Genomic DNA, 55902 nt, shown 5'->3' on the forward strand with positions numbered 1-55902 from the left:
TCCCCTTCAATCACGTCGCTCCCCTTGGAACTGGTGACGGTGACGGTATAGCTCAGCCGGTAGGTGCCGCCGGTCACTTCGGAGCTCGTATAGGTCTCCTCAAAATAGAGTTTCCCAGTGGCCTCTTCTCCGGTCCAGTAGTCCAGTACCTCCCAGCCGCCGTTAGCACGCTGCTTCGCCAAAGAGATGTTGGCGGAAATTTTATCCGATGGACTCATTGCAACGACATGGAGCTCACAGGTCAGTGTACTTCCGCTGCGTGTCAGGGAAGGAGATACCTCTGCCCGGCTGTCCCATCGTTCTTCCGCCGCCAGCGCCCCCGCTGAACACAACATCATCAGCGCCAGGGCCAGAGCGCACACGCGTTTTATTATCTTCATTGGAATCGCCTCTTTCTTGAAAATTTAGGATATTCTCCCTATTGCTCATTATAATCTTCTTTTTCTATTTGTCAACTTTTTATTGAATTTTATTTAAAATTTTATATATTTATCAAAAAAATGCGCACTTTTATAGAGGTATCCAGCTTTTCAGGATACCAACTTTTGATCTGACCACCAGCCCCCTGTATACTTCTCTGCCCTATTAACGTACCAGCCCCATGATTTGAGACACCCTTTTTTCGTTTTTACAAAAAATTTTTAAAAAAGGTTCCGGCCCCCGTATCGGGAGACCGGAACAAAGCTCAGGACGTAGGCGCAATGCTCTCCGCCATATAGAGCAGCTCCTCTTCACTTAAAACCCCTCTGAGGGAAAAAACCATCCCCGCCTCCTCATCGGCCCAAATAACTGTGCTTGGGTCATCTTCTTCAATTCCTGTATATAGATCGGCGGGCAATCCATGAATGGTAACTCGATGGAATACATTGTGTTCATTATCCAACAGGATATTTCCTTCATTAGATAACGGCATATAGGTTAAAGAGAGAAAATAGTCTTTATCATTAACATAATCAATAGAACGCAGAGAACCTGTTTCATCTTTCCCCCATTCCACATACCCCTCCGGCACATAGGTGGGCCGCCAGACGCCCAGCGGGGCAGGTTCTGTTCCGTCTCCCTGAAAATGATACTCCGTATATTCCGGGTGCCAGGTGTTCCACATCCGCACCACCCAGGCCCGGGCCGCCGGATTCGCGGCCAGGACCAGCGCGGCAGACAGACACAGGGTCACCAGCGCGCAGGCCGCATACCACAGAACGGCCTTATACCCAAACCTGGAGCGCCGCCTGGCATAGCGGAACGGGTTATGCAGGAGGCGTTTGCGCGCCCGCAGATACTCCCGGGAAAAGTCCGGTTCCCCCGGCAGGGCGGCAAGGGCCGCCTCCCCGTCCAGCCGGGCCGCCTCCAGAAGGGCAACCCGCAGCCGCTCATCCCACTCACTTCCCATGCTCATATCCCTCCCTCCGCAGTACCGCCACCAACCGGGCGCGGGCCCGGTCCACCCGCTTGCGGGCGGTGGTCTCGCTGATGGACAGGCGGCGGGCAATGTCACGGATCTCCCACTCCCGCACGAAGCGCAGCTCCAGCACCTCTCGGTCCCGCTCCGGCATGGAACGGATCAGCTCCACCAGGCGGCGGTAGCCGTCGGCGCTCTCGGCGGTCTCGGCGTCCGGGACCTCCCAGTGCTCCGGCAGGGCGGTGAGCCGGTCCTCCTGCCGCAGCAGGTCCAGCGCGGCGTGTTTCACGATAATAACGGCCCAGGGGCCGATTTTGAGACAGTCTTCTGCAAAAATTTTTTTGAACTGCTCGAAGTGCCCGGCGATGTGGACCATGGCCTCCTGCACGGCCTCCTCCGCCCGCCGCGGGTCCCGCAGCAGACCCAGGGCCACGGCGTAGAGTTTGTGCTCATACCGGCGGTGGAACTCCAGAAAGAGCGCCCGGTCCCCGTCGCTCTCCAGCAGCGACAGGCAAAGGGACAGCATATTATCCTCTCCTCGCCGCATTACTGACCTGCGCAGTGCAGAACGCGGATATTCTCCCCAGTATTATAACGGACGAGCCGGCCGTTTTGAGACACTTTTTTTGTATTTTTCTTCATTTTCTTCTCCGGCGCCCCGCTTTGCACCGGGCGGAAACTGTGCTAGAATAGATAAAACGCTTTTATTTCAACGATTCAGACGAGGAAACACCATGGAACTGGCTAAGGTAGAACCCATCCGGCTCCCGGCGGGCCGCCGGGTGCTGGTCATCAGCGACATACACGGCAACCTCACCTTTTTCAAGGCCCTGCTCCGGCAGGTGGGCTTCTGTGCGGACGACATCCTCATCCTCCTGGGGGACGTGCTGGAGAAGGGCGTGGACAGTCTGGCCACTCTGCGCTATGTCATGTCCCTGCGCGAGCGCTATGAGGTCCATATGCTCTGCGGCAACTGCGACAATCTGACCTTCCACTTTGTGGACCAGACCCCCGACATCCCGCCGGAGTTTTACAACAGCTATGTCTTTGGCTGGGGAGAGAAGTGTGTCCTCACCCAGATGGCCCGGGAGGTAGGGGTGCCGCTGGAGAGCCCGGCGGACTTTCCCCGCCTGCGCGCTGTCATCCAGGAGCGCTTTGCCCCGGAACTGGCCTTTCTTCGCTCCCTGCCCACCATCCTGCTGAGTGACCGTTTCCTCTTTGTCCACGGCGGGGTGTACCGGGAGGACCGGCTGGAACAGCTTACCGCCTGGCGGTGTATGAAAAATGACAATTTCCTGGGCCTGGGCCTGTCCTTCCACCGCTGGGTGGTGGTGGGACACTGGCCGGTCACTCTCTATGACCCCAGTATCCCCTCGGCGGCCCCCATCATCCTGCCGGAGCGGCACATCATCAGCATCGACGGCGGCTGTCAGCTCAAATGGGACGGACAGCTCAACGCCCTCATCATCCCGGATGGGGAGTCGGAGGACTTCTCCTGGCAGAGCTATGACGGTTTTCCCACCGCCGTGGCTCTGGACCGTCAGGAGGCCTCCACCGGCTCCATCAACATCCGCTGGCACGAAAACCCGGTGGAGGTGCTGGAGTGGGGGGAGGAGTTCTCCCGCTGCCGCCACCTGGCCAGCGGCCGAGTGCTGGACATCCTCACCGAGTATCTCTATGAAAAGGGGGGCGTGACCCGGTGTGAGGATTCCACCGACTACCGCCTCCCGGTGGAGCCGGGGGATGTACTCTCCATCGTGCGCACCACCTCCCGGGGCTATCTGGCCAAGAAAGACGGCGTCACCGGCTGGTATGCCGGCCGCATCCAGTCCTGACACAAAAGACCGTACGGAGCAGCATCTCCGTACGGTCTTTTTTTGTTCAGGCCCGCTCCAGCAGTTCCGCGGCGATGGCGTCCGCCTGGGCGTGGACCCGGTCAAAGTCCACATGGGGGTTATAGAGGGCCTCCAGCGCGTCGTGCATGGCTTTGGCCTGGGCCATGGCCTCCACCGCCTCGTCCACCAGGGCAGCCGACATCTTGCGGGAGAAGCGCAGCCGTCCCTTGTTCCGCCGCAGCTGCTCCTGGTCGGCCATGGCGTCGATGCGCAGGCGGCGGTAGGGCCGCTTGCCTGGATAGGGCAGGGTGGGGGTGCTGGACACAAACCCCAGCGACAACGCGGGGATGAGCACATGGCGCAGCCGCTCCGGATCCATGGGGTCAGGGCAGAGGATCACGTCGTACCCTGCCGCCCGGGCTCCCGCCGCCAGGTAGGCCAGAAGAGGATGGGCAAGCCCCCAGCTGTCGCACAGCTCATAGATTCGGCGGCACAGCCCCTCGGCTGTTTCAAAGTTGCACTGCACGCCCTTGCAAGAGATGGCGTCCAGGAAGCGGTATTTGGCTTGGCCGGGCTCCTTGCCGGTCCGCTTGCACTCCCGGGAGAGGATGCCCCTGGCCCGCTTGACCATCCGGGCCTCCACCTCCGAAGTGAGGAGCAGGGCGCGGCGGTCGGCCTCGATCTGGGCCGCGGCGGCCAGACAGCGGTAGGCCCGGCGGTAGCACTCCGGATAGCCCTCCATGCACCCGGTCAGCTCCTCCCGGATGGCTTTGAGGGCGGGAGTATCATAGCACTCACCCAAGTTCACGTACCGCTCCACCGCGCCGGGACAGGTGGGCTCGATGACATGGGGCGCGGTGGCGTCCACCACCGCGGCGTGGAGTGCCGGGATATGTACGGCGTCCAGAGAATCGGGATCGCCGGAGCACTGGATATACTCCACGCCCAGGCCGTGCTCCTCCATGGCCTTTCCCACCCGCCGCATCAGGGTGGATTTTCCACAGCCCGGCCCACCCTTGAGGAGAAAATAGTCCTCCACTGGCCCGGGGGCGAGCAGCTGCTCATAGATGGAATAAAACCCCTGTGGGGAATTGGCTCCCAGATAGAATTGAATCCGTGGCGTTGCACCCATAGAAAAGACCCTCCGTTTCGGTAAATTCATTCCAACTCACCATATGCCGGGAGGGAGAGGGCGGTGCGTGAAAAACGCCCGGCCGCCGGGGATTCCGGCGGCCGGGCGCAAGGATTCGGTCAGGGGGCAGGGGACTCGGCGGGGAGAGAGATCTCAGGCATCAGCTCGGAGGAGATAATGCGGAGCATTTCCTCCAGCCGCTTGGCATCCTCGGCGGGGAAGCGGTGCTTGATGCGCTCCATCACCGTGGTCAGATAGCCATAGCTGATGTTGTAGTAGTCGATGTACTTCTGGGTCACGGTGAGGTGATACTCCCGCTTGTCCTCCGGCGACTGCTCCTTGCGGACATACCCCTTCTGAATCAGGCTGTTGACCTTATAGGCCGCATTGGGCGGCGAGATGTTGACAAACCGGGCAAACTCATTGATGGTCGGTCGGCCCAGCGCCATGATGATCTCCATGCAGAAGGTCTCCACTGTGGTGAGACTGGCCTCCCGGTCCTGAAAACGGGAAAACACCGCCTTATAAAAATGGAGCTTGAATTTGGTATACACGCTGTTGAATGTCTGATCCAGCATAAACCCTTCCTCCGCACTCGTTCCCATAATTGTCTCTATTCTACCAAACTTCCGCCGCGGAGGCAACCGGATGTCACTGGATCACAAAGGTCAGCTCAGCCTGGGCGGCGATCTTTCCGCCCACCCGGGCCACGGCCTTTCCGTAGCCGATGGGGCCCCGCTGCTCCACCAGCTCACAGGAGAGCTCCAGCACATCTCCAGGCGTGACCGGCTTTTTAAAGCGGCAGTTCTTGACCCCGCCGAACACGGCCAGCTTGCCCCGGTTCTCGGGTAGGCTCAGCGCGGCCACCGCGCCGGTCTGGGCCAGGGCCTCCAGGATGAGCACCCCGGGCATGATGGGCTGACCGGGGAAGTGGCCGGGGAAGAAGGGCTCGTTCATGCTCACGCACTTGATGCCCTTGGCCGACTTGCCGGGCTCGCACTCCACGATCCGGTCCACCAGCAGGAAGGGGGGACGGTGGGGCAGAATCTCCATGATCTCCTTGATGTCCAGTTCCATGTCTTACTCCTCCAGACGCTTGAAGATGAGGCTGGCGTTGTGTCCGCCGAAGCCAAAGGCGTTGACCATGGCGTGCCGGATGGTGGCGCTGCGGCCCTCATTGGGCACGATGTCCAGATCACAGGCGGGATCGGGGACCTGATAGTGGATGGTGGGGGGCGCAAACTGATCCCGCAGGGCCAGCACCGAGAAGATGGCGGCCACCGCGCCACTGGCGCCCAGCAAATGGCCGGTCATAGACTTGGTGGAGCTCATCATCAGCTGGTAGGCGTGCTCCCCGAAGGCGGACTTGACGGCCTGGGTCTCGCCGGAGTCGTTGAGGGGGGTGGAGGTGCCGTGGGCGTTGATGTAGTCCACTTCCTCCGGGGCGATGCCCGCGTCCTGAAGGGCCAGCTTCATGCAGGCGGCCGCACCCGCGCCGTCGGGGCAGGGAGCGGTGATGTGGTGGGCGTCACAGTTGACGCCGTAGCCCACGATCTCGCCCAGGATCTTGGCGCCGCGGGCCTTGGCATGCTCGTACTCCTCCAGCACCAGGATGCCGGCGCCCTCGCCCATGACGAAGCCGGAGCGCTCGGCGTCAAAGGGGATGGAGGCACGGGCCGGATCGGATACGGTGGTGACGGCGTGGAGGCTGGTGAAGCCGCCCATGCCGATTTCCGCGATGGTGGACTCGGCGCCGCCGCAGACCATGACCTCGGCATAGCCGTCCCGAATGTGGCGGAAGGCGTCGCCCACCGCGTTGCTGCCGCCGGCGCAGGCGGCCACAGGGCAGGTGCACATGCCCTGAAGGCCGTACTTGATGGCGATCTGTCCCGCGGCGATGTTGGGGATGATCATGGGGATAAAGAAGGGGGAGACCCGGTCAAAGCCCTTCTCCGCCCCCTTGAGGCACTCGTTCTGGATGGTGGTCATGCCGCCGATACCGCTGGAGACTGCCACGCCGCAGCGGGCGGCGTCCTCCTGCTCCAGGTCAAGGCCGCTCTGTTCCATCGCCTGGGCGGCGGCCACCATGGCAAACTGGGTGAACCGGTCCATACGCCGGGCCTCCCGGCGCTCCAGATAGTCCTCCGCCTGAAAATCCTTGACCTCTCCGGCCACCTTGACCTTCATCTTGGAGGTGTCGTACTGCTGGATGGTATCGATTCCGCACACACCGGCCTTGGCCGCGACCCAGGACTCCTCGGCTGTCTTGCCGATGGGTGTGATGGCGCCCATGCCGGTGATGACAACGCGTCGTTTTTCCATACTGTTCCTTCCTTTCGGAGAGCTTATACCGCCATGCCGCCGTCTACACAGAGGACCTGGCCGGTGATATATCCCGCCTCCTCGGCGGCAAAGAAAGCCACGGCCCGGGCCACGTCCTCGCTCTGTCCCAAGCGGCCCATGGGGATGGATTTCAGGAGAGCCTCCCGCGCGGCCTCGGGCAGCACGGCAGTCATATCGGTGTCGATAAAGCCGGGAGCCACCAGATTTACGGTGACGTTGCGGCTGGCCAGCTCCTTGGCGATGGACTTGCTCATGCCGATGAGTCCGGCCTTGCTGGCGGCATAGTTGGCCTGGCCGGCATTGCCCCGCAGGCCCACCACGCTGGAGAGGTTGATGATGCGCCCGTAGCGTTGCTTCATCATGGGCCGGTAGGCCGCCTTCATGCAGAGGAAGGCACCCTTCAGGTTGGTGTCTACCACGGCGTCAAACTCCTCCTCCTTCATCTGGAGGGCCAGCTTGTCTTTCGTGATGCCCGCGTTGTTGACCAGGATGTGGAGGGAACCGAAGGTCTCGATGACCTGCTTCACCATGGCGTCCACTGCCGCGGCATCGGCCACGTCGGCCTGGACAGCAAAGGACTCCACCCCCAGCGCGCGGCAGGCGGCGGCCACTTCCTCGGCGGCCCGGGCGTTTCCGGCATAGTTGACTGCCACATTGGCCCCCTGACGGGCCAGCTCCAGGCACACGGCCCGGCCGATGCCACGGCTGCCGCCGGTGACCAGGGCGTTCTTTCCGGTGAGATTCATCGTTATGCTCCTTTCAGCGCAGCAAGGACCCCGTTCAGATCCTCCACGGTGTCAATGGAATAGGTGGTCACATCCTTGACCGTCTTGCGGACAAAGCCCGAGAGAGTCTTGCCCGGACCGATCTCCACGAAGGTGTCCACCCCGTGCTCGGCCATGCGGCGGATGGTGTCCTCCAGGTAAACGCTGCTCTGGACCTGGCGCTCCAGCAGACCCGGGATGGTGTCCCCCTCGCCCAGCACATCTCCCTTGCAGTTGAAGAGAACGGGGAAGGACATGGCGTGGAAGGATACGGTCTGGAATTTCTCCCGCAGGGCATCCCCGGCGGGGGCCATGAGGGAGGTATGGAAGGGACCGCTCACCTTCAGGGGGACCACCCGGCGGGCGCCCGCCTCCTTGGCCAGCTCCCCGGCTTTCTCCACTGCCGCGGCGTCCCCGGCGATGACCAGCTGCCCGGGGCAGTTGTAGTTGGCGATCTCGGCCACCCCCAGCGCGGAGGCGGCGTCACAGGCGGCCTGGAGCTTTTCCCGCTCCAGATGAAGCACCGCGGCCATGCCGCAGGGACGGCCGGTGACAGCCTCGGCCATGGCCTTGCCCCGGAAGGCCACCAGCTCAATGGCGGTCTTGGGGTCGAACACGCCGGCGGCAGTGAGGGCAGAGTACTCCCCCAGGCTCAGCCCGGCGGCCATGGCGGGGTGGATGCCCGCCTGGTAGAGCAGCCCCGTCACGCCGGCGGCAAAGGCCACCATGCAGGGCTGGGTGTATCGGGTATCGGAGAGCTGCTCCTCCGGGCCCTCAAAGCAGAGCTTTTTCAGGTCAAAGTCCACGGGTGCGGCGTCAAACACGTCCCGGAACAGGGGGAACTGCTCGTAGAAATCCCGGCCCATGCCCACATGCTGGGCGCCCTGGCCGGCGTATAAAAAGGCGAGTTTCATAGTGCGCTCCTCGTTCATTGATCTGGGACGGGTGCCGTCCCGGTTATCTGGACTGGTTCAGCGCCCACAGGCAGGCCTCAGACTGGGCCTGGAGCTCCTCAAAGATGGCGCGCAGGGGACGGATGCTGTGGACCATACCGGCCACCTGTCCGGCCATGAGGCTGCCGGTGCGGGTGTCGCCGTCAAAGACGGCCCGGCGCAGGCTTCCCAGGGTAAAGTGCTCCAGCTCCATCTTGTCGGCGCCGGCCTTCTCCCGGGCCAGGTAGTCCTTGGTCATCTGGTTCTTGATGACCCGGACCGGGGCGCCCACCGAGCGGCCGGTGACCACGGTGGAGCGGTCCTTGGCGGCAATGACCGCCTGCTTGTAGTTCTCGTGGATGGGGCACTCCTCGCTCACCAGCAGACAGGTGCCCAGCTGTGCGCCGCAGGCGCCCAGGGCATAGGCGGCCAGCAGCTGGCGGCCGTCGGCAATGCCGCCGGCGGCGATCACGGGGATGTCCACCGCGTCACACACCTGGGGGACCAGGGCCATGGTGGTGGTCTCACCCACATGGCCGCCGCTCTCGGTGCCCTCGGCAATGACGCCGTCCACCCCAGCCTTGGCCATCATCTTGGCCAGAGAGACCGCGGAGACCACGGGGAAGACCTTGGCCCCCGACTCCTTCCACATGGAGACATAGGGGCCGGGGCTGCCCGCGCCGGTGGTGATGACCGCCACCTTCTCCTCGGCGGCGATCCGGGCCAGTTCGTCGGCCTGGGGATGCATGAGCATGATGTTCACGCCGAAGGGCTTATCGGTCAGGGTGCGGCACAGATGGATGTTCTCCCGGAAGGACTCCGGGCTCATGCCGCCCGCGCCGATGAGGCCCAGGGCGCCCGCGTTGGAAACGGCAGCGGCAAATCCGCCGGTGGCGATGTTGGCCATGCCGCCCTGGATAAAGGGGAACTCGGTCCCCAGGATCTCGTTGAGTTTCATGTAAACCTTCCTTTCGGAGTGGAGGAGACAGCCCTTACCACTCGAACAGGGCGCCGCCCCAGGTGAGGCCAGCGCCAAAGGCCACGGCCAGCACCTTCTGTCCCCGCTTGAGCAGTCCCTGTTCCACCATCTCGTCCAGCGCGATGGGAACGGAGGCGGCGGAGGTATTGCCGTAGCGCTCCATATTCTGATAAAACTTCTCCAGCGGGGCGTGGAGACGCTTGGCTGCCGTCTCAATGATGCGGCGGTTGGCCTGGTGGGGCACGATCCAGTCAATGTCGTCCAGGGTCAGACCGCTTTTGTCCAGCAGTGTACGGGCACAGGAGGGCAGGGCATCCACCGCGAAGCGGTAGACGCCGGGGCCGTCCATGTGGATATAGGTGGTCTCCGGGCCGGGACCGTTGAGCCAGAGCACCTCGGCGTTGCCCCGGCTGCCCAGGTCGGCGTGCCAAAGCCGGTCCTCCAGCGTCAGCACCGCCGCGCCCGCACCGTCTCCGAAGAGGACGCAGGTGCTCCGGTCGGTCATGTCGATGACCCGGCTGAGCTGGTCACAGCCAATGAGAAGGGCGTACTTTTTCTTCTCCTCCAGGGCCAGCATGCCCCGGACGGTCTCCAGACCGTAGAGGAAGCCGGTACACCCGGCGCTGATGTCATAACAGGGGATGTTCTCGGGCAGTCCCAGCGCGGCCTGCACCAGGCAGGCGTTGGAGGGAGAGGCGTGGTCGGGGGTGCAGGTGGCCACGATGCATCCGGCCAGCTCCTCCGGCGCAATGCCGGCGCGCTCCAGGGCCAGACGGGCCGCTCCGACGCAGAGGTCTACCGCGGTCTCCCCCTCGGAAAAATGCCGCTCGCCGATGCCGGTGCGGGTGCGGATCCACTCGTCGTTGGTATCCACGATGCGGCTGAGATCGTCGTTGGTCACGACCTTCTCCGGTACATACCGGGCGATGGATACAAAACGCAGTCCTCTCATAGGGCCTCCTTTCGGGCGTTGAGGCCCATTTCACGGAATTTCTGATAGCGGTGGGCAGCAGGAGAGCGCAGCTTGAGCAGCTGGGCCAGATGGGTGTGGATGGCCCGGTCCACCGCGCGGTAGACGCTCTCCGGCTCCAGATGAGCGCCGCCCAGAGGCTCGGGGATGACCTCGTCGGCCACGCCCAGCCCATGGAGGTCGGCGGCGGTGAGCTTCATGATCCCGGCGGCCTCGCCCGCACGGCTGGAGTCCTTCCAGAGGATGGAGGCAAAGCCCTCGGGGGAGAGCACGGAGTAGACCGCGTTCTCCAGCATGAGCACCCGGTTGGCCACGGCCAGCGCCAGGGCGCCGCCGCTCCCGCCCTCGCCGATGACCACAGTGATCACCGGCACCTCCAGGGCGGACATCAGGGCCAGGCTGGAGGCGATGGCCTCTCCCTGGCCGTGGGCCTCGGCTTCCAGGCCGGGGTAGGCGCCGGGGGTGTCCACAAAGGTGATGATGGGACGGCCGAACTTTTCCGCCTGCTTCATGAGCCGCTGGGCCTTGCGGTAGCCCTCCGGGGAGGGCATGCCGAAGTTGCAGGCCATGTTTTCCTCCAGATTTTTTCCCTTCCGGTGGCCCAGAACGGTGACCGGAAGGCCGTGGTAGAGGGCCACGCCGCCCAGAATGCTGGGGTCCTCCCGGCACAGCCGGTCCCCCTTGCACTCAAAAAAGTCGGTAAAGAGGGCCTGGATGAAATCCGCGGTCCCCGGACGGCCGGTGTGGCGGGCCAGGTAGACCCGGTCTTCAGGGGTACAGTCCCGGCAGGCCTGGAGAAGCTCCTCCTTGTCCCGGAGAAGCTGGGAACGGCGGATCTGGGAGGCGGCGTCCGCCGCATCTCCCAGGGCGGCGAGCTCCTGGTCCATGACCGCCATCTTGGCTTCCACTTCTTTAATCACGGAGCTTGCCTCCCTTCTCGTGGAGTGTGAGGAGGAGGGAGATGGTCTCCCGCATCTGGGCCCGGGGGACGATCTGGTCCACAAAGCCGTGCTCCTCCAGATATTCGGCCCGCTGGAAGCCCTCGGGGAGCTTCTGGCCGATGGTCTGCTCAATGACCCGGGGCCCGGCAAAGCCGATGAGGGCCCCCGGCTCGGCCAGGGTATAGTCTCCCAGCGAGGCAAAGGAGGCTGTCACCCCGCCGGTGGTGGGGTGGGTAAAGACCGAGATGTAGAGTCCGCCGGACTGGGAGAACTTCTCCAGCGCAGCGCTGGTCTTGGCCATCTGCATGAGGGAGAGGATCCCCTCCTGCATCCGGGCGCCGCCGCTGGCCGAGAAGATGACCAGCGGAAGGCGCTGCTTCCGGGCCAGTTCCACTGCCCGGGTGATCTTCTCGCCCACGGCCACCCCCATGCTTCCCATGAGGAACTGGCTATCCAGTACGGCGGCGATGATGGGGCGGCCGTTGACCTTGCCCTTGGCCGTGACCACTCCCTCCGTGAGGCCGGTGGTACGCCGGAGCTGGGCCAGCTTCTCATCATAGCCGGGGAAGTTCAGCACATTGGGCATGGAAAAGCGCTCGTCCAGCTCCTGGAAGGTGTGGGGGTCCAGGAGCATGGACAGGCGCAGATAGGCACCGATTTTGTGGTGATGGCCGCACTGGGGGCACACATACAGGGCCCGGACCAGGTCCCGCTTGGAGATGGCCGCCCCGCAGGCGGGACATTTCTCAAAGACCGCGGCCTCCGGGCGCTTGACTGCGGCCTTTTCCCGCAGTCCCCGCTGCTGCTGGAGCTGCATGAGCCGCTCCCGGCGGGCACGAAAGAGGTGATTCAAGGCTTGCTCGCCTCCTTATACCTTAGTTGGATGCCCCGCCGCAGTCCCACGAGAGGATCTCGTCCATGTGTCCGGCCAGAAATCCCGTGTCGTACTGGCCCCGGACAAAATCGGGGTGGTGGAGCAGCAGGTGGGCAAAGTCGGCGGTGGTGGGATAGCCCTCGATGACCAGCTCGGCCAGCGCCCGGCGCATCCGGCGGATGGCCTCCAGCCGGGTGGGGGCGTGGACAATGAGCTTGGCCACCAGGGAGTCATAGAAGGGACTGACCTCATAGCCGTTATAGAGCAGGGTATCCACCCGCACGCCGGGGCCTCCGGGCAGATGGAGGAAGCCGGTCCGGCCCGGACAGGGGCGGAAGCCGTGGCGGAAATCCTCGGCGTTGATGCGGCACTCGATGGCGTGGCCCCGGAGGACCACCTGGTCCTGCTCCACCGAGAGGGAGAGCCCCGCTGCGATGCGCAGCTGCTCCTTCACCAGATCCAGGCCGGAGACCAGCTCAGTGACCGGATGCTCCACTTGGATGCGGGTATTCATCTCGATGAAATAGAAGTGTCCCTCCTGATCCAGCACGAACTCGATGGTGCCGGCATTCACATAGCCGGCGGCTTTGGCCGCGGCCACGGCAGCCGCGCCCATGGCCTCCCGGAGCTCCGGGGTCAGGGCCTTGGAGGGAGATTCCTCCACCAGCTTCTGGTTCTTGCGCTGGATGGAGCAGTCCCGCTCCCCTAGGTGGATGACATGCCCCTGGGTATCAGCCAGAATCTGAAATTCAATGTGGCGGGGGTTGAGAATGAGCTTTTCCAGATAGAGCTCTCCGTTGCCAAAGCAGGCCTCGGCCTCACTTTTGGCCTCGTGGAAGAGCCGCTCCAGGTCCTCCGGAGCGTCCACCCGGCGCATTCCCCGGCCGCCGCCGCCGGCGCTGGCCTTGAGGAGGACCGGATAGCCGATGGTCCCGGCCAGGTCCAGGGCAGTCTGGGCATCGGGCACGGGACCGTCCGAGCCGGGCACCACAGGGACCTGGTGGGCCTGCATAAGGGCCCGTGCCGCCGACTTGTTGCCCATCTGCCGGATGATGTCGCCGCTGGGCCCGATGAAGGTCAGGCCGCACTTGGCGCACAGGTCGGCAAACTCGGCGTTCTCCGACAGAAAGCCGTATCCGGGATGCACGGCGTCGCAGCCGCTCTCGGTGGCGGCGGTGAGAAGGGCGGGGAGGTTGAGATAGCTCTCCGCCGCCCGGGCCGGTCCCACGCAGACCGCGCGGGTGGCCAGCTGGACGTGGAGGGAATCGGCGTCGGCGGTGGAGTACACCGCCACGGTCTCCACGCCCAGCTCCTGACAGGCGCGGATGACCCGCACCGCAATCTCGCCACGGTTGGCGATCAAAACGCGCTTGAACATGGTTCTCTCCTTACTTGAGGCGGAAGAGGGGCTGGTCAAAGCCCACCAGCTCTCCGTCCGACACCAGCACCTCGGCGATGATGCCGTCGGCGGGGGCGGGGACCTCGCTCATCATCTTCATGGCCTCCAGGATGCACACGGTCTGCCCCTTCTTGACCGCCGTGCCCACAGGGGCAAAGGGAGCGGCGTCGGGGGAGGAGGCGGCGTAGAAGGTACCCACCAGAGGAGCCTTGATAAAGCTCCCCTCGGCTTCCGGGGCCGGAGCCGGGGCGGCCGGGGCAGGAGCAGCGGGGGCCGGAGCGGCCGGAATCACCGCACCCGGCACAGGGGCGGGAATGACCGCGGGTACCGCAGGCAGGGCTTTATCCAGCGCCAGGCGGAAATCCTTCTGCTCCAGCTCGAAATGCTGAATGGAGCTGGCCTCAAAACGCTCCATCAGCGCGCAAATCTCTTTGAAATCCATGGCTTAGGCGTGCTCTTCCAGGTAGCGGACAATGTCGCCCACGGTCTGCACGTCCTTGAGGACCTCGTCAGGCATGGCCACGCCCAGCTCCTCCTCCAGAGCGGCGTTCAGATCCACCGCGTCCAGGGAATCCAGCTCCAGGTCCTCGGTCAGGCTGGCCTCCATGGTCACGCTCTCGGGATCACAGCTCAGGTTGGCAACGATGATATCACGCACTTTTTCAAACATAAAGAAACTCCTTCTGCGACAAGGTCGCCTGTTGTCGTTTTTTGCATTTTAGTTAAAAAAATTTAATTAAAATGATTTAAGCGTATTTTAGACAGTGGACGGCCAAATGTCAAGGGAAATTTTTCACTAGAATCCAGGGTATAAAAAATGGAGCGTCCGGGATGGACGCTCCATTTTCGTACTCTCCGAGCCGGTTCAGGCCAGGATACACTCCATATCATACCATACGGAGCCGCCGTGGACCGACTGGGACACACCGCAGTTGGAAAAGCCGAATCGCTCATAGTAGTGGATCAATTTTTCCTTGCAGGTGAGCACCACACGGCGCTTTCCGGCCTGCCGGGCTTTGGCGAGATAGGCTTTCATCAGTTGGGCGGCCACCCCGTTCCGGCGGTACTCCGGCAGGACGGCCAGGCCCAGAATAGCCAAGCTCTCCCCCTCGCCGTCCGCTCCGCCCGGCTCGTAGATGGCATCGCAGATAAAGCGTTCCCGGGTAGCCGGACCATTGAGCAGTCCCACCACGCGTCCCTGTTCCTCGGCCACCAAAAACCACTCCGGGAAGGCGGCGATCCGGTACTGGAAGGCCGCGCGGGTGGCCGCCTCTGCCGGCGGGAAGCCGGCGTTTTCCACCTGACAGACCGCATCCAGGTCGGTACTTTTCACGGTACGGATGACAATTTCCATATAAAATACAACCTTTCTGATCAGACTAAGGGATCAGCGCTTATTTCCGCTGTTGATAGAGAAAAGCTCCATCCGGAGGACGGATGGAGCTTTCAGAGTCTTACTTATTTCCCTTCAGGGCCTTCATACGGTCGGCGTGGCTGAGGATGCGCTTGCGCAGGCGCAGGTTCTCAGGCGTAACCTCCAACAGCTCGTCGTCGCTGAGGAACTCCAGGCACTGCTCCAGAGACATCTGGCGGGGCGTGGTCAGACGCAGGGCCTCATCCGAGCCGGAGGCGCGCATGTTGGTCAGCTGCTTCTTCTTGCAGATGTTGACCGAGATGTCCTCCTGCTTGGGCGTCTCGCCCACCACCATGCCGGCGTAGACCGGGGTGCCGGGCCCGATGAAGAGGGAGCCGCGCTCCTGGGCATTGAAGAGGCCGTAGGTCACCGCCTCGCCGGTCTCGAAGGCCACCAGGGAGCCAGTGGCACGGCGGGCGATGTCGCCCTTGTAGGGGGCGTAGCACTCAAAGACCGAGGCCATGATGCCCTCGCCCTTGGTGTCGGTCAGGAACTCGTTGCGGTAGCCAAACAGGCCACGGGCGGGAACCAGGAACTCCAGCTTCATCCGCTCGCCCACCGGGTTCATCTCCAGGATCTCACCCTTACGGGAGCCGATCTTCTCCATAACGGCGCCCACGGAGTCCGCGGGCACGTCCACCACCAGGCGCTCAATGGGCTCGCACTTCTTGCCGTCGATCTCCTGGTAGAGCACGCGGGGGGGAGAGACCTGGAACTCATAGCCCTCACGGCGCATGGTCTCGATCAGGATGGACAGAGACATCTCGCCGCGGCCGGCCACGTTGAAGGAGTCGGTGTTCTCGGTCTCGGTGACCCGGAGGGAGACGTCCTTCAGAGTCTCCCGGAAGAGGCGCTCCCGCAGCTGGCGGGAGGTGACGAACTTGCCCTCACGGCCGGCGAAGGGGGAGTCGTTGACCGAGAAGGTCATCTCGATGGTGGGGGCGGAGATCTGCACGAACTCCATGGGCTCCACCGCGTCGGGGGCACAGATGGTGTCGCCGATGGTGATGTCGCCGATGCCGCTCATGGCAATGATGTTGCCGGCGGAGGACTCAGTCACCGGCACCTTGCCCAAACCGTCAAACTCGTAGAGGGAGACCGCCTTGGCCTTCTTGGCGGGCTCGTCGGGGGTGTGGAAGTTGCACACCGCGATCTCCTGGTTCTGCTTGATGGTGCCCCGCTCGATACGGCCGATGGCGATGCGGCCCACGAACTCGTTGTAGTCGATGGAGGAGACCAGCATCTGGAAGGGAGCATCCACATCGGCCTGGGGCGCGGGGATATAGTCCACGATGGTCTCAAAGAGGGGAGTGAGGTCGGTGCCGGGCACATCGGGGGAGTAGGAGGCGGTGCCCTGACGGCCGGAGCAGAACAGGGTGGGGGACTCGAACTGCTCGTCGGTGGCGTTCAGGTCCAGCAGCAGCTCCAGCACCTCGTCCATGACCTCATGGATGCGCTGGTCGGGGCGGTCGATCTTGTTGACCACCACGATGACCTTGTGACCCAGCTCCAGGGCCTTGGAGAGCACGAAGCGGGTCTGGGGCATGGGGCCCTCGGCGGCGTCCACCAGCAGGATGACGCCGTTGACCATCTTCAGGATACGCTCCACCTCGCCGCCGAAGTCGGCATGGCCCGGGGTATCCACGATGTTGATCTTGACATCTTTATAGTGCACGGCGGTGTTCTTGGCCAGGATGGTAATGCCGCGCTCGCGCTCCAGGTCGCCGGAGTCCATGACACGGTCCACCGTGGCCTGGTTTTCACGGTAAATGCCGCCCTGCTTGAGCATCTCGTCCACCAGGGTGGTCTTGCCATGGTCGACGTGCGCGATAATGGCTACGTTTCTCAGTTTGGTATTCTGCACGGTAAGCACCTCTTAAAACAAGTTGGTTTATGACCTCTCCCTCGAAAAACTATCGCCGCCCGGTCCGGATCGCCCGCTCCGGCACATGGTCCGGCGTCCCGCAGGGAGGGAGCTCCTGCGGCCGTGCTATGTTCGGCGGCTGCGGCAGCACCGGATCAACCGCTCACATTCCGGTCTCCTCTGCACTGCCGCCCAATCAGCAGAGAATATTATAGGCTATGCCCGGTGGAAAAGCAACTTTTTTTACGTTTAGAGCCCTCTTTCAGCTATTTTCCCAATGCGTGTGTCAAAACCTGGGGTTCATACGTGCGCTTTTTGTCCTGGAGCAGGATTCCCTCTCAAATCGGCGGGGCGCTTCGCCGTTGACAGGCCCCTACGTTTCGGTTAAAATACAAATCGTGATCGGTAGATCCCGATCGATTCGCCCCTGTACCTCACCAGGATAGAGGGTCCGCCTCCTAAGCGGAATGTAGTGCGTTCGAGTCGCGCCAGGGGTGCCACGTCGGAGCAAGCTTTGTATCGCTTGCTCCGGCTTTTTTATTCTCTTACAGAAAGGATGGGGTTCCCGCCATGCACGATCAGAACATCTATGATAATGAGGTCTTTTTTGAGGGTTACCGGAAGCTGCGGGAGCAGCCATCCGCTGCCAATCACCTTGTGGAAAAACCGGCGCTCTTTTCCCTCTGCCCAAACCTGTCCGGCAAGCGGGTCCTGGATCTGGGCTGCGGTTACGGGGAGAATTGCAGGGAATTTCTGCACCTGGGCGCGTCTCATGTGACGGGTCTGGACCTCTCCGAAAAAATGCTCCAGATCGCAAAGGCGGAAAATGACGCTGAACGCATCTCCTTTGTCCGCATGAGTATGAGCGACCTCTCCGCTCTGGACGGCACGTTTGACGTGGTGTTCAGCTCCCTCGCTGTACATTATGTGGAGGATTTTGACCAGCTGCTCGCTCAGATCCACCGGCTGTTGGCCGACGGTGGAATCTTTCTCTTCTCCCAGGAGCATCCCTTTACGACGGCCCTGCGGAAGGGTCCGCGCTGGTCCCAGAATGAGGACGGAACCATCAACCACTATAATTTGAGCGATTACGGCATTCCCGGTATTCGGACCACCACCTGGATCGTGGACGGTGTCATCAAATACCACCGCACCTTTTCCGACATCGTCAACGCCCTTTCGACCGCCGGTTTTCAGCTGGAGCAAATGCTGGAGCCGCTGCCCGGGGCAGATATTCTGGCACAATATCCCGTCTATCAAAAGTGTTATCATAAGCCGGACTTTTTATTGGTCCGTGCGAAAAAGTGTTGCGTATGATTGCAGTATAGCCGGACAGATTCTCGTTCCGCTCCCCGGCTTCTACTTGCACAATCCCGCAGCCTTGCCTATAATGAGTCTGACCCCATGGAAACAATACTACCATCATCATGGACGAATGGAGGCAGTACGATGTATCAAATCTCTAATTTTTTGGATAACGACGACGTTGCCGTCCTCTCGGCACTGGGCCCCTTCCAGGTCATCGAGTATCAGCGGGACCTGAGCGTAACCCCCAATTCCGCCATGCAGGCCTATTACTGCGCCCAGATGAATGTGAAAAAACGCCAGCTGGTATGTGATCTGAGCAAGGCTAATGTCACCATCCAGGCTGGCGCCATGCAGTGGATGCTGGGCAATGTGAATGCCACCACCGGCATCAAAGGCGTGACCGATCTGCTGGGAAAGGCCATGCGCGGCAAGGCCAGCGGCGAATCCACTATCAAACCTGAATATACCGGCGATGGCCTTTTGGTCCTGGAGCCCACCTATAAATATCTTATTCTGCTGGACTGCGCCGACTGGGGCGGCAGCGTGGTGCTGGACGACGGTCTCTTCCTGGCCTGTGACAGCAACCTCAAGCACAAGGCTGTCATGCGCTCCAACTTCTCCTCGGCGGTGGCCGGCGGGGAAGGTCTCTTTAACCTGAGCCTCAATGGAAGCGGCACCTTCTGTATCGAGTCTGATTGCCCCCGGGAGGAGCTGGTTGAGATCACCCTCCAGAACGACGTTCTCAAGATCGACGGCAACTATGCCATTGCCTGGAGCGGCAGCCTCGACTTTACGGTGGAGCGCTCCGGAAAGAGCCTGATCGGTTCGGCTGCCTCCGGGGAAGGTCTGGTCAACGTCTACCGCGGCACCGGCAAAGTCCTTATGATGCCCACCGCAAAAATGCCCAATATCTGATCGCTTCACCGCCCCGGGCGGCTGAGCGGGGAAGGAGAACCCCTATGTCCCATATTATCGAGATAACCGATCTCAGTGCACCGGAACTGGCGGTCTTTGCCCACCTCACCGAGGCCCAGCTGCGCAACCGGTTGGAGCCGGAGCAGGGCGTCTTCATTGCGGAGAGCCCCAAGGTCATCCGGCGGGCCCTGGACGGCGGGTGTGAGCCCCTCGCCCTCCTTATGGAGCGGCGCCATCTCACCGGACAGGGGCAGGAACTTCTGGAGCGCTGTCCCCAGATCCCGGTGTATACCGCCGACCGGGAGGTGCTGGCCCAGCTGACCGGCTACACCCTCACGCGGGGAATCCTGTGCGCCATGCGCCGTCCCCGGCAGGCAGAGGTGGAAACCCTGTGCGCCGACGCCCGCCGGATCGCCGTGCTGGAGGGGATCGTGGACAGCACCAACATCGGCGCCATTTTCCGCTCGGCCGCCGCGCTCCACATGGACGCGGTGCTGCTCACCCCCACCTGCTGCGACCCCCTCTGCCGCCGGGCCGCCCGGGTGAGCATGGGCACGGTCTTTCAGGTCCCCTGGACGTACATCGGCAGCGACCACACCCACTGGCCCCACCCCGGTTTGGAGCGTCTGAAGGCGCTTGGCTTCCGCACCGCCGCCATGGCCCTGAGTGACCGGTCCGTGAGCATTGAGGACCCCGCGCTCATGGCGGAGGAACGTCTGGCCATCATTCTGGGTACCGAGGGGGACGGCCTGGCCGCCGAGACCATTGCCCACTGTGACTACACCGTCCGTATTCCCATGGCTCACGGGGTGGACTCCCTGAATGTGGCGGCCGCCAGCGCGGTGGCCTTCTGGCAGCTGCGCGCCCGCTGACCGGCGGTCCCGCTTTTCAACCATCCCATCGTACAAAAAAGGTCTCTGCACAGAACGCAAGTGCAGAGACCTTTTTTCTTATTCCCGCTTTCTGGCCGCCTGTTCTACTCCGGCCAGCTGCCGGGAGAGGCCGTGGGCACTGGCAAGATAGCGGCCCAGTACATAGCCCAGGTCGCCCTCCTCCATTCCCGCCTCCAGCGAGATGGCGTCCAGCGGCGGCCCCGGCCGGTCCATTTCCACACAGAGGGTACGGGCCAGCCGGCTCAGCCCCGACCCCTGCTCCCGCGGGATGGCGCCCGCCTGGAGGAGATAGTGTACCTGCTCCAGCTCTGAGAACATATTCCACAGCGTGAGCAGAAGCGTACTGGCCTCTGTCCGCTCCTCCCCCTGGGGCAGCGTGAGAACATAGCCCATGGCCGCATCGTAGACCAGGTGGAACTCGGTCAGAATCTCACTGGAGAAGGCCGGGTCTACCCGCCCGCCCAGTCCCTGCGAGACCATATCCCAGTAGGTGGCGTGGAGATGCGTCAGTGTGTGGAGATTGCTGTGGAACTGCTTCTCCCGCCGGGTGGGGACAAAGAAACGGTTGATCACCAGCACCAGCAGCACCGCCAGCAGCAGATAGAAGATCCGCAGACCAATGGCCACGGTGTCCTCCATGGTCAGGGAGGCCATGGTCACCGCAAAGGCCGTGGAGAAGATGGGGTGGACCCAGGTCCCGGGGGTGCAGCAGTACATAAGGGAGATCATCACAAAGGAAAAGACAAAGACGCCGGGCACACCGGGCAGAAGGGGATAGACCACAAAGACCAGCAGACAGCCCAGGGCCGTGCCGATGGGCCGGGTGACCATCCGGTGGGCGCTCTCCTCATAGCTGGGCTGAATCAGAAGAAACGCGTGGAGGGGGAACCAGTAGGTGTGTTCAAAGTCCCACAGGAGGCTGATGGTACAGCTCACCGTCAGCACCACCGAAAGCCGCAGGGCAAAGCGCATCTCAAACCGCTCCAGGGAAAACCGCTCCCGCAGGCGCCGCCACAGCTCTCTTCCTCCGCCTCCCCGCCAGAGCGGGTGCCGGACCGGTCGGACCTCCCGCCAGTGCCGGAGCAGGAGGAGCATGCGGTGGAGAAAGCTCCGGTAAAAAATGCGCAGGCGCCCCTCGGGCAGAGGGGTATCGGCCAGCATGGCCTGGATCTGTTCCGCCACCGCGGCACGCTCCTCCGCGGTCTGGGCCGCACGCACGGCCCGGACCAGTCCGGCCAAGCCCTCCAGCGCCTCCCGCCGCTCCGGGGGAAGGACCTCCTCCTGCCAGGCCGCGTCGGACACCAGATAGACTGCCCGCTGGAATAAGATCGCAAACATATTGTAAAAGAGTTTTTGGGGATCAGAGGATCCCGGGAGGCGGTGGTTGCGGTATCCCATGCGGTGGAAGCTCTGTTCCAGCCCATACAGCTCCTTGCGCACCTCGTCGCTCCCGCCTTCCTCCGCCATGCGCTTGAGCAGAGCGGCCAGACGGTCCAAACTCTCTCCCACACTGTCCCGCTTTTTTTCCGTCCGGCCCCGCCACCATCCATAGCCCGCCAGGGCCAGAATGAGGGCCGCCGTACAGGCCGCCACCGCCAGAAGCTGCGTCCCCATCTCCTCCGGCGCAGGCGGCCGGAGCTCCAGAAACACAAAGGTCATGGCATAGCCGATATATCCCTTGGGGGCAAACTGGCTGCTCTGAAAAAAGACCAGCAGAAAGGGCACACTGAGATTCAGCAGTACACACAGCCATCCGCTCCTGGTGGCCACCATGGCCAATACGCACAGCAGCATGCACATGAAAAACAGGCGGACATAGTCGCCCAGTGTATGTTCCCGGTTGCGGCGCACCTGAAACAGGGTGGTCGTTCCAGACACTGCCATGGCATAGGCGCTGCCAAAGCAGACCGTGATCATCAAAAACAGCGCGATAAAAAAGAATACAGTGGGTCTGGCGCCCTTCCAGCGGCTCCGAAAGAGCTTGACCCCCTCACTCCATCGCAATCGCACCGGTAAATTTCCGTCCTTCATGCTTTCTCTCCTCTCCCGGCACGCGATCCTTTCGATATTATCATACCACGCCGCTTTCCAGAGGAAAAGAGCGGGGTTTTGGGGGGCGGCGGGCATGGAGGCGGCTCTTTTCGGGGATGATAGCAAGAGAACCACCGCTTTGCACAAAAATAGCCTCTGATTTTTGGCGCCTTGACTGACTGAAAATGATTGTTTAAGATTGAAATTGATTGTAATTGTGCTATAATAGCATCAAGCAATAAAAACAAATCATTTCAGATCAAAAAGGAGGGTCTGCTATGTTGGCGGAAGAGCGGTTGGCCGCCATTGTCGCCGCAGTGGAGCAGCGGGGCGCCGCTACGGTGGCCCAGCTCTGTGAGGCCACCGGGGCCTCTGAGGCCACGATCCGGCGGGATCTGAACCTGCTGGACCGGCAGGGCAAGGTGAGCAAGGTCCACGGCGGGGCCGTCGCGGTGGGAGGACAGTTTGACCCGGAAGAGCCGGATCTCTCCACCAAGTCTCTGCTCCACATTGAGGAAAAGGCGTCCATCGGACGGTACGCCGCCTCGCTGGTGTACGACGACGACTTTGTCTTTCTGGACGCGGGCACAACCACCCTGGCCATGGCCAACTGTCTGGGCCAGTCCGGCGCCACCTTTGTCACCACCAGCATTGCCTGTGCCCGCCGTCTGAGCAAGCTGGGCCGCAAGGTCTACATGGTGGGCGGCAGGCTCAAGCTGGGCACCGAGGCCATCGTGGGCGCGGAGGCCATTGCAGCACTGGAGCGCTACAACTTCACCAAGGCCTTTCTGGGAATCAACGGCATTGCCCTCCGGCAGGGATGCACTACCCCCGACGCAGAGGAGGCCGCGGTCAAGACCCGGGCGGCAGAGCAGGCCTACCTCACCTATGTGCTGGCCGACTCCAGCAAATTCGGCAAGGTGACGGCGGTGACCGTCCGTCCTCTCAGCCAGGTCTGTATCATCACCGACACGCTGCCCGACGAGAGCTTCCGCGCCCATGCCGTCATCAAGGAAGTAGGAGAAACGCACCTATGATCTACACCGTCACCTTTAATCCGGCCATCGACTATGTGGTCCGCATGGACCGTCTGGAGCCGGGAAGCATCAACCGCGCCAGCCAGGAGCTGATCCAGTTCGGCGGCAAGGGCATCAATGTCTCCACCGTCCTGGGCAACCTGGGAACGGAGAGCGTCGCTCTGGGTTTTCTGGCCGGGTTTACCGGCCGGGCCATTGAGGCCGGCCTCTCCGCCGCAGGAGTACGCACAGACTTTATCCACCTGCCGGAGGGATTCACCCGGATCAATGTCAAGATCAAGGCGGGGGAGGAGACCGAGCTCAACGGCCGGGGACCCGCCATTCCCCCGGAGGCGCTGGAGGCCCTGTTCCGCAAGCTCGATGCGCTGACCGGCGGGGATATTCTGGTACTGGCCGGTTCCATTCCCGCCTCCCTGCCCAGTGACATCTACGAGCGCATTCTGGAACGGCTGGATGGCCGGGGCATCTCGGCTGTCGTCGACGCCGAGGGCGATCTGCTGGCCAACGTGCTCAAATACCGTCCCTTCCTCATCAAGCCCAACCGGCTGGAGCTGGGCGGTATGTTCGGACAGACCCTGGAGACACTGGACGAGGTCCGCGCCTGCGCCGCCAAACTTCAGGAGCGGGGCGCCCGAAATGTGCTGGTCTCCATGGCAGGGGATGGGGCCATCCTTCTGGATGAGACCGGCCGCTTCCACCAGGCCCCGGCAGCCCGGGGCACCGTACGCAACTCCGTGGGAGCGGGTGACTCCATGGTCGCCGGTTTCCTGGCCGGATGGCTTGATTCGGGCCAATATGAGTCCGCCCTGCGCCTTGGGACGGCCGCCGGCGGGGCCACCGCCTTCTCCGACGGTCTTGCCTCCCGGGACGCGGTCGAGGCCGTCCTCCGTACCCTCTGAGCATTGTTTCTTCAAACCTGATTTGAAAGGATGAGAGTCATGCGCATCACCGACCTTCTGCGCGCCGAGAGCATTCAGCTCAACGCGTCGCCTGCCGATAAGGCCGCCGCAGTGGACCTGCTGGTGGCCCTGCACAGCAAGGCGGGCAATCTGACCGACCAGGCCCTCTATAAAAAGGACATTCTGGCCCGGGAAGAACAGAGCACCACGGCCATCGGCTGCGGGATCGCCGTCCCTCACGCCAAGAGCGCCGCGGTCAAGCGGCCCGGCCTCGCGGCCATCACCGTTCCCGGCGGCGTGGATTATGACGCCCCGGATGGCCAGCCCTCCACCCTCTTCTTTATGATCGCGGCCCCCAAGGACGGGGGAGACACCCACCTGGAGATCCTCTCCCGGCTGATGGTCATGCTGATGGACGAGACCTTCTGTCAGCGCCTGCTCTCCGCCGGGGATGTGACGGAATTCCTGGCCTGCATCGACCAACAGGAGGCCGAGAAGTATCCCGATGAGGTGCCCGCTCCCGCATCGGCTCCGGAGCAGGCGCAGGCGCAGGGCTACCGCATCGTGGCGGTCACCGCCTGCCCCACCGGCATCGCACACACCTATATGGCCGCCGAAGCGCTGGAGAAAAAAGGGTCCGAGATCGGCATTCCCCTCAAGGCGGAGACCCAGGGCTCCGGCGGAGCCAAAAACATCCTGACCCGGGACGAGATCGCCGGGGCGGATGCGGTCATCATCGCCGCGGACAAAGAGGTGGACCTGAGCCGCTTTGACGGCAAGCATGTTCTCCGGGTACCTGTGGCAGAGGGCATCCACCACCCGGAGGAGCTCATTCGAAAGGCACCCGACGCCCCCATCTACCACCACACCGGCGCCGTCGTCCAGGAGGAGATCCGGGAGAGCCTGGGCCGCAAGCTCTATAAGCAGCTCATGAACGGCGTGTCCCATATGCTGCCCTTTGTCATCGGCGGCGGCATTCTCATCGCCCTGGCCTTCCTGCTGGACGATCCCTCCATCGACTACGCCAACTTCGGTACGAACACCCCGCTGGCCGCCTGGTTCAAGAACATCGGCGGAGTTGCCTTCAACTTCATGCTGCCCATTCTGGCCGGCTATATCGCCATGGCCATTGCCGACCGGCCCGGTCTGATGGTGGGCTTTGTGGGCGGTTCGCTGGCCGTATCGGGCGCCACCTTCCTGCAGCCCGGCGGCGGCTCCATTTCCGCCGGATTCCTGGGCGCCCTCATCGCCGGCTTTGCCGCGGGCTATCTGATGCTGGGGCTGCGCAAGCTCTGCGACCGGCTTCCCCGGGCCCTGGAGGGCATCAAGCCCGTCCTCATCTATCCAGTGGTAGGTCTGCTGATCATCGGCCTCTTCATGTGTGTGGTCAATCCCTTTGTGGGCATGCTGAACAACGCCCTCTACGCCGGCCTGGCCTCCATGAACGAGGGCAGCCGTGTGGTCCTCGGCTTTGTGGTAGCGGCCATGATGGCCATTGATATGGGCGGCCCCTTCAATAAGGCTGCCTACCTCTTCGGTACCTCCACCCTGGCCACCGCGGACATCGCCGCGGGAGGCTCCGGTGTGATGGCAGCTGTGATGATCGGCGGCATGGTCCCGCCCATCGCCATCGCTCTGGCCACCACCTTCTTCGGCAACCGCTTTACCCCCGAGGAGCGCAAGTCCGGCCCGGTCAACTATATCATGGGCCTGTGCTTTATCACAGAGGGCGCCATTCCCTTTGCCGCCAGTGACCCGCTTCGGGTCCTGCCTGCCTGCATCCTGGGTTCCGGCGTGGCCGGCGCGCTGTCCATGCTTCTGGGCTGCGCCTCCCCCGCGCCCCACGGCGGACTGTTCGTATTCCCGGTCATGCACAATGTGCTGGGCTATTTTGTGGCCCTGGCTGTTGGCTCCCTGGTGGGCATGCTGCTGCTGGCCATCCTCAAGCGCAAAAAAGCGTAAATCCACCTCTTCTGTCCCCGGATGATCCGGGGACAGAAGAGCCCCTAACCATCCATACCAACCCTGTGTTTATGAAGAAAGGAAGATCTGATTATGGTATCCGCCAAGACTACAATCATCAACCCCATGGGCATGCACATGCGTCCCGCGCAGCTCTTTGTCAAGACCATCACCCCCTTTGGCTGTGATGTCACCGTGATCGCCAACGGCCGCGAGATCAACGCCCGCAGCATCATGAACCTGATGGCCGCCTGCATCAAGCAGGGCACCGAGATCGAGATCTGCTGCAACGGCTCCAACGAGGCCGACTGCCTCAAGGCCGCCGTGGCGCTGGTGGAGTCCGGCCTGGGCGAATAAGAGCCCGATCAGCCGGGAGAAAGGAACATGACTATGACGTTACACGGTGTGGGCGCCTCCGCAGGCATTGGAATCGGCACAGCGGTCTGCGTGCGGGAGCAGAATCTGGACTATACCTCCGTTCCCTTTTCCGGGGCGGAGCAGGAAAAGGCCCGACTGCGCGCGGCGGCAGACCTCTTTACCCAGCGCACCCAGGCCATGGCCGATGACATAACCAACCGCTTGGGGGAGGCAGAGGCTGCCATCCTCACCGGTCAGATCATGATGCTGGAAGATCCCTTCATGCTCTCCCAGATGGAAGAGGCCATCGACACCGGCAAGTGCGCCGAGGAGGCCCTGGACACCGTCTGCCAGACCTTTATCGCCATGTTTTCCGGGGTAGAGGATGAGCTCATGCGCCAGCGCGCCGCCGATATCGGCGACATCCGCACCCGGATGCTGGGCATCCTGCTCCACGCCGAGAGCGTGGATCTGGCCGCCCTGCCCGAGGGCACCGTTCTGGTGGTCCACGATCTGACCCCCTCCATGACGGTGAGCCTCTCCAAGGAGCATGTATGCGCCATCCTCACCGAGGTGGGCGGACAGACCAGCCATTCGGCCATCCTGGCCCGGGCCCTGGAGGTCCCCGCGGTACTGGGCGTGCCCGGTCTGCTGGACGCCGTCCAGGACGGTATGACCGTGGCAGTGGATGGCACCGAAGGTGCCGCGCTCCTCTGCCCGGACGAGGCCACCCTTGCTGCCTTCCAGGCCCGCCGGGACAAGTGGCTGGAAGAGCGGGCTCTGCTCCAGGTCTATCGGGACCGGGATACCCGCACCGCCGACGGCCGGCACGTGGACCTGTACGCCAACATCGGCAGCGTAGCCGACGCGAAAGCGGCCGCCGAGGCGGGCGCCGAGGGAATCGGACTCTTCCGGACCGAGTTCCTCTTCATGGACCGCACCGCCCTGCCCGATGAGGAGGAGCAGTACCAGGCCTACGCCCAGGTCTCCGACCTCATGGCGGGGAAAGAGGTCATCATCCGCACGCTGGATGTGGGCGGCGACAAGGGCATCGCCTATCTGGAGATGGAGCGGGAGGAGAACCCCTTCCTGGGCCACCGGGCCATCCGCTACTGTCTGGACCGCCCCGACCTCTACCGGGTGCAGCTGCGGGCCCTGCTCCGGGCCGGCGCCCGGCACGGGAATATCAAGATCATGCTCCCCCTGGTCTCCGGGGTGGAGGAGGTCCGGGGCGCCCGGGCGCTTCTGGAGGAGTGCAAGGCCCAGCTCTCCGCCGAGGGTTTGGCCTTTGACCCCCACATCTCTTTGGGCATCATGGTGGAGACGCCGGCCGCGGCACTCATCGCCGACTTGCTGGCCCGGGAGGCTGACTTCTTCTCCATCGGTACCAACGACCTGACCCAGTACACCATCGCCGTGGACCGGGGCAACGCCAAGGTGGAAAAGCTCTACACCTGCTACCACCCGGCCGTCCTGCGCAGCATTCGCTCGGTCATTGCCGCGGGAAAGGCCGCCGGAATCCCGGTGGGTATGTGCGGCGAGGCCGCCGCCGACCCCCGCATGATCCCGCTGCTCCTGGCCTTTGGTCTGGACGAGTTCAGCGTCAGCCCCTCGTCCATCCTGGCCGCCCGCAAGCAGATCGCCGATTGGAACGGTCCGGACGCCCTCCGGACCGCGGAACAGGCCATGGCTCTGGACACCGCCGCCCAGGTCTCTGACTTCCTGGCTCAGGCAAGTGCCTCTCTCTAAATGAACAAGACCGGCCCCCGCTCCTTGAAGGAGCGGGGGCCGGTTTTCTGTTGTTCCCGTGTATGCTCAGCGATCCCACTTGTCGATGAGGGCGCGGAGCTGATCGGCAAATTTGGCCAGATCCTTGTTGGCGCCGCCCCGGTTGTGGGCGATGACCTCCATCAGGCGGCGGCCCGTCTCCTCCAGACGGCGATAGGCCGGGGAGGCCGAGTCCGCCACATAGACCGGCTTGGACTCCAGCACGATGCCGGGCGCCACGATCCGCCCGGTCAGCAGATCATAGACCTCCTCATAGTTGGCCGAGTGGGCCGAGAAGCCCCGCTCCCGCAGGGTCTGGGCATAGATCTCGGTGACATCCTTGTCGCCGTGGACCACAAAGACCTCTTTCGGCTTGGGCTCAAAGGCGCCGATCCACCGCAGCAGGCCGTCCCGGTCTGCGTGGGAGGAGAGGCCGTGGAAGTTGACGATGCGGGCCTTGACGGCGATCTCTTCGCCGAAGAGCTTGACCGACTTTACCCCGTCCAGCAGGCGGCGTCCCAGGGTGCCCTCGCCCTGATAGCCCACGAAGACCACGGCACACTCTTTTCTCCACAGGTTGTGCTTGAGGTGGTGGCGAATCCGGCCGGCGTCGCACATGCCGGAGGCCGAGATGATGACCTTGGGGGTCTGATCCAGGTTCAGATTTTTGGACTCCTCACTGGTCTCCGTAATGTTGAGTCCGGGGAAGCGGAAGAGGGCCCCGCCCCGCAGGGCCTCAATGGCCTCCTCATCCAGATAGCCGTGCAGGTCTCCGGAGAAGATCTTGGTGGCCTCACCGGCCAGCGGAGAATCCACATAGACCGGGAAATTGGGGACCGATTTCACCATGTGCTGCTCCTTCATCTCCCGGATGAAATAGAGCAGCTCCTGAGTGCGGCCCACGGCAAAGGAGGGGATCACCACATTGCCCCCCTGGCCCAGTGTCTCGTCAATGATCGCGGCCAGCCGCTCGGTATACTCGGGGTCCTCCTCCATATCGTGGTTGCGGTCGCCATAGGTGGATTCCGTGAGGACATAGTCGGCCTCCCGGATATACTGGGGATCCCGGATGATGGGCTGGTCCCGGTTGCCGATGTCGCCCGAGAAGACGATCTTCCGGGTCTCATCTCCCTCGGTAAGCCACACCTCTGCGCTGGAGGAGCCCAGCAGGTGCCCGGCATCGGTAAAGCGCACCTTGACGCCCGGCTCGATCTCCAGCACATCCCCGTACTCACAGGTCACCACATGGGAGAGGGCCGCTTCGGCGTCCGCCACGGTATAGAGGGGTTCCACCAACTCCTTGCCCGCGCGCTTGCCCTTCTGATTCTGCCACTGGGCGTCGCTCTCCTGGATATGGGCCGAGTCCCGCAGCATGATGGAGAGCAGCTCTCCGGTCAGGCGGGTGCAGTAGATATTTCCCGTAAAACCCTGTTTGACCAGCAGCGGGATCCGCCCGGAGTGGTCGATGTGGGCATGGGTCACAATGACATCGTCGATATAGCCGGCGTTAAAGTCCAGCTCCCGGTTATCCCGCTCGTCTCGTCCCTGCTGGAGTCCGCAGTCCACCAGAATTTTCTTTCCGCCGCACTCCACGCAGTGGCAGCTTCCGGTCACCGCCTTGGCCGCGCCAAAAAATGTCAGTTTCATACCCCGCCTCCTTGTACATTTTGTACAATCATTGTACCCTATTCCGCCTCTTATGTCAATCGCAGCTGTGGAGGGCTTCCTCCAGGCGGCGTTCCAATGCCCGGTAGGAGGGGCAAAAGACCTTTCGCCCCACGGCCCGGGAGAGGGCCTCGTTCCAGAACGGCAGGGGGTAACGCTCCCCCTCCTGTAAGACCAGCAGCGTCCACAGCCACAGGGGAGAGGGCTTTGCCCCCAGCCGCTCCAGCCGGGCAAGGATCGGATTTTCCACGCCATATCACCTCTTGGCAGTCTATGATACCCGGCACAGCGTGGTCGACTGTCCCGGTATTGTTTTAAGCACACTACTATGCAGCCTGCATATTGTATCGAAGTCCTCCGTTCAATATAATGAAATAAATTTAGAAGGAGGTATTTTTCTATGAAAAAAAGGCGCCTCATCCATTTGGGCATCCATACTCGCCGGTGCCCTGTGTCTCTCTCTTTTCCCCGCAACCGCACTGGCCGCGGAGGGAAGCCTGTCCAATTTTAAACGTACCATTCCCTATACCAGCGGACAATTCACAGACGTATCGTCCGATGCGTGGTACGCCGAAAGTGTACGCTCTGCCTGTGAATTTGGCCTGCTCTACGGCAGCAGTGCAACCACGTTTACGCCCTCCGGAAATGTGAGTCTTGCCCAGGCCATTGCCCTGGCCTGTCGTCTTCATAGTATTTACTATGCGGACCAGGCCGTATTCTCAAACGGAGCCACCTGGTATCAGCCTTATATTGACTATGCCATTCAGAATGGGATCCTGACTGCCGGCACCTATTCCGACTACAATGCAAATGCGACCCGCGCCCAATTTGCATCCATTCTGGCCGCTGCGCTGCCGGAATCTGCCCTCGCCCCCATCAATGACATTGCTTCCATCCCCGATGTCTCCGCTGCGGACAGCTATGCCGACGCCGTCTATCGCCTCTACAATGCCGGCATCATCAAAGGAAAAGACCGCTACGGAACCTTTGCGCCGGAAAGCTCAATCCAGCGCGCCGAGGCGGCCACGATCGTCACGCTCATGGCCGACCCTTCCATGCGCACATCCTTCACGCTGGACTTCAAACTCACACCGCAGGCCCTGCAGGGTGTTTGGCGCTATGAGGAGCGGGACCCCGATTCCGACTACGTGGAATACCGGGAGCTGATCTTTGACGGGGAAGAGTCCATCCGCATTTTCTACCACGAAAATTATAGCGGCATAGATCACACTGTTCCTAAAACCGGCTATGATCTGTATAGCCGCGGCCGGGTGACCACAGAAGAGAAAGCTACCTTCACCAATCCGAATGCCTCGGCCGCCGCCTATGCGCAGTGGGGTATCTTTACCAATGATTTTGTGGACTGGCGGGGCAGTGGTGACGCCAAACGCCTTACTGGGCGGATCAGTGACTATGTATCGGAACTCAATTTGGAGGAGGGGTATCTGGTCTTGGTAGACATGGCCTATGTCTCTCCCACATATCGCCGCTATGAGCGTGTCTCCACCGAGCCGGTCTCCGATCTGCGTACCGGTGCGGAAAGCCAGATCAAAAATCTGGACGCACTTCTCGCCACTCCCGTTCCTACCCCAAATCCCGAGCCGGAGACGCCGGAAGAACCGGTGCAGGCGGATCCCATCTCCTTCGGCACCATATCTCTTCAGTATATCTATGACCGTCTGAAATTCCCCAGCACGATGAACGTGGTGGAGATGCGCTATGGTCCCTATGACCGCGTTGCCTACTATGCCAATCTGCCGGATTGGACCAAGCCCAGCGGAAATATTCTCAGCCTGAACCATGATTACTATGTGGTCAAAGTAACGCTTCAGGCCGCCAACTCCCTGGGCGCCCTGGTCACGGATACCTATGTATTCCTGTTTGACCTGACCACTGGAAAAACGATCTATGACTTTGAAAATTGGGCCCATGAGCGGGTGGAAATGTCCTGGGGCGCCACCAAGTCGGAATACATGAGTCTGGAGAGTGAAGCGCTTTTCCTGGCCGCCTCCGTAAAATTCCAGCTCTTTACGGAAGAGGAGACCCAGAGCATTGTCCGCACCGTTACCTCCGGATAAAGAGGCACGCTGTTCTGTAAAAAAATTTGGCCCCCGCTCCGTTAGGAGCGGGGGCCTTGGCATATCCATCCAAAAATGCTGGCAACCGTATTTGATTTGGATCCAAATTCCTCCCGCTCAGCTCCCCGGGTAGAGGGTGCTTTTACGGGGCAGGAGGAACGCCGCGATGAGATAGAGGATCAGCGCCGCCCCCTTGAACCACATCAGCAGTACCATCACCACCCGCACGAGGGTGGGGTCCAGATTAAAATACTCGGCAATGCCGCCGCATACGCCAAACAGCAGGGCCTCCCGGCCCTCTGTCCGATAGAGCTTCTTTTCCATGAGCTTAATCTCCTTCCATAGGGCGCAGGGACACATCCGCCCTTCCGCACCGTTTTCCTTGTCTCTAAGATACCAGACGAGCGTTAAAAGATCGTTCGTCCTGCCTTAAAATTGGATAAAAAGGAGATAAAGAATCTCTGGTCCCTCACAGAAGCCTCTCGGATTCCCCACTCTGTTCCGGCGGGGAAAGGGGCTCTTCCGGTGCAGCCGGCAGCGAGACCTCCGCTTTGAAGAGATCGCCGTCAATATCCAGCCGGAAGGAACCTCCCTGAAGCTCCGTCAGGCTCCGTGCAATGGAGAGTCCCAGTCCGGAACCCTCCGTACTGCGGGCGGTGTCGCCCCGTACAAACCGCTCCATCAGCTGTTCCGGCGGGAGATTGAGGGCTGCCCGGGAAATATTCTTCACCGTCAGAAATACCCGCCCATCCCGTGCCGACAAATCCAGGTAGACCCGGGTGCCGCTCAGGGCATATTTACAGCAGTTCCCCAGCAGATTGTCAATGACCCGCCACAGGTGGCGGCCGTCGGCCAGAATGACCCGGCAGCCATCGCCCTGATCCAGTACAGGGGTCAATCCGGCCTGGGCAAATTTCTCCTCATATTCTCCCAAGGCCTGCTGCACCAGCTGTCCGAAGTCCAGCCGCTCCAGCGACACGGGCAGTGTCCCCGTGGAGGCCTTGGACGCCTCCACCAGGTCCTCCGTCAGCTTTTTCAGCCGCTGGGACTTCCGGTCCAGCACCTCCAGGTACTCCAGGGCCTTGGGCTCGGTGATCTCCACCTTTTTGAGCAGATCCACATAGTTGATGATAGAGGTGAGCGGGGTCTTGAGGTCATGGGAGACATTGGTGATGAGCTCGGCCTTGAACCGCTCGCTCCGCAGCCGTTCTTCCACCGCATGGGTGATGGAGACCCCCAGGGCGTTGAGCTGTTGAGCGTGCTCTTTCAGATCCCGGTACATCCCCCTGGTGTCGATCTGTACCTCGCTGCCTCCGCCGACGATCTCCTCCGCCGCGCTCCGGATCTCCTTCCACTGGCGCACCCACCGGCAGATACCCCAGAGCACCAGTCCCTGATAGACCGGAATCAGAATGATGGTCGCTCCGGTCAGCACAGTGCCCACCAAATAGAGCAGGAAAATCCACACGGCCCGCCGGGTGATGGGCCAGTGGAGCGTTACCTCCCGGAAGAAATGCCCCACCCTGGCGCACAGATGCCAGCACAGGGTATTGCGCAGCAGAATCCCGTTTTTCCACCGCTTCATGGTGCTCATAAGCGCCGCCAAAACCAGGCCCACTTCGGCCATGGTCAGCACGCCCAGGCCAATGACCGCCCGGAGAGAAAGCCCGTGCTGGTTGATGTTGGTGGTGATGGGATCTCCCGCCGCCAGCGGGATGCAGAAAAGGAAGCTCGCCCCCAACAGGTAGAGCTCATAGGGAATCCTGTCCTGCCAGGAGAGGGGCAGCATTTGACTTTCCTCGGAACAGAATGCGATGCTCCTCCAGAGCCACACAAGCCCCACCAGGGTCAGTGTCAGGGAGATGAGACACAGCACCGTGACCGGCCCCAGCCAGTTCTGGATCCCATCATAATTCTCCTTCGCCGTCCAGATGGAGTCCCGCACGGTCAGGGGATCGGTCACACCGCTCTCCACCACCAGGCTCGCGGTGTGGACGCGGCTGTCCTGGTCCTCGGTCCAGATCCACCGCTCCATGTCTGTGTCGTAGGAATAACCATATTGTCCCGCTCCGGCTGCGTCTGCTGGGACCACGGGACTGAATTCCACATACTTTTCCCCGGTCCAAACCTGGAGGATCTCATAACTGTCGGTATTGTCCCAGCGGCTTTGATCCTCATTGTACAACTCATTCCCCTGGGTCACCGTAAAGGAGTAGGTATCCTGTCTGGCCAGATCGTCCAGGGTCTGCTTCTGATCCAGATTGCTCCACAGAATGGTCCCGTCGTCCAGCCGTACCCGGAAGCGGTAGTTGGTCTGCTCCGCCCGGAGCTTTTTCTCGATCTGCTGCAGCTGAAGCTCTTCCAGATATTCCAGATCCTGTCCCCAGGTCTCCCGAAGGCGCAGTTCCATACCCTGCTCCACCGTTGCCTGGTAGGGCCACAGGGCGCTATACAGGCTGCCGCTCTGATAAAAATCACCGGCGGACCACAGATCGTCCCACCGGGACACCAGCAAAATACTGGACCAGAAGGCCAGTGCGCCGCACACGATACACAGTGCAGCGGCACAGCCCTTCCGAAATCCTCTGTTATGCTTTGCCCCCATGGGCGCCCCTCCCGTTCACGTTTAGATTTTTTCCATTTTATAGCCCAGTCCCCACACCACTTTGATGTACCGCGGATTGGCCGGGTCGATCTCTACCTTCTCGCGCAGGTGCCGGATGTGTACCGCCACCGTGTTCTCCGAGCCCAGCGAGGGGTCGTTCCACACCTGTTCATAGATCTGCCCGGTGGAAAAGACCCGCCCGGGGTGCTTCATCAGCAGAAGAAGGATGTTGTACTCGATGGGGGTGAGGGAGACTCGCTCCCCATCTACGGTGACCGACTTGGCATTATCGTCCATTGTAATGCCGCCGTTGGAAAAAACGGCGCTGTTGTCCTCCGCCACCTTGCTGCGTCCCCCCAAAGTCGTATACCGCCGCAGCTGGCTCTTGACCCGGGCGATGACCTCCACCGGATTGAAGGGCTTGGTGATATAGTCGTCGGCGCCGATGTTGAGGCCCAGGATCTTATCCGTATCCTCACTCTTGGCGGTGAGGAGGATGATGGGGATATTCGTGCTCTCCCGCAGCTTGGCGGTGGCCCGGATGCCGTCCAGATTGGGCATCATAACGTCCATGAGAATCAGATGGATGTCATGCTCCTTCACCATCTCCAGAGCCTCCAGTCCATCATAGGCCTTTACGGTGGCATATCCCTCGCTGGTCAGATAAATATCCAGGGCCGAGACGATGTCGCGGTCGTCATCGCAGATGAGAATGTTATACATGGCGCAGTTCCTTTCTCCTGATTGTAGTATACCGCCCCTTTTTTAAGAGACGGAACGGAAGTCTTTTAAGAAGCCTTTAAATTTCTCCATCGGATACGTCCCCATTTTACCCTATCTGTGGGAGAAAAAGCAATGGAAAGCCCAATCCCTCTTTCCACAGCACTTTTACACAGTAGCACACCTATGTATTTATGTTTTGCGCTGCTAAAATCTTCGATTGACTTTCCGCATCCTTTCCGGGATAATAGGGGAGGCAACACCCCATTTGCTTTACCAAAGGAGGAACCGACCTTGCATCAGCTCCGTGCGGCCGACTACGGCCTGTGTGTGGGCTCGCTTCCCAAGGGCCCCCACAACCGCATCACCGATGTGCCCGGCGTCACGGTGGGGCACTGTACGGTGGACACGCCCGCCCATAAGACGGGGGTGACCGTCCTCTTTCCCTGTCCGGAAAATCCCTTTGTCCACAAGTTGCCCGCCGCCGCCTTTGTCCTCAACGGCTTTGGAAAGAGCGCGGGACTTATGCAGATCCAGGAGCTGGGCACCCTGGAATCTCCCATTGCCCTGACCAATACCCTCAACGTGGGCCTGGTCCACGATGCGCTGGTGGAGTACATGGTCCGCCGCTGTGACCGCGAGGGGGTGTCCATGCGCTCGCTCAATCCGGTGGTGTGCGAGTGCAACGATTCCACCCTCAATGACATCCTGCACCGGGCCGTGGGGGAGAAGGAGGTCTTTGCGGCCATGGAGGCCGCCGGGGCCGACTTTGCCGAGGGCGACGTGGGCGCAGGCAAGGGCATGGTCTGCCACGATCTCAAGGGCGGGATCGGCACCGCCTCCCGCTGCCTGGAGGTGGATGGAAAGACCTATACCCTGGGCGTCCTGGTCCTGGCCAACCACGGCAACCTGCGGGACCTGACCATCGCGGGGGAGCATATCGGCCCCCAGCTGGAGGAGCGCCTGCGCGTGGGCCAGACCGAGGACCAGGGTTCCTGCATCGCCATCGTGGCCACCGATCTTCCCCTGGATGCCCGCCAGCTGGAGCGGGTCGCCAAGCGGGTCAGTGTGGGGTTGGCCCGGCTGGGCTCCTACATCGGCCACGGTAGCGGGGAGGTCTTTTTGGCCTTCTCCACCGCCAACGCCTACGACCCCCGCGCGGAGGAAAAAATCCGCACGGTCTCTGCCTTCCGGGAGGACTCCATGGACCTTCCCTTCCAGGCTGTGGCCGAATGTGCGGAAGAGGCGGTGCTCAATGTGCTCTTTACCGCCCGCACCGTCACAGGCAGTCAGGGCAAGACTGTCCACGCCCTGACCGAGCTTTGGACCCCAAACACTTCCCAGGAGGCTTTCACTCATGAGTAAACAGACAAAATCCGGCCAGTTTACCAGCTCCGTCGGCTTCGTGCTGGCGGCGGTAGGCTCCGCCGTGGGCATGGGGAATATCTGGCTCTTCCCCTACCGCGTGGGCCAATATGGCGGCGGCGCCTTCCTCATTCCTTATTTCCTGTTCGTGGCCCTGTTCAGCTATGCGGGCCTGTCCGCCGAGTTTGCTCTAGGCCGTCTGACCGGCACCGGCACCTCCGGCTCCTTCGACTATATCCTCAAGCGCCGGGGACTGCGGGGCGGCTCCATCATCGGTATCATGCCGCTGGCCGGTGTGCTGGGCATTGCCATCGGCTACTCGGTGGTCGTGGGCTGGGTCCTGCGCTACTGCGCCGGGGCCATCACCGGCTCGGTCCTGCAGGGAGACGCCCAGGCCTATTTCGACACCCTGGCCGTGGACTTCGGCTCGGTCCCCTGGCATATCATCGCCGTGGCTCTCACCGCACTCATCCTGATCCTGGGCGTCGAGGGCGGTATCGAGAAGATCAGCAAATTCATGATGCCCACCTTCTTCGTCCTCTTTGTCATCATCGCGATCCGGGTCTTCTTCCTGCCCGGCTCGGCGGGCGGATATGCCTATCTCCTCAAGCCGGACTGGAGCTATCTGGCCAATCCCAAGACCTGGATCTACGCCATGGGACAGGCCTTTTTCTCCCTGTCCATCAATGGAGCCGGAATGCTGATCTACGGCAGCTATATGCGCAAGGATGAGGACATCATCAAGCACTCGGGCTACACCGCTATTCTGGATACCATTGCCGCGCTGCTGGCCGGCTTTGCGATCCTTCCCGCGGTCTTTGCCTTCGGCATCGACCCCACCAGCGGCCCCTCTCTCATGTTCGTCACCCTGCCTCAGGTCTTTCAGAAGATGCCCGCCGGACAGCTCTTTGCCATCATCTTCTTCATCTCGGTCTTTTTTGCCGGAATCACCTCTCTGGTGAACATGATGGAGGCGTGCAGCGAGGCCCTGTCCAACCGGCTGCACTTCTCCCGTACCGCCGCTGTGGTCACCATCTCGGTCATCGTCTTCGGCGTATCGGTCTTCCTGGAGTCCCTGCCCAAGATGGGCTCTTGGCTGGATGTGGTCACCATCTATATCTCCCCCTTCGGCGCAGTGCTGTGCGCGGTGTTCATCTATTTCCTGCTGGGAATCGAGCCCCTGCGGGAAGAGCTCAACCGCGGCCGTCTGAAGCCGCTGGGCCGTTCCTTCCCGGTCATCGGCTATTTCTACGTCCTGGTTTCCGCCGTAGTTGTGATCTGCGGTATTGCCATGGGCGGTATCGGTTAATCAAAAAGGCGCTTACCCAGTTGGGTAAGCGCCTTTTTTGCCTTTATTCTGTTTCCGCCTTTTTCTGCCGGAAGGGGGGAGGGAGATAGACATCGGTCCCGCCCGGTCCGGCCACATCCCGCATACGCTCCCGTACCCGGAAAATGCAGTCGTCCAGAGAGGCCCGCCCCAGCACCACATCCTCCGCAAAGGCATGGCAGTTGGGTGCGCCGCAGGAACCGCAGTGCAGTCCCGGCAGGCGGGACTCCAGCGCTTCGATCCGCAGGTGCTTGGCCATGGCCTCCGCCCGGTCTTCATCCAGACGGAAAGCAGGACTATACTGAAGGATCCGGCTGAATTGCAGATCCTTCTCCTCCTCCTGACCTAGGGGCTGGACACATCGGTCCACCGGCTGCTGATTCATCATCCGGCGGATGCGCATACGGGCGGCATATGGGTTCTCCACAGTCAGGCAGCCGCCCACACACCCCTGGGTACAGGCCGAAAGCTCGATGAACTCCACCTCGGGCTGGCGGCCGTCTTCAATCTCCTCCAGCATCTGGATGGAATTCTCAATCCCATCCACCGCCAGATACTTATTGGACCCCCGGGCGTGACATTCTCCGCTGCAGATGGCCACGCCGATTCCGGTTGCGCCGGCCGAGAGCATGGGCTCCGGCTCTTCCAGCAGCTCCATGGCCCGCAGCAGCGGGATATAGATATCACGGATCGCAAAAGCGCCGTCCAGTACCGGGGACTCCAGTCCCTCCGGCCGGTGGCTGGCCGTGGCCTTGGCCGGACAGGGGACGATGGCAAAGACCCCGATTTCCTCCGGCGGCAGTCCCGTTTCCTTCTCCGCCTCCCGGCGGGCCAGGGTGGCCGCCAGCTCCATGGGCAGGATGAGGGGGTCAATGTGCTCAATGAGCCGCGGGAAACGGATGCGGATCAGCCGCAGGATGGTGGGACAGTTGGCCGAGATCAGGGGTACGGGGCTTTTTTCCTCCGTCCCCCGGCGGGAGGTGTATTCCGCCAGCAGCTCCGCTGCTTTGGCGGCCTCAAACACTTTATGAAAACCGATTTTTTTCAGTCCGTTCAGCACCAGGTCGATGTCCCACATGTGCTGAAACTGACCATAGAGGGCAGGTTCCGGGATTGCTACACAGTAACGGTAGTCACGCAGCCGCTCCAAATTATCGCTCACCGATTTAATGGCGCGGTGGGGGCACACCTGGATGCAGCGCCCACAATCGATACACCGGTCCGACAAGATCAGAGCCTTTCCCCGCCGGACCCGGATGGCCTCGGTCGGGCAGTTCTTGATGCAGGTCGTGCAGCCCCGGCAGCGGTTCCGGTCCAGGACAACAGAGTGCTTCATCGCAGTATCAACTCCAGGTTCCACGCAGGCATCATCCGATCTTGAGCTTCATGGTGACCACGGTCCCTTTGCCCACCTCGGTCTCAATGTTCATCTCGTCAGAGTAGCGCTTCATATTGGGCAGGCCCATACCGGCGCCAAAGCCCAGACTGCGCACCTCGGGGCCGGCGGTGGAATACCCCTCCTCCATGGCCTTTGCCACGTCGGGGATGCCCGGACCCTCGTCGATCATTTTCAGGACGATCTGGTCCAGCGTAACCTCCACCTCGGCGCGCCCGCCGTTGGCGTGGATGACCATGTTGATCTCACCCTCATACATGCAGATCGCTGCCTTGCGGATGACATCGGACGGAAGGCCCAGCTTCTTCAATGTCATCTTCATCTTGCTGGAAGCCTCACCAGCCTCGATGAAGTCGCCTCCCTCCACAGGGTATACCAATTTAACAGGTTCCATCGGATCTAATTCCCCCTTAATCCATTGCTGTAAAGCAGCCCGCAGGCGCTGTACATACGCTCGCCGCAGGTCATGACCACAATGCCACGCTCCTGCGCCATCTGAATAATGTCCTCATCCGGGCGCTTGCCCCGGACAAAAACGATGCACTTGATGTCCGTCATCTCTGCCGTACGCACCACCTGCGGGTTGACCAGACCGGTCAGCAGCAGATTTTGGTTATGGACAAAGGCCAGCACATCGCTGAGAAAGTCGCTTCCGCAGGCAGAAACGACCTCCTGATCTAACCGGTCCTCTCCACAGAGAACAATGGCATTGAGGACCTCCTTAACCTGATGCAGTTGCATAAAAAGACCTCCGCTTCGTGGAATATATTGAAAAGTAAACTTGGAGTTCTAGCTATTTGGTATTTTACCACAGAACGCCGAACGGTGTAAAGAATTTCTTCATAGAAGTTGACACAAAGCGGTAAAATCTCTGAAAAAGCAAATCTTTTTCCGTAATTCGGAATCCTAAGCAAAATGGCTGTGCCCGCGGCATCGCCGCGGGCAGCTCTGCTTCCTCGAAAGGCGGCTTACGCCTTTTCCTCCACCAGCATCAGGCATCCGTCCTGGTCATAGCGCAGGCGCTGGATCTCGGCCTTGGTATTGCTGACAATACTGTCCATCCGGATCCCCTCGGTGATGTTGGCCACAAAGGTATAGGCCACTCCGTGGCGCTTGGCGCGGCCGGTCCGGCCGATGCGGTGTGTATAATTCTCCATCTCATCGGGCACATCATAGTTAAAGACCGCATCCACATCGTCGATGTCCAGTCCCCGGGCCGCCACATCGGTGGCCACTAGTACCCGCAGCTCGCCCTTCTTGAACTTGTCCAGGGTACGCTCCCGCACCCGCTGCTGAATGTCCCCGTGGATGGCCTCGCAGGAGATCCCACGCATCTTCAGAAGCCCCGCCAGGCGATCGGTCATGTTCTTGGTATTGCAGAAGGCGATGGCCCGCTCATACCCGCCGTGGGCAATGAGAGCGGCGATGGTATCCAGCTTCTGCTCCCGGTTGTCCAGATCAATCCGGTACTGCTGGATGTCGGGCTTGGAGTCCTCCACCGGGCGGACGGTGATCTCTACCGGGTCGCGCTGGTAGACCCAAGAGATGTCCATGACCTCTCGGGAGATGGTGGCCGAGAACATGCCCATATTCTTCCGGTGCTTGATCTGATCCAGGATGCGGGTCACATCCCGCACAAAGCCCATGTCCAGCATCCGGTCGGCCTCATCCAGCACCACGGTCTCCACCTTGTCCAGCCGCACGGTGCGCCGCTTCATATGGTCCATGAGGCGGCCCGGAGTGGCCACCACGATCTGGGGCCGCTTCTTGAGCTGGGTGATCTGCTTTTCAATGGGCTGTCCGCCGTAGAGGCAGGCCACCCGCACGCCCTCCTTGAAGGCACACAGATCCCGCAGCTCATCCTGGATCTGAATGGCCAGCTCCCGGGTGGGGGCCAGGATCAGTCCCTGCACATCGGTGGATTCCGGGTCGATATGCTCCACCATGGGAATACCGAAGGCAAAGGTCTTGCCCGTTCCCGTGGGGGCCTTGGCGATCACGTCTCTCCACTGCATGAAGTAGGGGATGGCACCCGACTGCACCTGTGTGGCCTGCACATAGCCCTTCTTCTCAATGGCCTTCATTACGGCCTCGGAGAGCCCGAGGTCGGCATAGTTGGACAGGCCTTCCACCTGTTCGCCGTTGATTTCCATCATAATACGTTCCTTCCTTTCGCTGTGCCCGATTCAAGGTCCCCATCCATCGGCACACACGTCCGGAACGCCGTTTTCCCGGCGCGACCTCAAATCACAGGGAAGGTTTCTCCCCCGGCTCATTTGCATTCCTGCAATTTTTTAATTGTAACATATAAGGCGATTTTATGCAACTAAAGCCGGGGATTTCCGTGCATTTCCCGCCATAATCTCCCTTCGGGGCTTGACAGGAAACGACCAGACTCCTATGCTGAAGAAAAGCGGACGGAGCGATACAGAAAAGGAGGCATACAGCCAATGAAAAAACGAGTGGGTATCCTCACCTCCGGCGGGGACTGTCCGGGTCTCAACGCCACACTGCGGGGTGTTGCCAAAGCGCTCTACCAGCGCATGGGAGATCAGGTGGAGATCATCGGCATTGCAAACGGCTATCACGGCCTGATCCATGGAGACTGGCGGGTCATGGAGCCCCGGGAGTTCTCAGGCATCCTCACCGTGGGCGGCACCATCCTGGGCACCCGGCGCACCCCCTTCAAGCTCATGCGGGTGGTGGGGGAGGACCAGGTGGACAAGGTCGCCGCCATGAAGCAACACTATCAGGAGATGAAGCTGGACTGTCTGCTCTGCCTGGGCGGAAACGGTACCCACAAGACCGCCAATCTCCTGGCGGAGGAAGGGCTCAACATCATTGGCCTCCCCAAGACCATCGACAATGACATCTACGGCACCGACGTCACCTTCGGGTTCCACTCCGCGGTGGACATCGCCACTGAGGCCATCGACCGGGTGCACACCACCGCCGGCAGCCACAGCCGCTGCATGGTGGTGGAGCTGATGGGCAACAAGGCCGGCTGGCTCACCCTCTATGCCGGCATCGCCGGCGGCGCGGATATCATCCTCATTCCCGAGCTGCCCTATACCATCGAAAATGTCTGCGCTGCCATCGAGCGCCGGGCCGCCCAGGGGAAGACCTTTTCCATTCTGGCCGTAGCCGAGGGCGCCATGGATGCCTGCGAGGCCCGCATGAAGAAAAAGGAGCGCGCGGCCAAGCGGGCAGAGGCGGGCTATACCACCGCCACCAACCGTATCGCCAAGCAGATCGAGGAGCTGACCGGGTTTGAGACCCGGGTCTGCGTCCCCGGACACATGCAGCGGGGCGGCAGTCCCTCCCCCTATGACCGGGTGCTGGCCACTCAGTTCGGCTCCTACGCCGCCAAAATGGTGGAGGACGAAAACTACGGCATTACCATCGCCATGAAGAACAACCATGTGGGTGAAAATAAGCTCAAGGATGTGGCCGGCAAGAGCCGCCTGGTCCCGGAGAGCCACGGCATGCTGGAGGTGGCCCGCCGCATGGGCATCAGCATGGGCTGAACACACAGGGAAGGACCCGGGGCAGAAGTATCTCTTCTGCCCCGGGTCCCTTTGTTTCTGTGACTCTTAGCCCTTCAGGCTCTCGGCCCAGGCGGCATACTTGGCCACCTTCTCGTCACACACAGCCTTGTCCGCGCCGTTGGCCAGGATATAGACCTTGACCTTGGGCTCGGTGCCGGAGGGACGGACGATGATGCTGGTGCCGTCGGCCATCTCATAGCGCAGCACGTTGGAACCGGAGAGCTCCATGGTGCTCTTGGCGCCGTCGGAGACACGGACCACGCTGCCGTCCTTGTAGTCCTTCTGCTGCTCCACGGCCACACCGGCGATCTCCACCGGGGGATGCTCCCGCAGGCCGGCCATCAGGTCAGCCATCTTCTTCAGGCCGTCCAGGCCGGGCATGACCAGGTTGAGGGTCTTCTCCCCGTAATAGCCGTACTCCTCAAAGCATTTCTGGAGGGCGTCGTACAGGGTCATGCCCTGTCCGGCATACCAGGCCGCCATCTCGGTGAGGAGCAGGGCGGCGGTGACGGCGTCCTTGTCCCGGACATAGTCGCCCAGCATATAGCCGTAGCTCTCTTCGTAGGAGAAGATGACCTTCCCCTCGCCGGAGGCCTCCAGCTTGTTCTTCTTCTCGGCCATGAACTTGAAACCGGTGAAGGTGTCAAAGCACTTCACGCCGTTGGTCTCAGCCACCTTGCGGGCCATCTCGGTGGTGACGATGGTCTTGAGGGCCACCGCATTGGCGGGCAGCGTACCCGCGCGCTTCCGGGCCCCGATGAGGTAATCCAGCAGCAGCACGCCGGTCTGGTTGCCGGAGATGACGATATACTCGCCCTGGTCGTTGCGGACCATGATGCCCACCCGGTCGGCGTCGGGGTCGGAGCCCAGGATGAAGTCGGCGCCTTCCTTCTTGGCCAGCTCCACCGCCAGGTAGAATCCCTCGGGATTCTCCGGGTTGGGGGAGACCACGGTGGGGAAGTTTCCGTCCACCACCATCTGCTCCGGTACGCAGAGCACATGCTTCATGCCCAGACGGCGCAGCGTCTCGGGAATGAGCTTGTAGCCTGTCCCATGGAAGGGGGTGTAGACCATCTTGAAGGTGTCCGCCACCTTCTCCACGGCGGCCTTGTCGTTCATCTGGCCCATGACATTGGCGAGGAATTTCTCGTCGGTCTCCTCTCCCATCAGGGTGATCATGCCCTTGGCCACCGCCTCATCGTAGTCCATGCGCCGGATGGAGGTGAAGAGATCCAGCTCCTCCATCTTTTTCGCAATGGCCGCGGCGTGGTGGGGGGGCAGCTGGGCGCCGTCGGCCCAGTAGACCTTATAGCCGTTGTACTCCTTGGGGTTGTGGCTGGCCGTGACGTTCACGCCGGCAATGCAGCCGTACTCCCGCACCGCGAAGGACAGCTCCGGGGTGGGGCGCAGGGACTCGAACAGGCGCACCTTGATGCCGTTGCCCGCCATGACGCAGGCGGTCTCCCGGGCAAACTCCTGGGAGTGGTTGCGGCAGTCAAAGCACACCGCTACGCCACGCTCCACGGCCTCGCTCCCCTCGGCCAGGATGACCTCGGCAAAGGCCTGGGTGGCGTGGCGGATCACGTGGATATTCATCTGATGCAGGCCCACGCACATGGTGCCCCGCAGGCCGGCGGTGCCGAACTCCAGAGGGGCAAAGAAGCGGGACTCGATCTCTTTTTCATCATTGGCAATGCTCTGGAGCTCAGCCTTCTCCTCCTGGGAGAGGGCGGGGCTGTTCAGCCACTGCTCATATCGTTCACGATAGGACATGGGAAGGACCTCCAATCCATTGATTTACAAGTATAGACGGGCTCTGACATGGTTATTATAGCGCAAAAAGGCCGCAAATTCCAGCCGAATTTTAGGATTTTCTCCAGAAAGGTCCTTATTTATGATAGCTGGACCCCTCATTGATCTTGAAGCCGCGGTAGATCTGCTCCAGCAGCATGACCCGGGCCAGGTGATGGGGGAAAGTCATGGGCGACATGGAGAGCTTGACCCACGCCTGGGCCTTGATGGAGGGATGCAGACCGTAGGAGCCGCCGATGAGAAAGACCAGATGCTTGGCGCTGTTCTGGCTCCAGTCGGCCAGGAGCCGGGCCACCTCCTCGCTGGAGCGGAGCTTTCCCTCCACGCACAGGGCAACCAGGCTGGCGCTGGGGGGGAGCTTGGCGCGAATGGCGTCGGCCTCCTTTTCCAGCGCGGCGTCGATCTGTCCCTGGGAGGGGTTCTGGGGCAGGCGCTCCTCGGGTAATTCCACCACCTGGAGCTTACAGTACCCGGACAGGCGCTTGACATACTCGGCGCAGGCCTCCAGGTAGAATTTTTCCTTCAATTTCCCCACACAGATGAGGTGCACACTCAGCATGTTCTCTTCTCCTCTTGGCACAGTATGTACTCAGACCACATAAGTCTGTCCCACTTCGGCCCGGGGGGCCACTTCCAGCCGCACATCCCGGCCCACGGCCGCCCCCTGCCGCTCCAGCGCGGCCGAGACCGTCTCATAGGCCCGGGCAGGGGTGTTGTTCTCCTTGGAGAGGTGGGCCAGCAGTATGGTATTTGCTCCCTCCCGCACGGCGGAACAGATGAGCTCGGCGCCCGCCTGGTTGGACAGGTGGCCCCGCTCACCCAGCACCCGTGCTTTCAGAAAATAGGGATAGGGGCCCGACTGTACCCACTCCACCTCGTGGTTGGTCTCAGCCACCAGCAGGTGGCTGCCCTTGATCCCCCGGCGCACCTCCTCGGTGGGACAGCCCAGGTCGGTGACCACTGCCGCCTTCCGCCCGCCCGCCGAGAGGGCATAGCCATTGCTCTGAGCCGTGTCGTGGGGGGTGGCAAAGGTCTCCACGGCCACGCCGCCCACCTCAAAGGATACCCCCGGGGTGAAGGCGTGCATCCGGGCCTCCAATGTGGGGATGCGGCAGCACAGCGCCCCCGCCGTGCCGTGGCTGGCATAGACAGGGAAGGAGAGCTGTTTGGCCAGCGTGGTCAGGCCGCAGATGTGGTCGGAGTGCTCATGGGTGACCAGCACGCCGGACAGACTCCCGGGATCGATCCCCAGCCCTTTGAGGGCCGTTGTGATCCGCCGGGCCGAGATCCCTGCGTCCACAAGGATATGGGTTGTGCCATCCGAGACCAGCGTGCAGTTGCCGCTGGAGCCGCTGGCCAGTGTCGTCAGTGTCAGCAAAAAAATCGCTCCTACTTTCTATGGTCCAAAATCCGAAAAAAGGGGCGGCGGAAATCCGCCGCCCCTCAGTGCGTCAGCATTCTCGTTGGAAAAAGGCCGGTCAGCCCGCAGTGGCCTCGCTCTGCTCCTCATCGGGAGTGATCACCACGCGGATATCCGCGCCCACCCCGGAGAGCTTGCGGACAATGTCCTCATAGCCCCGCTCAATGTGGTGGATGTTGCTGATCTCAGAGGTGCCCTGGGCCGCCAGAGCGGTGATGATCATGGCGGCACCCGCCCGCAGGTCACAGGCGCGCAGCCGGGCTCCGGTGAGCTTCTCCACACCCTCGATGACCGCGATCTTGCCGTCCACCTGGATCTGTGCGCCCATACGGCGGAACTCGTCCACATAGCGGTAACGGTTGTCCCACACGCCCTCGGTGACCACGCTGGTCCCCTGAGCCAGGCAGAGCACTGCGGCGATCTGGGGCTGCATGTCGGTGGGGAAGCCCGGATAGGGCAGGGTCTTGACGTTGGTACGGGTCAGCTTGCCGGTGCGGCGGACCAGCACTGCGTCGTCCCGCTCCTCCACGTCCACGCCCATCTCCACCAGCTTGGCGGTGATGCACTCCAGATGCTTGGGGATAACGTTCTTAATGAGAACCTCACCGCCCGCGGCCGCCACGGCCGCCATATAGGTGCCCGCCTCAATCTGGTCGGGGATGATGGAGTACATCCCACCGCCCAGACGCTCCACGCCGCGGATCTTGATGACGTCGGTACCGGCGCCCATGATGTCGGCGCCCATGGAGTTGAGGAAGTTGGCCAGGTCCACGATGTGGGGCTCCTTGGCGGCATTCTCAATGACCGTCAGGCCCTCGGCCAGGGTAGCCGCCAGCATGATGTTCATGGTGGCGCCCACCGAGACGATATCCATATAGACAGTGGTACCGGTCAGCCGGCCGCCCTTGGCCTTGGCGTGGATATAGCCGCCCTTTACGTCCACATCGGCCCCCATGGACACAAAGCCCTTGATATGCTGGTCGATGGGACGGCCGCCCAGATCACATCCGCCCGGCGGGGGAACCTCCGCGCTGCCGAAGCGGCTGAGGAGGGCCCCGATCAGGTAGTAGGAGGCCCGGATCTTGCGGGCCAGTTCCTCCGGGACCTTGGAATTGTGGATATGGCTGCAATCAATGTCCACCGTCGTCCGGTTGACGGTGCGCACATCGGCGCCCAGATCCTGAAGGATATTCAGGATCAGCGTAACATCGCTGATCTGCGGGATATTTTCGATCCGGCAGACGCCGTCCACCAGCAGGGTGGCCGGGATAATGGCAACGGCCGCGTTCTTCGCGCCGCTGATGGAAATCTCACCAAAAAGCGGTTTCCCGCCGTGAATCACATACTTTGTCAAGACCGCACCTTCTATTCTCCAGTCCGGGAGGACCCGGCAGTAAAACGGCCGGACGAATTGCGCCCGGACCCATCATTATGTCATGTTCCCGGCGGCCGAAAGGCCGCCCATCTCAATGCTAAGATATTATAGCATCATACCCCTGTAAAATCAAAACAATTTTCTTCAAAAACAAAAAGAGTCTGAACCCTTCTCTTTATAACTATACCAAAAACATGCCCCATAGAAACGCTTTTTATGCTACGCGTCCAAATGAAAGCAATTAGTGACGGCTTGAGGCTGTTTCCAGTTTTACTATGAATTAGCAATCACGAAAAACACATAGAAATCGCCTTCGGGGCAAAGCTATGTTCGGATTCTCAATCCAAACAAACAACACGTAAGGAGATGCATGTTATGTCTACCAATTCTAATCAGCCTTCTGTCCCCAATGCCCGCGAGGCCCTCAACAAGTTCAAGATGGAGGCCGCTTCCGAAGTCGGCGTCAACCTGAAGCAGGGCTATAATGGCGACCTGACCAGCCGTGAGGCCGGTTCCGTGGGCGGCCAGATGGTCAAAAAGATGATCCAGGCCTATGAGAACTCCATGAAGTAAGCTTTCCCCAAATACGGACCTGTCATAGATGGAGCCGGGCGGCAAATGCCGCCCGGCTCCGTTTTTTTATTTCTGATATTCAAATTCCAGGTTGTAGAGGGAGACGATATCCCCGTCCTGAATCCCCATCTCCTCCAGCCGGTCGTAGAGGCCGGACTGGCGGAGCATCTTGTCAAACCAGCTTCTGGATTCGAAGTCCCCAAAGTTGGTGTTGGCCATCAGGCGCTGGAGCCAGGGGCCCTCCACGATCCAGGTGTCGTCCTCATGGCGGATGTCCAGCGGCGCGCTGGTATCCACCTGGGTGGGCCGCTCCACATAGGTGGGCTCATAGACCGTAATGGGGGGCAGGTCCTGCAGCTCCTTGGCTGCGGCGAACATCAGCTCCCGAGTGCCCTGGTGGGCGGCCGCCGAGATCTCAAAGAAGGGCATGCCCAGCCCCTCCACATGGGCCTTGAGGGCCTCCAGGCCGGTACGGTCGGCGGCGATGTCCACCTTGTTGCCCGCCACGATCATTCGGCGGGAGGCCAGCTCGGGGGAGTACTCCTGGAGCTCGGCCTGGATGGCCTCGAAGTCGGCCACCGGATCACGGCCCTCGCTGCCCGATACATCCACCACGTGGATGAGCAGGCGGCAGCGGTCCACATGCCGCAGGAAATCATGGCCCAGGCCGGCGCCCTCACTGGCGCCCTCGATGATACCGGGGATGTCGGCCAGGATGAAGGACACCCCCTCATCCACATACACCACGCCCAGGTTGGGGAAGAGGGTGGTAAAGTGGTAGTTTGCGATCTTGGGCTGGGCCTTGGACACCACCGAGAGGAGGGTGGACTTGCCCACGTTGGGGAATCCCACCAGGCCCACATCGGCCAGGAGCTTGAGCTCCAGAATCACGTCCCGGGTCTGACCGGGCAGGCCAGCCTTGGCAAAGTTGGGCACCTGGCGGGTGGGGGTGGCAAAATGCTTGTTGCCCCAGCCGCCCTTGCCGCCCCGGGCCAGCACAAAGGGCTCGTCCCCGGACATATCGCAGATGATCTCCCGGGTCTCAGCGTCCCGGACCACGGTGCCGCGGGGGACCTTGATGATGAGGTCCTCGCCGTCCTTGCCGGTGCAGCGCTTGCCGGAGCCGTCCATGCCGTTTCCGGCGCTGTACTTTCTCTTGTAGCGGAAGTCCATCAGCGTGGACATATGCCCGTCCACCTGAAGGATGATGTTGCCGCCCCGGCCGCCGTCGCCGCCGTCGGGTCCGCCGGCCGCCACATACTTCTCCCGGTGGAAGGCCACCGCGCCGTTTCCGCCGTTGCCGGAGCGGACGGTGATCTTCGCGGTATCAATAAATTGAGGCATCGTAAAATCCTCCTGTTCTATCAGTGGGCGGACAATGTCCGCCCCTACACGGTTTCTCTTCGGTAGGGGCGCACATTGTGCGCCCACGGTCCTATCTTACAAAAAGAGCCCCGAACGGTTTCCGTCCGAGGCTCTCTCATACCCGATTGTTACTGGGCGATCTCCACAATGGAGACCTGCTTGCGATCCTTACCCAGACGCTCGAACTTGACCTTGCCGTCCTTCAGAGCGAACAGAGTATCGTCGCTGCCCTTGCCCACATTGACGCCGGGGTGGATGTGGGTGCCGCGCTGACGGACGAGGATGTTGCCAGCCAGAACGAACTGACCGTCGCCGCGCTTGACGCCGAGACGCTTGGACTCGGAATCACGGCCGTTACGGGTGGAGCCGACGCCCTTCTTGTGGGCGAAGAACTGAAGACCGATTTTCAGCATTGTCGTACACCTCCAGACATGTGTGTCGATGATGCGCGATGGAGAAGGTCAGTCCTCCTCCACCACGAGAATGTGTTGCGGATACTCCTCGTGCAGCTCGGTGAGGTAGAGCATCAGCGCCGTCAGAAGGGTCTGACAGGTGCTCTCGTTGCTCTGGCTCAGGCCGCCGGGGAGCCGAAGGGAAACGCTGTCCTCCCGGACCTTGACCGAGGCCTCCAGACCGAGTACGTCGTTGACGGCGCACTCTGTCATGCGGATGGCGCTGGTCACCGCCGCGCAGACGATGTCGCTTCCCGCTTCAGCGTAGCCGCTGTGGCCCTGGGCGGTAAAGCCCACCACGCGGTCGCCTTCCATGCGAAAGGATATGGTAGTCATATCCGGATTACACGGAGATCTTGCCGATGGTCACCTTGGTGTAGGGCTGACGATGACCCTGGCGCTTGTGATAGCCCTTCTTGGGCTTGTACTTGAAGACCATGATCTTCTTGCCCTTGCCGTTCTTCACCACGGAAGCGTCCACCTTGGCGCCAGCCACCACGGGGGTGCCGAAAGTAGCCTTCTCGCCGTCGATGACAGCCAGGACCTGATCAAACACGATGGCGTCGCCAGCCTCGTTGGGCAGCTTCTCGACGAAAATGGTATCGCCCTCCGCCACCTTGTACTGCTTGCCGCCGGTCACAATGATTGCCTGCATTCTGATTTCACTCCTTCATAACGGACTCGCTCTCAGGGGCGGGAAGAGGGGGGACCCCGCTTCCGCTTGCAAACCCAGTCAAAGCGGCTCTAATAGTATATCAATGCCTCTTTGTATTGTCAATCATTTTTGCGAATATATTCTGTTTTCCCTCTATTTCTACGCGCAGGGGTTCCGGAGCGCCCCCTTCTGCCGGGGCAGCAGCCCCAGGGTCAGCGCGCACAGGGCGGTGCGCTGGCGGATGGATGGGATGGACACCCGCTCCCGGGTGGTGTGGATGTCCTCGGCCAGGGCGGAGAGGGCGTCCACCGTGGGCACCCCGAAGGTGCTCAGGTAGGCCGCGTCGGTGGCGGAGGGATCGCTGATCTCCCGAGCGGTGAGACCCAGAAGGCGGCAGGGCTCCTCCAGGAGCGTCCAGGCCCGGTGGTTGGCCTCCCCCGGCTCCATGGCGGGGAAGAGGGTGCGGTACTCCACCTTCACCCGGCACCCTTCCACTGTGACCTGTCTCGCCATGGCATCCAGCTTTTCCTGGATGGCGGCAAAATCCCGGTTCTCCGGAATGCCCGCGCAGCAGAACTCTCCCCGGGCCTCTCCGGCCACCACACCGTTGGGGCGGCCGCCTGAGATGGGGGCCACATTGAAATAGATCCCCCGCTCCAGGTCGTTGAACCCATAGAGCCGGATGATCTGATGGGCCAGCTCCAGCACCGCGCTGCGCCCCTCCAGATAGGCCTTCCCGGCGTGGGCCTCCCGGCCCTCCACCTGGATAGAGCCCAGGATCACGCCCCGGCGGCCGGTGACAAAGCAGGGCTGTCCCTCCCGCTCCCGGCCCCCCTCAAAGACCAGGGCACAGTCGGCTCCCGCCGCCTCCCGGCGGTAGAGCTCCCGGCCGGACTGAGAGCCAGTCTCCTCGTCACAGGTAAAGAGGTATGTCAATTCCCAGGGCGGGAGCAGCCCCGCCTTTTTCAGGATCAGGGCGCCGAACAGGGAGATGAGCACCCCGCTCTTGCAGTCTCCCGCGCCCAGGCCCCAGGCCCAGTCCCCCTCCACATGGAAGGGGTGTTCCGCCGCCGCGCCCAGTCCGAACACCGTGTCCAGATGGGCCGCCAGGAGGACACGGCCCTGGACCGGTCCCTCCGGCCGCACCCGGGCCACCAGATGCTTTCCAAGGCCGGGGGCCGGAACCTCCTCGATCTGTGCCCCCAGCTCCTCCAAAAGGGGGCGCAGAAGCTGCCGCACCGCCTCGTTTCCCGTTTCCAGTCCGGTGCCGCTGTCCTGAGCACACAGTTCACCCAGGAGAGTAAGCTGCCGTGGAAGAACCTCCTCCGCCCCGGTCAGGGCCAGACGGAGGAGAGTTTGCTTTTCCTGCTCGTCCATGGCCGCTCCTATTCGCCCAGGAGGTCCACCATGACCTCCGCCGGGTCAAAGCCCTCCTGGATCATGCCCACCGACTGGAGCCAGTCGATGTTCTCCTGCCAGACCGCCTCGTCCTGGGAGAGGAAGGCGCCGCCCTCCCGGTCCATCAGGGGCAGGAGCACATCAAAGCTCTTGCGCTCCACCGACTCGGTGAGGGGGAAGTTCTCCTCGTCCTGATTGGCCAGCAGCAGCTGGAGAGCCTCCTCCGGGTCGGCCTGCATGTCGGCAAAGCCCTTCTCACAGGCCCGCAGGAAGCGGGTGTAGGTGTCCCGCTTCTCCTCCAGCTGTTTCTCTCCGGTGACCAGCATCAGGGAGTAATAGTTGGGCACCCCGTAGTCGGTGACCTTCATCACATCCATGGGGAAGCCCTGCTCCTCCAGGGCGGGGATCTCGTGGTTGAGGAAGCACCCATAGGTGGCGTCCACATTGCCGGTGGTCATGGCGCTCATCAGATCGAAGCCCACGTCGATCATCTCCACGTCATCCAGGGACGCCCCCACGCTCTGGAGCATCTGCTCCACCGCCACCTCGCCGAAGCGGGTGCCCGAGTAGCCGATGGTCTTACCCACCAGATCGGAGGCGCTGTGGATCCCCTGCTCCGCCAGGGAGCAGACCACGGCCACCGGCTCCTGCACCACCGCGCCCAGCACCTTCACAGGCACGTCCTCGTTGGCCTTGGCGATGATGGTGTCTTCCTGATAGTAAAAACCGATGTCGGCCTTGCCTGCCGCCGTCATGGTGAGAGGGTCGCTGGTGTTGGAGGGGAAGAGGATGTTCACCTGCAGGCCCTCCTGGGCAAAATATCCCTTTTCCTCCGCCTCATAGAGGAAGGCGTGGACTGCGTTGGGGTACCAGTCCAGCACTACATCCACGGTCTCCAGTTCTTCCCCGCCGGCAGAGGGGGCGGGAGTCTCTCCCTGGGCCCCGCAGCCCGTGCCGCTCCACAGCAGCAGGGCGCTCAGGCCCAGGGCCAGTTTGCGTCGTCTCATGGTTCCATTTCCTTTCTGTGTCTCAGGATTCGCCCCGCCAGCGGACGATCTTCTTTTCCAGCAGAGCCACCACCCCCACCGCCAGCATGGCGGCCAGGGAGAGCAGCACGATGGGGGCAAAGACTCCCGCGCCGTTGAGCTGGGTCATCATCCGCCGGGAGAAATAGCCCAGCCCGCTCTTGGCTCCCAGCCACTCACCGATGGCCGCGCCGATGACGCTCATGGGCACAGCCATCTTCACTGCGGAGAAGAAGTAGGGCAGGGCACAGGGCACCTTGATGCGCAGAAAGATATCCCGCCGGGTGGCCCCGTAGGTGAGGAGAAGCTCGGCCATCTCGGTCTGGGCCGAGCGCAGGCCGTCATACACCGTGATGGTGATGGGGAAAAAGGTGATGAGCACCGTCACCAGCACCTTGCTCCAGATCCCATACCCAAACCACAGCACGAAGAGGGGGGCAATGGCGGTGGTGGGGATAGTCTGGGAGATCACCACCAGGGGATAGAGCATCCGGCGCACCAGGGCGCTGGCGTCCATGGCCACCGCCAGAGCCAGGCCCAGCACCAGGGAGATGGCAAGGCCGATGGCGGTCACTCCCATGGTGGCGGGCAGATGGACCGTAAAGAGGGGGCCCCGCAGCTCCCACAGCGTCTGGAGGATCTGAACGGGAGAGGGGAGGATATAGGCCGCATCCAGTCCCATGGCCCCCGCCTGCCACAGCAACAGCAGGGCAAAGAGAAAGATCAGGGCCGGAAGATTGGTCCTGCACGCACGTTTCATACCGCCACCTGCTTTCTCAGCAGCGCAATGAGCTGCTCTTTCAGCTCCACCATGGCCGGGTCCTTCAGGCAGGACCGGTCCCGGGGATCGGAGGCGGGCACCGGAATCTCAGTCAGGGCACGGATGGGGGTGGACTCCACCACCAGCACACTCTGGGAGAGAAAGAGGGCCTCCTCCACATCGTGGGTAATAAAGAGGATGGTCTTGTGGTGCCGCCGCCACTGGTCCAGGAGCCACTCCTGCATGGAGATGCGGGTCAGGAAGTCCAGGGCCGAGAAGGGCTCGTCCAGAAGGAGGAGGTCGCTGCCCGTGAGCATGGTGCGGGCAAAGGCGGCCCGCTGGCGCATCCCCCCGGAGAGCTCCTGGGGCATCTTATCCCCGCAGCCGGGCAGGCCCACATCGGCCAGTGCCTCCTCCGCCCGCTCCCGCCGCTCCTTCCGGCTGTACCCGCCCTGGATCTCCAGGGGAAGGGCCACATTCTCCCCCACGCTCCGCCAGGGGAAGAGCAGGTCCTTCTGGGGCATATAGCCGCAGTAGCCCTTGCGTCCGGCAATGGGCGTGCCGTCTACCCGGATGGTCCCGCCCTTGGGGGCAAGCAGACCGTTGGTCATGCGGAAAATGGTGCTCTTTCCGCAGCCGCTGGCCCCAATGATGCAGTGGAAAGAACCGGGCTCCACCTGAAAGGAGAGGCGGTCGATGATGTCAAAATCCTCGCTGGGGTACTGGTAGGAGACCTCCTCAAAGGCCAGCGCGCTCATGCTTCCAGTTTCCATGCCATCTCCCAGAAGCCCAGCTCATACCGGCTGCACGCCACAAAGATCTCCTCCAGCCGGCGGTACTCCTCCTCACTGCACCCTGCTGCCAGGGCGTCCATCCGCTCCACCAGGGCGCGGTTGGTCTCCTGATACTCCTCCGAGGAATAACCCTGGACCCACTCACCGTAGAAGGGGTGCTCCAGCGCGCCGGGCCGTGCGGCCAGACGTGTTCCGATCTCCGCATAGCTCCAGGAGCAGGCCAGAATGGCGGCCACGATCTCTGCCGGACCGCCCGCGGCGGCAGCCGAGAGCATGTAATTGGTGTAGGAGAGGTTGGGCAGGGCGGGACGCACCGCGAAGACCTGCTCCTCCGTGATGCCCAGGCGGGCCATGTAGGCCCGGTGGATCTTCATCTCGCCCCCCAGGATGGCATCCACATTGGCCGAGAAGAAGCGCATCAGCTCGGGGCTGCGGGCCTTTACCACGCCCCAGGCAAAGACGCGGGCGTAATCAAAGAGGTACAGATAGTCCTGGAGCAGGAAGTACCGGAATTTTTCCACCTCCAGGGTGCCGTCCCCAATCCCGGTGACAAAGGGATGGGCATGGCAGGCCTCCCAAATGGGTCGGGCGGCCTCATAAAGACGCTGGGTCACAGTCATAGAACGCAGTTCCTCCAATCGGTGATGGTCTCATGGGCGAGGGCGCACACCTGGGGCCAGTCCCCGGCGTAGGCCTCCTCGGCCACGCCCACCACGTAAAATCCCGCCTCCCGGGCGGTGCGTACGGCGTAGAGCGCATCCTCAAAGACGGCGATCTCGCCCGGCGCCGCCCCCAGACGGCGGGCGGCCTCCAGATAGATGTCCGGTCGGGACTTTCCCACCCCCAGGGTCTCGCAGCTGAGGAGGAAGTCAAAGTATCCGTCCACCTCCAGCCGTTCCAGGCAGGCGTGGGAGAGGGGCTCAGCCGTGGCGGTGGCCACACAGAGGCGGACCCCCCGGTCCCGGAGTCCCTCCAGATATGCCTTCACGCCCCCCTTGAGTGGGATGTCCCGGCGGTAGTGGTCTTCCATGACGGCGTGCATCTCCTCCACAATGGCCGCAGGTGGGCCCGGGATGTGGAAGGTCTCCATAAAATAGGCGGCCGACTCCAGCATGGTCATGGGGCCGATGGGGGCCAGCTGCTCCGCCGTGGGAGATACGCCCCGCTGTTCCAGATAATCCCGGCCCAATCGCCGCCAGTATCCCATGGAGTCCACCAGGGTGCCGTCCATGTCGAAAATGCAAAAGCCCTTATCCATGGGTCGCCACCAGCTCCTCGGCCAGGGTGCGCAGATGGGCGGTGGCCGCGCCAGGATCGGGCTGGGCAAAGATAGCGGAGACCACGGCCACGCCATCCACCCCGCTCCCCTGGAGCTGGAGGAGGTTGTCCGCGCTGATGCCGCCGATGGCCACCACGGGGATGTCCACCGCGTCGCAGATGGCCCGCAGCGCCTCCACTGTCAGGCTCTTGGCGTCCTTCTTGGTGGTGGTGCCGAAGACCGCGCCCACGCCGATGTAGTCGGCCCCCGCCTGCTGGGCGGCCACGGCGGTCTCC

General features: G+C 61.9%; 57 protein-coding genes and 1 tRNA gene (2 of these 58 cut by a window edge). 15 read left to right on the forward strand and 43 right to left on the reverse strand.

The window, feature by feature from the left end; genetic code table 11:
• The 3 genes from H8S34_RS03835 to H8S34_RS03845 form a co-directional block, all read right to left on the reverse strand.
• Window positions 1-380, reverse strand: partial view of a hypothetical protein gene (locus H8S34_RS03835; RefSeq protein WP_186963093.1) — the 5' portion only. Its footprint begins 19 nt before the window's first position; 380 of the gene's 399 nt are visible here — the first part of the coding sequence; its start codon is at window positions 378-380; its stop codon lies beyond the left edge, outside the window.
• Window positions 381-685: 305 nt separating this feature from the next.
• Entirely contained in the window at window positions 686-1396 is a 711-nt protein-coding gene (locus tag H8S34_RS03840; RefSeq protein WP_186963094.1) for a DUF4367 domain-containing protein, read from the reverse strand.
• Window positions 1380-1925, reverse strand: coding sequence for an RNA polymerase sigma factor (locus H8S34_RS03845; RefSeq protein WP_180956807.1), 546 nt, complete (start codon window positions 1923-1925; stop codon window positions 1380-1382). The genes H8S34_RS03840 and H8S34_RS03845 overlap by 17 nt, the downstream gene beginning before the upstream one ends.
• A 208-nt stretch (window positions 1926-2133) precedes the next feature.
• Here H8S34_RS03845 and H8S34_RS03850 point away from each other — a divergent pair, with 208 nt between their 5' ends.
• The gene (locus H8S34_RS03850) at window positions 2134-3234 is read left to right on the forward strand and encodes a metallophosphoesterase (protein ID WP_186963095.1); all 1101 of its coding nucleotides are present in this window, start codon (window positions 2134-2136) and stop codon (window positions 3232-3234) included.
• 46 nt (window positions 3235-3280) lie between these two features.
• Here H8S34_RS03850 and H8S34_RS03855 read toward each other — a convergent pair whose 3' ends face one another.
• The 15 genes from H8S34_RS03855 to typA form a co-directional block, all read right to left on the reverse strand.
• Window positions 3281-4366 carry a hypothetical protein gene (locus H8S34_RS03855; protein ID WP_243207903.1) on the reverse strand — a complete coding sequence of 362 codons (1086 nt, stop codon included), beginning with the start codon at window positions 4364-4366 and terminating at the stop codon, window positions 3281-3283.
• Window positions 4367-4485: 119 nt separating this feature from the next.
• Complete coding sequence (locus tag H8S34_RS03860; RefSeq protein ID WP_186963096.1) at window positions 4486-4944, reverse strand: MarR family winged helix-turn-helix transcriptional regulator; 459 nt, start codon at window positions 4942-4944, stop codon at window positions 4486-4488.
• A gap of 73 nt (window positions 4945-5017) precedes the next feature.
• The gene (gene fabZ / locus H8S34_RS03865) at window positions 5018-5443 is read right to left on the reverse strand and encodes a 3-hydroxyacyl-ACP dehydratase FabZ (protein ID WP_101692308.1); all 426 of its coding nucleotides are present in this window, start codon (window positions 5441-5443) and stop codon (window positions 5018-5020) included.
• Between the two features lie 3 nt (window positions 5444-5446).
• Window positions 5447-6688, reverse strand: coding sequence for a beta-ketoacyl-ACP synthase II (gene fabF, locus H8S34_RS03870; protein WP_101692309.1), 1242 nt, complete (start codon window positions 6686-6688; stop codon window positions 5447-5449).
• Window positions 6689-6711: 23 nt separating this feature from the next.
• On the reverse strand, window positions 6712-7455 hold the full coding sequence (fabG, locus tag H8S34_RS03875; RefSeq protein ID WP_186963097.1) for a 3-oxoacyl-[acyl-carrier-protein] reductase: 744 nt from the start codon (window positions 7453-7455) through the stop codon (window positions 6712-6714).
• Between the two features lie 2 nt (window positions 7456-7457).
• Entirely contained in the window at window positions 7458-8387 is a 930-nt protein-coding gene (gene fabD / locus H8S34_RS03880) for an ACP S-malonyltransferase (RefSeq protein WP_101692311.1), read from the reverse strand.
• 43 nt (window positions 8388-8430) lie between these two features.
• Window positions 8431-9363 (reverse strand): nitronate monooxygenase, encoded by a 933-nt coding sequence (locus H8S34_RS03885; protein WP_186963098.1) that lies wholly within the window; start codon window positions 9361-9363, stop codon window positions 8431-8433.
• 34 nt (window positions 9364-9397) lie between these two features.
• Window positions 9398-10336, reverse strand: a complete 939-nt coding sequence (locus H8S34_RS03890) for a beta-ketoacyl-ACP synthase III (protein ID WP_101692313.1) — start codon at window positions 10334-10336, stop codon at window positions 9398-9400.
• Window positions 10333-11274, reverse strand: coding sequence for an acetyl-CoA carboxylase carboxyltransferase subunit alpha (locus H8S34_RS03895; protein ID WP_101692314.1), 942 nt, complete (start codon window positions 11272-11274; stop codon window positions 10333-10335). The genes H8S34_RS03890 and H8S34_RS03895 overlap by 4 nt, the downstream gene beginning before the upstream one ends.
• The gene (gene accD / locus H8S34_RS03900; protein WP_235964118.1) at window positions 11267-12148 is read right to left on the reverse strand and encodes an acetyl-CoA carboxylase, carboxyltransferase subunit beta; all 882 of its coding nucleotides are present in this window, start codon (window positions 12146-12148) and stop codon (window positions 11267-11269) included. The genes H8S34_RS03895 and accD overlap by 8 nt, the downstream gene beginning before the upstream one ends.
• A 22-nt stretch (window positions 12149-12170) precedes the next feature.
• Entirely contained in the window at window positions 12171-13547 is a 1377-nt protein-coding gene (gene accC / locus H8S34_RS03905; protein ID WP_186963099.1) for an acetyl-CoA carboxylase biotin carboxylase subunit, read from the reverse strand.
• A gap of 10 nt (window positions 13548-13557) precedes the next feature.
• A complete protein-coding gene (accB, locus tag H8S34_RS03910) occupies window positions 13558-14010 on the reverse strand; it encodes an acetyl-CoA carboxylase biotin carboxyl carrier protein (protein ID WP_186963100.1) in 453 nt (150 codons plus the stop codon).
• A 3-nt stretch (window positions 14011-14013) separates the two neighbouring features.
• Window positions 14014-14238 carry an acyl carrier protein gene (gene acpP, locus H8S34_RS03915; RefSeq protein WP_101692317.1) on the reverse strand — a complete coding sequence of 75 codons (225 nt, stop codon included), beginning with the start codon at window positions 14236-14238 and terminating at the stop codon, window positions 14014-14016.
• Window positions 14239-14433: 195 nt separating this feature from the next.
• The gene (locus tag H8S34_RS03920) at window positions 14434-14922 is read right to left on the reverse strand and encodes a GNAT family N-acetyltransferase (RefSeq protein ID WP_186963101.1); all 489 of its coding nucleotides are present in this window, start codon (window positions 14920-14922) and stop codon (window positions 14434-14436) included.
• Between the two features lie 100 nt (window positions 14923-15022).
• Entirely contained in the window at window positions 15023-16846 is a 1824-nt protein-coding gene (gene typA, locus H8S34_RS03925; RefSeq protein WP_101692319.1) for a translational GTPase TypA, read from the reverse strand.
• Between the two features lie 423 nt (window positions 16847-17269).
• On the opposite strand from typA, the gene H8S34_RS03930 reads away from it, so the two are divergent.
• From H8S34_RS03930 to H8S34_RS03945, 4 genes are all read left to right on the forward strand, one after another.
• A tRNA-Arg gene (locus H8S34_RS03930) sits at window positions 17270-17346 on the forward strand.
• Between the two features lie 70 nt (window positions 17347-17416).
• A complete protein-coding gene (locus H8S34_RS03935; RefSeq protein WP_186963102.1) occupies window positions 17417-18163 on the forward strand; it encodes a class I SAM-dependent methyltransferase in 747 nt (248 codons plus the stop codon).
• A 132-nt stretch (window positions 18164-18295) separates the two neighbouring features.
• Window positions 18296-19069, forward strand: a complete 774-nt coding sequence (locus H8S34_RS03940; protein WP_186963103.1) for an AIM24 family protein — start codon at window positions 18296-18298, stop codon at window positions 19067-19069.
• Between the two features lie 44 nt (window positions 19070-19113).
• A complete protein-coding gene (locus tag H8S34_RS03945) occupies window positions 19114-19941 on the forward strand; it encodes a TrmH family RNA methyltransferase (protein WP_101692322.1) in 828 nt (275 codons plus the stop codon).
• A gap of 78 nt (window positions 19942-20019) precedes the next feature.
• Here H8S34_RS03945 and H8S34_RS03950 read toward each other — a convergent pair whose 3' ends face one another.
• Entirely contained in the window at window positions 20020-21993 is a 1974-nt protein-coding gene (locus H8S34_RS03950) for an FUSC family protein (RefSeq protein ID WP_186963104.1), read from the reverse strand.
• Between the two features lie 278 nt (window positions 21994-22271).
• Here H8S34_RS03950 and H8S34_RS03955 point away from each other — a divergent pair, with 278 nt between their 5' ends.
• The 5 genes from H8S34_RS03955 (at window position 22272) to ptsP (ending at window position 27997) form a co-directional block, all read left to right on the forward strand.
• The gene (locus tag H8S34_RS03955) at window positions 22272-23030 is read left to right on the forward strand and encodes a DeoR/GlpR family DNA-binding transcription regulator (protein WP_186963105.1); all 759 of its coding nucleotides are present in this window, start codon (window positions 22272-22274) and stop codon (window positions 23028-23030) included.
• Entirely contained in the window at window positions 23027-23929 is a 903-nt protein-coding gene (gene pfkB / locus H8S34_RS03960) for a 1-phosphofructokinase (protein ID WP_101692325.1), read from the forward strand. The genes H8S34_RS03955 and pfkB overlap by 4 nt, the downstream gene beginning before the upstream one ends.
• Before the next feature lie 39 nt (window positions 23930-23968).
• On the forward strand, window positions 23969-25891 hold the full coding sequence (locus H8S34_RS03965; protein WP_186963106.1) for a PTS fructose transporter subunit IIABC: 1923 nt from the start codon (window positions 23969-23971) through the stop codon (window positions 25889-25891).
• 93 nt (window positions 25892-25984) lie between these two features.
• The gene (locus H8S34_RS03970; protein WP_101692327.1) at window positions 25985-26248 is read left to right on the forward strand and encodes an HPr family phosphocarrier protein; all 264 of its coding nucleotides are present in this window, start codon (window positions 25985-25987) and stop codon (window positions 26246-26248) included.
• A 27-nt stretch (window positions 26249-26275) separates the two neighbouring features.
• Entirely contained in the window at window positions 26276-27997 is a 1722-nt protein-coding gene (gene ptsP, locus H8S34_RS03975; RefSeq protein WP_366485630.1) for a phosphoenolpyruvate--protein phosphotransferase, read from the forward strand.
• Between the two features lie 66 nt (window positions 27998-28063).
• Here the strand turns inward: ptsP and H8S34_RS03980 are convergent, their stop codons facing one another.
• Window positions 28064-29662 carry an MBL fold metallo-hydrolase RNA specificity domain-containing protein gene (locus tag H8S34_RS03980; protein WP_186963107.1) on the reverse strand — a complete coding sequence of 533 codons (1599 nt, stop codon included), beginning with the start codon at window positions 29660-29662 and terminating at the stop codon, window positions 28064-28066.
• Window positions 29663-29717: 55 nt separating this feature from the next.
• Window positions 29718-29930 carry a hypothetical protein gene (locus H8S34_RS03985; protein WP_101692329.1) on the reverse strand — a complete coding sequence of 71 codons (213 nt, stop codon included), beginning with the start codon at window positions 29928-29930 and terminating at the stop codon, window positions 29718-29720.
• Between the two features lie 268 nt (window positions 29931-30198).
• Here H8S34_RS03985 and H8S34_RS03995 point away from each other — a divergent pair, with 268 nt between their 5' ends.
• A complete protein-coding gene (locus H8S34_RS03995; RefSeq protein WP_366485675.1) occupies window positions 30199-31758 on the forward strand; it encodes an S-layer homology domain-containing protein in 1560 nt (519 codons plus the stop codon).
• A gap of 117 nt (window positions 31759-31875) precedes the next feature.
• On the opposite strand, the gene H8S34_RS04000 is transcribed toward H8S34_RS03995, so the two are convergent.
• The 3 genes from H8S34_RS04000 to H8S34_RS04010 all read right to left on the reverse strand — a co-directional run bounded on the left by H8S34_RS04000 (window position 31876) and on the right by H8S34_RS04010 (window position 35086).
• A complete protein-coding gene (locus tag H8S34_RS04000) occupies window positions 31876-32082 on the reverse strand; it encodes a PspC domain-containing protein (RefSeq protein ID WP_101692331.1) in 207 nt (68 codons plus the stop codon).
• A 145-nt stretch (window positions 32083-32227) separates the two neighbouring features.
• Window positions 32228-34363, reverse strand: a complete 2136-nt coding sequence (locus H8S34_RS04005; RefSeq protein ID WP_186963109.1) for a sensor histidine kinase — start codon at window positions 34361-34363, stop codon at window positions 32228-32230.
• 21 nt (window positions 34364-34384) lie between these two features.
• Window positions 34385-35086, reverse strand: a complete 702-nt coding sequence (locus H8S34_RS04010; protein WP_101692333.1) for a response regulator transcription factor — start codon at window positions 35084-35086, stop codon at window positions 34385-34387.
• A gap of 291 nt (window positions 35087-35377) precedes the next feature.
• On the opposite strand from H8S34_RS04010, the gene H8S34_RS04015 reads away from it, so the two are divergent.
• Window positions 35378-36448, forward strand: a complete 1071-nt coding sequence (locus tag H8S34_RS04015) for a DmpA family aminopeptidase (RefSeq protein WP_235964116.1) — start codon at window positions 35378-35380, stop codon at window positions 36446-36448.
• The gene (locus tag H8S34_RS04020; RefSeq protein ID WP_186963111.1) at window positions 36441-37757 is read left to right on the forward strand and encodes a sodium-dependent transporter; all 1317 of its coding nucleotides are present in this window, start codon (window positions 36441-36443) and stop codon (window positions 37755-37757) included. Before H8S34_RS04015 ends, H8S34_RS04020 begins: the two co-directional genes overlap by 8 nt.
• Window positions 37758-37800: 43 nt before the next feature.
• Here H8S34_RS04020 and H8S34_RS04025 read toward each other — a convergent pair whose 3' ends face one another.
• The 4 genes from H8S34_RS04025 to H8S34_RS04040 form a co-directional block, all read right to left on the reverse strand.
• Window positions 37801-39111, reverse strand: coding sequence for a [Fe-Fe] hydrogenase large subunit C-terminal domain-containing protein (locus H8S34_RS04025; RefSeq protein ID WP_101692336.1), 1311 nt, complete (start codon window positions 39109-39111; stop codon window positions 37801-37803).
• A 31-nt stretch (window positions 39112-39142) separates the two neighbouring features.
• Entirely contained in the window at window positions 39143-39565 is a 423-nt protein-coding gene (locus tag H8S34_RS04030; RefSeq protein WP_101692337.1) for an ATP-binding protein, read from the reverse strand.
• Window positions 39566-39570: 5 nt separating this feature from the next.
• Window positions 39571-39912 (reverse strand): DRTGG domain-containing protein, encoded by a 342-nt coding sequence (locus tag H8S34_RS04035; protein ID WP_101692338.1) that lies wholly within the window; start codon window positions 39910-39912, stop codon window positions 39571-39573.
• Window positions 39913-40139: 227 nt separating this feature from the next.
• The gene (locus H8S34_RS04040) at window positions 40140-41324 is read right to left on the reverse strand and encodes a DEAD/DEAH box helicase (protein ID WP_186963246.1); all 1185 of its coding nucleotides are present in this window, start codon (window positions 41322-41324) and stop codon (window positions 40140-40142) included.
• 297 nt (window positions 41325-41621) lie between these two features.
• Here H8S34_RS04040 and H8S34_RS04045 point away from each other — a divergent pair, with 297 nt between their 5' ends.
• The gene (locus tag H8S34_RS04045) at window positions 41622-42698 is read left to right on the forward strand and encodes a 6-phosphofructokinase (RefSeq protein ID WP_101692339.1); all 1077 of its coding nucleotides are present in this window, start codon (window positions 41622-41624) and stop codon (window positions 42696-42698) included.
• A 66-nt stretch (window positions 42699-42764) separates the two neighbouring features.
• Here H8S34_RS04045 and H8S34_RS04050 read toward each other — a convergent pair whose 3' ends face one another.
• The 4 genes from H8S34_RS04050 to murA form a co-directional block, all read right to left on the reverse strand.
• Window positions 42765-44492: a phospho-sugar mutase gene (locus tag H8S34_RS04050; RefSeq protein ID WP_186963112.1), complete on the reverse strand. Its 1728-nt coding sequence runs from the start codon at window positions 44490-44492 to the stop codon at window positions 42765-42767.
• A gap of 115 nt (window positions 44493-44607) precedes the next feature.
• Entirely contained in the window at window positions 44608-45090 is a 483-nt protein-coding gene (rlmH, locus tag H8S34_RS04055) for a 23S rRNA (pseudouridine(1915)-N(3))-methyltransferase RlmH (protein ID WP_101692341.1), read from the reverse strand.
• A 30-nt stretch (window positions 45091-45120) separates the two neighbouring features.
• Window positions 45121-45909, reverse strand: coding sequence for an MBL fold metallo-hydrolase (locus tag H8S34_RS04060; protein ID WP_186963113.1), 789 nt, complete (start codon window positions 45907-45909; stop codon window positions 45121-45123).
• A gap of 100 nt (window positions 45910-46009) precedes the next feature.
• Window positions 46010-47305, reverse strand: a complete 1296-nt coding sequence (gene murA / locus H8S34_RS04065; RefSeq protein WP_101692343.1) for a UDP-N-acetylglucosamine 1-carboxyvinyltransferase — start codon at window positions 47303-47305, stop codon at window positions 46010-46012.
• A 396-nt stretch (window positions 47306-47701) separates the two neighbouring features.
• Here murA and H8S34_RS04070 point away from each other — a divergent pair, with 396 nt between their 5' ends.
• Complete coding sequence (locus tag H8S34_RS04070) at window positions 47702-47899, forward strand: alpha/beta-type small acid-soluble spore protein (RefSeq protein ID WP_101692344.1); 198 nt, start codon at window positions 47702-47704, stop codon at window positions 47897-47899.
• Window positions 47900-47965: 66 nt separating this feature from the next.
• Here H8S34_RS04070 and obgE read toward each other — a convergent pair whose 3' ends face one another.
• From obgE to thiE, 11 genes are all read right to left on the reverse strand, one after another.
• The gene (obgE, locus tag H8S34_RS04075) at window positions 47966-49243 is read right to left on the reverse strand and encodes a GTPase ObgE (protein ID WP_101692345.1); all 1278 of its coding nucleotides are present in this window, start codon (window positions 49241-49243) and stop codon (window positions 47966-47968) included.
• Window positions 49244-49392: 149 nt separating this feature from the next.
• Entirely contained in the window at window positions 49393-49677 is a 285-nt protein-coding gene (gene rpmA / locus H8S34_RS04080; protein ID WP_101692346.1) for a 50S ribosomal protein L27, read from the reverse strand.
• Between the two features lie 48 nt (window positions 49678-49725).
• Window positions 49726-50052, reverse strand: a complete 327-nt coding sequence (locus tag H8S34_RS04085; protein WP_186963114.1) for a ribosomal-processing cysteine protease Prp — start codon at window positions 50050-50052, stop codon at window positions 49726-49728.
• A 7-nt stretch (window positions 50053-50059) separates the two neighbouring features.
• Entirely contained in the window at window positions 50060-50371 is a 312-nt protein-coding gene (gene rplU, locus H8S34_RS04090; RefSeq protein ID WP_101692348.1) for a 50S ribosomal protein L21, read from the reverse strand.
• Between the two features lie 159 nt (window positions 50372-50530).
• The gene (locus H8S34_RS04095) at window positions 50531-51748 is read right to left on the reverse strand and encodes a M20/M25/M40 family metallo-hydrolase (RefSeq protein WP_186963115.1); all 1218 of its coding nucleotides are present in this window, start codon (window positions 51746-51748) and stop codon (window positions 50531-50533) included.
• Between the two features lie 8 nt (window positions 51749-51756).
• Window positions 51757-52776: an ABC transporter substrate-binding protein gene (locus tag H8S34_RS04100; RefSeq protein WP_101692350.1), complete on the reverse strand. Its 1020-nt coding sequence runs from the start codon at window positions 52774-52776 to the stop codon at window positions 51757-51759.
• A gap of 22 nt (window positions 52777-52798) precedes the next feature.
• Window positions 52799-53554, reverse strand: coding sequence for an ABC transporter permease (locus H8S34_RS04105; protein WP_101692351.1), 756 nt, complete (start codon window positions 53552-53554; stop codon window positions 52799-52801).
• Window positions 53551-54327, reverse strand: coding sequence for an ABC transporter ATP-binding protein (locus H8S34_RS04110; protein WP_235964112.1), 777 nt, complete (start codon window positions 54325-54327; stop codon window positions 53551-53553). The genes H8S34_RS04105 and H8S34_RS04110 overlap by 4 nt, the downstream gene beginning before the upstream one ends.
• Entirely contained in the window at window positions 54309-54968 is a 660-nt protein-coding gene (gene tenA, locus H8S34_RS04115) for a thiaminase II (protein ID WP_186963116.1), read from the reverse strand. The genes H8S34_RS04110 and tenA overlap by 19 nt, the downstream gene beginning before the upstream one ends.
• Window positions 54965-55606 (reverse strand): HAD family hydrolase, encoded by a 642-nt coding sequence (locus tag H8S34_RS04120; protein ID WP_101692354.1) that lies wholly within the window; start codon window positions 55604-55606, stop codon window positions 54965-54967. Before H8S34_RS04120 ends, tenA begins: the two co-directional genes overlap by 4 nt.
• Window positions 55599-55902: the end of a thiamine phosphate synthase gene (gene thiE, locus H8S34_RS04125; protein ID WP_186963117.1), read on the reverse strand. The gene runs 356 nt beyond the window's last position; the window shows 304 of its 660 coding nt (coding positions 357-660); its start codon lies off the right edge, out of view; its stop codon occupies window positions 55599-55601. The genes H8S34_RS04120 and thiE overlap by 8 nt, the downstream gene beginning before the upstream one ends.

Origin of the sequence: Pseudoflavonifractor hominis (genome assembly GCF_014288125.1) — a bacterium.
Taxonomy (GTDB): domain Bacteria; phylum Bacillota; class Clostridia; order Oscillospirales; family Oscillospiraceae; genus Pseudoflavonifractor_A; species Pseudoflavonifractor_A gallinarum.

Bases quoted from the DNA above. Each gene is read 5' to 3' on its own strand.
- H8S34_RS03840 (WP_186963094.1), bottom strand. From the start codon at position 1,396: ATGAGCATGGGAAGTGAGTGGGATGAGCGGCTGCGGGTTGCCCTTCTG.
- H8S34_RS03845 (WP_180956807.1), bottom strand. From the start codon at position 1,925: ATGCTGTCCCTTTGCCTGTCGCTGCTGGAGAGCGACGGGGACCGGGCG.
- H8S34_RS03850 (WP_186963095.1), top strand. From the start codon at position 2,134: ATGGAACTGGCTAAGGTAGAACCCATCCGGCTCCCGGCGGGCCGCCGG.
- H8S34_RS03855 (WP_243207903.1), bottom strand. From the start codon at position 4,366: ATGGGTGCAACGCCACGGATTCAATTCTATCTGGGAGCCAATTCCCCA.
- H8S34_RS03860 (WP_186963096.1), bottom strand. From the start codon at position 4,944: ATGCTGGATCAGACATTCAACAGCGTGTATACCAAATTCAAGCTCCAT.
- fabZ (WP_101692308.1), bottom strand. From the start codon at position 5,443: ATGGAACTGGACATCAAGGAGATCATGGAGATTCTGCCCCACCGTCCC.
- fabF (WP_101692309.1), bottom strand. From the start codon at position 6,688: ATGGAAAAACGACGCGTTGTCATCACCGGCATGGGCGCCATCACACCC.
- fabG (WP_186963097.1), bottom strand. From the start codon at position 7,455: ATGAATCTCACCGGAAAGAACGCCCTGGTCACCGGCGGCAGCCGTGGC.
- fabD (WP_101692311.1), bottom strand. From the start codon at position 8,387: ATGAAACTCGCCTTTTTATACGCCGGCCAGGGCGCCCAGCATGTGGGC.
- H8S34_RS03885 (WP_186963098.1), bottom strand. From the start codon at position 9,363: ATGAAACTCAACGAGATCCTGGGGACCGAGTTCCCCTTTATCCAGGGC.
- H8S34_RS03890 (WP_101692313.1), bottom strand. From the start codon at position 10,336: ATGAGAGGACTGCGTTTTGTATCCATCGCCCGGTATGTACCGGAGAAG.
- accC (WP_186963099.1), bottom strand. From the start codon at position 13,547: ATGTTCAAGCGCGTTTTGATCGCCAACCGTGGCGAGATTGCGGTGCGG.
- accB (WP_186963100.1), bottom strand. From the start codon at position 14,010: ATGGATTTCAAAGAGATTTGCGCGCTGATGGAGCGTTTTGAGGCCAGC.
- acpP (WP_101692317.1), bottom strand. From the start codon at position 14,238: ATGTTTGAAAAAGTGCGTGATATCATCGTTGCCAACCTGAGCTGTGAT.
- H8S34_RS03920 (WP_186963101.1), bottom strand. From the start codon at position 14,922: ATGGAAATTGTCATCCGTACCGTGAAAAGTACCGACCTGGATGCGGTC.
- H8S34_RS03935 (WP_186963102.1), top strand. From the start codon at position 17,417: ATGCACGATCAGAACATCTATGATAATGAGGTCTTTTTTGAGGGTTAC.
- H8S34_RS03940 (WP_186963103.1), top strand. From the start codon at position 18,296: ATGTATCAAATCTCTAATTTTTTGGATAACGACGACGTTGCCGTCCTC.
- H8S34_RS03945 (WP_101692322.1), top strand. From the start codon at position 19,114: ATGTCCCATATTATCGAGATAACCGATCTCAGTGCACCGGAACTGGCG.
- H8S34_RS03950 (WP_186963104.1), bottom strand. From the start codon at position 21,993: ATGAAGGACGGAAATTTACCGGTGCGATTGCGATGGAGTGAGGGGGTC.
- H8S34_RS03955 (WP_186963105.1), top strand. From the start codon at position 22,272: ATGTTGGCGGAAGAGCGGTTGGCCGCCATTGTCGCCGCAGTGGAGCAG.
- pfkB (WP_101692325.1), top strand. From the start codon at position 23,027: ATGATCTACACCGTCACCTTTAATCCGGCCATCGACTATGTGGTCCGC.
- H8S34_RS03965 (WP_186963106.1), top strand. From the start codon at position 23,969: ATGCGCATCACCGACCTTCTGCGCGCCGAGAGCATTCAGCTCAACGCG.
- H8S34_RS03970 (WP_101692327.1), top strand. From the start codon at position 25,985: ATGGTATCCGCCAAGACTACAATCATCAACCCCATGGGCATGCACATG.
- ptsP (WP_366485630.1), top strand. From the start codon at position 26,276: ATGACTATGACGTTACACGGTGTGGGCGCCTCCGCAGGCATTGGAATC.
- H8S34_RS03980 (WP_186963107.1), bottom strand. From the start codon at position 29,662: ATGAAACTGACATTTTTTGGCGCGGCCAAGGCGGTGACCGGAAGCTGC.
- H8S34_RS04000 (WP_101692331.1), bottom strand. From the start codon at position 32,082: ATGGAAAAGAAGCTCTATCGGACAGAGGGCCGGGAGGCCCTGCTGTTT.
- H8S34_RS04005 (WP_186963109.1), bottom strand. From the start codon at position 34,363: ATGGGGGCAAAGCATAACAGAGGATTTCGGAAGGGCTGTGCCGCTGCA.
- H8S34_RS04010 (WP_101692333.1), bottom strand. From the start codon at position 35,086: ATGTATAACATTCTCATCTGCGATGACGACCGCGACATCGTCTCGGCC.
- H8S34_RS04020 (WP_186963111.1), top strand. From the start codon at position 36,441: ATGAGTAAACAGACAAAATCCGGCCAGTTTACCAGCTCCGTCGGCTTC.
- H8S34_RS04025 (WP_101692336.1), bottom strand. From the start codon at position 39,111: ATGAAGCACTCTGTTGTCCTGGACCGGAACCGCTGCCGGGGCTGCACG.
- H8S34_RS04030 (WP_101692337.1), bottom strand. From the start codon at position 39,565: ATGGAACCTGTTAAATTGGTATACCCTGTGGAGGGAGGCGACTTCATC.
- H8S34_RS04035 (WP_101692338.1), bottom strand. From the start codon at position 39,912: ATGCAACTGCATCAGGTTAAGGAGGTCCTCAATGCCATTGTTCTCTGT.
- H8S34_RS04040 (WP_186963246.1), bottom strand. From the start codon at position 41,324: ATGGAAATCAACGGCGAACAGGTGGAAGGCCTGTCCAACTATGCCGAC.
- H8S34_RS04045 (WP_101692339.1), top strand. From the start codon at position 41,622: ATGAAAAAACGAGTGGGTATCCTCACCTCCGGCGGGGACTGTCCGGGT.
- H8S34_RS04050 (WP_186963112.1), bottom strand. From the start codon at position 44,492: ATGTCCTATCGTGAACGATATGAGCAGTGGCTGAACAGCCCCGCCCTC.
- rlmH (WP_101692341.1), bottom strand. From the start codon at position 45,090: ATGCTGAGTGTGCACCTCATCTGTGTGGGGAAATTGAAGGAAAAATTC.
- H8S34_RS04070 (WP_101692344.1), top strand. From the start codon at position 47,702: ATGTCTACCAATTCTAATCAGCCTTCTGTCCCCAATGCCCGCGAGGCC.
- obgE (WP_101692345.1), bottom strand. From the start codon at position 49,243: ATGCCTCAATTTATTGATACCGCGAAGATCACCGTCCGCTCCGGCAAC.
- rpmA (WP_101692346.1), bottom strand. From the start codon at position 49,677: ATGCTGAAAATCGGTCTTCAGTTCTTCGCCCACAAGAAGGGCGTCGGC.
- H8S34_RS04085 (WP_186963114.1), bottom strand. From the start codon at position 50,052: ATGACTACCATATCCTTTCGCATGGAAGGCGACCGCGTGGTGGGCTTT.
- rplU (WP_101692348.1), bottom strand. From the start codon at position 50,371: ATGCAGGCAATCATTGTGACCGGCGGCAAGCAGTACAAGGTGGCGGAG.
- H8S34_RS04095 (WP_186963115.1), bottom strand. From the start codon at position 51,748: ATGGACGAGCAGGAAAAGCAAACTCTCCTCCGTCTGGCCCTGACCGGG.
- H8S34_RS04100 (WP_101692350.1), bottom strand. From the start codon at position 52,776: ATGAGACGACGCAAACTGGCCCTGGGCCTGAGCGCCCTGCTGCTGTGG.
- H8S34_RS04105 (WP_101692351.1), bottom strand. From the start codon at position 53,554: ATGAAACGTGCGTGCAGGACCAATCTTCCGGCCCTGATCTTTCTCTTT.
- H8S34_RS04110 (WP_235964112.1), bottom strand. From the start codon at position 54,327: ATGGAAACTGGAAGCATGAGCGCGCTGGCCTTTGAGGAGGTCTCCTAC.
- tenA (WP_186963116.1), bottom strand. From the start codon at position 54,968: ATGACTGTGACCCAGCGTCTTTATGAGGCCGCCCGACCCATTTGGGAG.
- H8S34_RS04120 (WP_101692354.1), bottom strand. From the start codon at position 55,606: ATGGATAAGGGCTTTTGCATTTTCGACATGGACGGCACCCTGGTGGAC.